Origin of the sequence: Mycolicibacterium sediminis, from assembly GCF_010731735.1 — a bacterium.
GTDB classification, from domain to species: Bacteria; Actinomycetota; Actinomycetes; order Mycobacteriales; family Mycobacteriaceae; genus Mycobacterium; species Mycobacterium sediminis.
This window is the reverse complement of the sequence record NZ_AP022588.1, coordinates 5,134,372-5,192,042: the sequence shown is the minus strand read 5'-3', so window position 1 is coordinate 5,192,042 and position 57,671 is coordinate 5,134,372. Positions and strand designations below refer to the sequence as shown.

47 protein-coding genes, 3 tRNA genes and 1 pseudogene (2 of these 51 only partly in view) are annotated in these 57,671 nt (G+C 68.5%); 32 read left to right on the top strand and 19 right to left on the bottom strand.

Annotated features, from left to right (window positions below; genetic code table 11):
* Positions 1–1,110: the 3' portion of an MFS transporter gene (locus G6N64_RS24695; RefSeq protein WP_163800452.1), read on the top strand. It extends 228 nt beyond the left edge of the window; the window shows 1,110 of its 1,338 coding nt (coding positions 229–1,338); the start codon falls outside the window, past its left edge; the stop codon is at positions 1,108–1,110.
* On the opposite strand, the gene G6N64_RS24690 is transcribed toward G6N64_RS24695, so the two are convergent.
* Positions 1,075–1,833 carry an MmpS family transport accessory protein gene (locus tag G6N64_RS24690; protein WP_163800451.1) on the bottom strand — a complete coding sequence of 253 codons (759 nt, stop codon included), beginning with the start codon at positions 1,831–1,833 and terminating at the stop codon, positions 1,075–1,077. The two genes, G6N64_RS24695 and G6N64_RS24690, sit on opposite strands and share 36 nt — an antisense overlap.
* Before the next feature lie 149 nt (positions 1,834–1,982).
* Between G6N64_RS24690 and G6N64_RS24685 the strand changes: the two genes are divergently transcribed.
* Entirely contained in the window at positions 1,983–2,192 is a 210-nt protein-coding gene (locus G6N64_RS24685) for a hypothetical protein (RefSeq protein ID WP_163802096.1), read from the top strand.
* Between the two features lie 47 nt (positions 2,193–2,239).
* Complete coding sequence (locus tag G6N64_RS29980; RefSeq protein WP_174266879.1) at positions 2,240–2,395, top strand: DUF6131 family protein; 156 nt, start codon at positions 2,240–2,242, stop codon at positions 2,393–2,395.
* On the opposite strand, the gene G6N64_RS24680 is transcribed toward G6N64_RS29980, so the two are convergent.
* Entirely contained in the window at positions 2,392–3,009 is a 618-nt protein-coding gene (locus G6N64_RS24680) for an SACE_7040 family transcriptional regulator (protein ID WP_163800450.1), read from the bottom strand. The genes G6N64_RS29980 and G6N64_RS24680 overlap by 4 nt on opposite strands.
* 94 nt (positions 3,010–3,103) lie before the next feature.
* On the opposite strand from G6N64_RS24680, the gene G6N64_RS24675 reads away from it, so the two are divergent.
* The 5 genes from G6N64_RS24675 to G6N64_RS24655 are packed head-to-tail and all read left to right on the top strand — an operon-like array spanning position 3,104 to position 9,128.
* Positions 3,104–4,684, top strand: coding sequence for a carboxyl transferase domain-containing protein (locus tag G6N64_RS24675; protein WP_163800449.1), 1,581 nt, complete (start codon positions 3,104–3,106; stop codon positions 4,682–4,684).
* 16 nt (positions 4,685–4,700) lie between these two features.
* On the top strand, positions 4,701–6,680 hold the full coding sequence (locus tag G6N64_RS24670; protein ID WP_163802095.1) for an acetyl/propionyl/methylcrotonyl-CoA carboxylase subunit alpha: 1,980 nt from the start codon (positions 4,701–4,703) through the stop codon (positions 6,678–6,680).
* Complete coding sequence (locus G6N64_RS24665; RefSeq protein WP_163800448.1) at positions 6,677–7,837, top strand: acyl-CoA dehydrogenase family protein; 1,161 nt, start codon at positions 6,677–6,679, stop codon at positions 7,835–7,837. Before G6N64_RS24670 ends, G6N64_RS24665 begins: the two co-directional genes overlap by 4 nt.
* Positions 7,834–8,322, top strand: a complete 489-nt coding sequence (locus G6N64_RS24660; RefSeq protein WP_163800447.1) for a MaoC family dehydratase — start codon at positions 7,834–7,836, stop codon at positions 8,320–8,322. Before G6N64_RS24665 ends, G6N64_RS24660 begins: the two co-directional genes overlap by 4 nt.
* The gene (locus G6N64_RS24655) at positions 8,322–9,128 is read left to right on the top strand and encodes an HpcH/HpaI aldolase/citrate lyase family protein (protein WP_163800446.1); all 807 of its coding nucleotides are present in this window, start codon (positions 8,322–8,324) and stop codon (positions 9,126–9,128) included. Before G6N64_RS24660 ends, G6N64_RS24655 begins: the two co-directional genes overlap by 1 nt.
* Before the next feature lie 3 nt (positions 9,129–9,131).
* Here the strand turns inward: G6N64_RS24655 and G6N64_RS24650 are convergent, their stop codons facing one another.
* Positions 9,132–9,884, bottom strand: coding sequence for an enoyl-CoA hydratase (locus tag G6N64_RS24650; RefSeq protein ID WP_163800445.1), 753 nt, complete (start codon positions 9,882–9,884; stop codon positions 9,132–9,134).
* A gap of 53 nt (positions 9,885–9,937) precedes the next feature.
* Here G6N64_RS24650 and G6N64_RS24645 point away from each other — a divergent pair, with 53 nt between their 5' ends.
* Positions 9,938–10,639: an SDR family oxidoreductase gene (locus G6N64_RS24645; protein ID WP_163800444.1), complete on the top strand. Its 702-nt coding sequence runs from the start codon at positions 9,938–9,940 to the stop codon at positions 10,637–10,639.
* Between the two features lie 9 nt (positions 10,640–10,648).
* On the opposite strand, the gene G6N64_RS24640 is transcribed toward G6N64_RS24645, so the two are convergent.
* A complete protein-coding gene (locus tag G6N64_RS24640) occupies positions 10,649–11,401 on the bottom strand; it encodes an acyl-[acyl-carrier-protein] thioesterase (RefSeq protein ID WP_163800443.1) in 753 nt (250 codons plus the stop codon).
* Between the two features lie 135 nt (positions 11,402–11,536).
* Between G6N64_RS24640 and G6N64_RS24635 the strand changes: the two genes are divergently transcribed.
* Entirely contained in the window at positions 11,537–12,511 is a 975-nt protein-coding gene (locus G6N64_RS24635) for an isopenicillin N synthase family dioxygenase (protein WP_163800442.1), read from the top strand.
* A 123-nt stretch (positions 12,512–12,634) separates the two neighbouring features.
* On the top strand, positions 12,635–13,270 hold the full coding sequence (locus G6N64_RS24630) for a GPR1/FUN34/YaaH family transporter (protein ID WP_246230788.1): 636 nt from the start codon (positions 12,635–12,637) through the stop codon (positions 13,268–13,270).
* Positions 13,271–13,338: 68 nt separating this feature from the next.
* Here G6N64_RS24630 and G6N64_RS24625 read toward each other — a convergent pair.
* Positions 13,339–13,414, bottom strand: a tRNA-Arg gene (locus G6N64_RS24625).
* Between the two features lie 130 nt (positions 13,415–13,544).
* Between G6N64_RS24625 and G6N64_RS24620 the strand changes: the two genes are divergently transcribed.
* The 9 genes from G6N64_RS24620 to G6N64_RS24580 all read left to right on the top strand — a co-directional run bounded on the left by G6N64_RS24620 (position 13,545) and on the right by G6N64_RS24580 (position 29,699).
* Positions 13,545–15,029, top strand: a complete 1,485-nt coding sequence (locus G6N64_RS24620) for a wax ester/triacylglycerol synthase family O-acyltransferase (RefSeq protein ID WP_163800441.1) — start codon at positions 13,545–13,547, stop codon at positions 15,027–15,029.
* The gene (locus G6N64_RS24615) at positions 15,026–16,756 is read left to right on the top strand and encodes an HAD-IB family hydrolase (RefSeq protein ID WP_163800440.1); all 1,731 of its coding nucleotides are present in this window, start codon (positions 15,026–15,028) and stop codon (positions 16,754–16,756) included. Before G6N64_RS24620 ends, G6N64_RS24615 begins: the two co-directional genes overlap by 4 nt.
* Complete coding sequence (locus G6N64_RS24610) at positions 16,753–19,128, top strand: glycerol-3-phosphate 1-O-acyltransferase (protein WP_163800439.1); 2,376 nt, start codon at positions 16,753–16,755, stop codon at positions 19,126–19,128. The genes G6N64_RS24615 and G6N64_RS24610 overlap by 4 nt, the downstream gene beginning before the upstream one ends.
* A complete protein-coding gene (locus tag G6N64_RS24605; RefSeq protein ID WP_163800438.1) occupies positions 19,125–21,131 on the top strand; it encodes a bifunctional copper resistance protein CopD/cytochrome c oxidase assembly protein in 2,007 nt (668 codons plus the stop codon). Before G6N64_RS24610 ends, G6N64_RS24605 begins: the two co-directional genes overlap by 4 nt.
* A gap of 166 nt (positions 21,132–21,297) precedes the next feature.
* On the top strand, positions 21,298–21,741 hold the full coding sequence (gene ssb, locus G6N64_RS24600) for a single-stranded DNA-binding protein (RefSeq protein WP_163800437.1): 444 nt from the start codon (positions 21,298–21,300) through the stop codon (positions 21,739–21,741).
* A gap of 68 nt (positions 21,742–21,809) precedes the next feature.
* Entirely contained in the window at positions 21,810–23,483 is a 1,674-nt protein-coding gene (gene ettA / locus G6N64_RS24595; protein WP_163800436.1) for an energy-dependent translational throttle protein EttA, read from the top strand.
* Positions 23,484–23,673: 190 nt separating this feature from the next.
* Complete coding sequence (locus tag G6N64_RS24590; protein WP_163800435.1) at positions 23,674–28,533, top strand: NAD-glutamate dehydrogenase; 4,860 nt, start codon at positions 23,674–23,676, stop codon at positions 28,531–28,533.
* Positions 28,530–28,946 carry an acyl-CoA thioesterase gene (locus G6N64_RS24585; RefSeq protein WP_264002383.1) on the top strand — a complete coding sequence of 139 codons (417 nt, stop codon included), beginning with the start codon at positions 28,530–28,532 and terminating at the stop codon, positions 28,944–28,946. The genes G6N64_RS24590 and G6N64_RS24585 overlap by 4 nt, the downstream gene beginning before the upstream one ends.
* 60 nt (positions 28,947–29,006) lie before the next feature.
* Positions 29,007–29,699: a DUF8185 domain-containing protein gene (locus G6N64_RS24580; RefSeq protein WP_163800434.1), complete on the top strand. Its 693-nt coding sequence runs from the start codon at positions 29,007–29,009 to the stop codon at positions 29,697–29,699.
* Between the two features lie 42 nt (positions 29,700–29,741).
* On the opposite strand, the gene G6N64_RS24575 is transcribed toward G6N64_RS24580, so the two are convergent.
* Together G6N64_RS24575 and G6N64_RS24570 are read right to left on the bottom strand one after the other, a co-directional pair.
* Positions 29,742–31,310 (bottom strand): glycoside hydrolase family 13 protein, encoded by a 1,569-nt coding sequence (locus G6N64_RS24575; protein ID WP_163800433.1) that lies wholly within the window; start codon positions 31,308–31,310, stop codon positions 29,742–29,744.
* 21 nt (positions 31,311–31,331) lie between these two features.
* Positions 31,332–31,736, bottom strand: coding sequence for a globin (locus G6N64_RS24570; RefSeq protein WP_174266878.1), 405 nt, complete (start codon positions 31,734–31,736; stop codon positions 31,332–31,334).
* A gap of 132 nt (positions 31,737–31,868) precedes the next feature.
* Between G6N64_RS24570 and G6N64_RS24565 the strand changes: the two genes are divergently transcribed.
* The 3 genes from G6N64_RS24565 to G6N64_RS24555 all read left to right on the top strand — a co-directional run bounded on the left by G6N64_RS24565 (position 31,869) and on the right by G6N64_RS24555 (position 33,268).
* A complete protein-coding gene (locus G6N64_RS24565; RefSeq protein ID WP_163800431.1) occupies positions 31,869–32,525 on the top strand; it encodes an HNH endonuclease in 657 nt (218 codons plus the stop codon).
* A gap of 82 nt (positions 32,526–32,607) precedes the next feature.
* On the top strand, positions 32,608–32,811 hold the full coding sequence (ctaJ, locus tag G6N64_RS24560; protein WP_163802092.1) for an aa3-type cytochrome oxidase subunit CtaJ: 204 nt from the start codon (positions 32,608–32,610) through the stop codon (positions 32,809–32,811).
* Positions 32,798–33,268 (top strand): DUF5130 domain-containing protein, encoded by a 471-nt coding sequence (locus G6N64_RS24555; protein ID WP_174266877.1) that lies wholly within the window; start codon positions 32,798–32,800, stop codon positions 33,266–33,268. The genes ctaJ and G6N64_RS24555 overlap by 14 nt, the downstream gene beginning before the upstream one ends.
* 173 nt (positions 33,269–33,441) lie before the next feature.
* Here G6N64_RS24555 and G6N64_RS29975 read toward each other — a convergent pair whose 3' ends face one another.
* The 4 genes and pseudogenes from G6N64_RS29975 to G6N64_RS24540 all read right to left on the bottom strand — a co-directional run bounded on the left by G6N64_RS29975 (position 33,442) and on the right by G6N64_RS24540 (position 37,338).
* A complete protein-coding gene (locus G6N64_RS29975) occupies positions 33,442–33,582 on the bottom strand; it encodes a hypothetical protein (protein ID WP_174266876.1) in 141 nt (46 codons plus the stop codon).
* A gap of 224 nt (positions 33,583–33,806) precedes the next feature.
* Positions 33,807–34,181 (bottom strand): HNH endonuclease, encoded by a 375-nt coding sequence (locus G6N64_RS24550; protein ID WP_163800429.1) that lies wholly within the window; start codon positions 34,179–34,181, stop codon positions 33,807–33,809.
* A 122-nt stretch (positions 34,182–34,303) separates the two neighbouring features.
* A pseudogene (pepN, locus tag G6N64_RS24545) lies at positions 34,304–36,873 on the bottom strand (aminopeptidase N).
* Positions 36,874–36,897: 24 nt separating this feature from the next.
* The gene (locus tag G6N64_RS24540; protein WP_409370815.1) at positions 36,898–37,338 is read right to left on the bottom strand and encodes a DUF732 domain-containing protein; all 441 of its coding nucleotides are present in this window, start codon (positions 37,336–37,338) and stop codon (positions 36,898–36,900) included.
* A 195-nt stretch (positions 37,339–37,533) separates the two neighbouring features.
* Here G6N64_RS24540 and G6N64_RS24535 point away from each other — a divergent pair, with 195 nt between their 5' ends.
* The gene (locus G6N64_RS24535; protein ID WP_163800428.1) at positions 37,534–38,145 is read left to right on the top strand and encodes a mycothiol-dependent nitroreductase Rv2466c family protein; all 612 of its coding nucleotides are present in this window, start codon (positions 37,534–37,536) and stop codon (positions 38,143–38,145) included.
* A 7-nt stretch (positions 38,146–38,152) separates the two neighbouring features.
* Here the strand turns inward: G6N64_RS24535 and G6N64_RS24530 are convergent, their stop codons facing one another.
* On the bottom strand, positions 38,153–39,721 hold the full coding sequence (locus tag G6N64_RS24530; protein ID WP_163800427.1) for a molybdopterin-dependent oxidoreductase: 1,569 nt from the start codon (positions 39,719–39,721) through the stop codon (positions 38,153–38,155).
* A 141-nt stretch (positions 39,722–39,862) separates the two neighbouring features.
* On the opposite strand from G6N64_RS24530, the gene G6N64_RS24525 reads away from it, so the two are divergent.
* From G6N64_RS24525 to G6N64_RS24515, 3 genes are all read left to right on the top strand, one after another.
* On the top strand, positions 39,863–41,551 hold the full coding sequence (locus G6N64_RS24525; RefSeq protein ID WP_163800426.1) for a protein kinase domain-containing protein: 1,689 nt from the start codon (positions 39,863–39,865) through the stop codon (positions 41,549–41,551).
* Positions 41,552–41,621: 70 nt separating this feature from the next.
* A complete protein-coding gene (locus tag G6N64_RS24520; RefSeq protein ID WP_163800425.1) occupies positions 41,622–42,101 on the top strand; it encodes a ribose-5-phosphate isomerase in 480 nt (159 codons plus the stop codon).
* A 3-nt stretch (positions 42,102–42,104) separates the two neighbouring features.
* Positions 42,105–42,899, top strand: a complete 795-nt coding sequence (locus tag G6N64_RS24515; protein ID WP_163800424.1) for an Fpg/Nei family DNA glycosylase — start codon at positions 42,105–42,107, stop codon at positions 42,897–42,899.
* A gap of 17 nt (positions 42,900–42,916) precedes the next feature.
* Here the strand turns inward: G6N64_RS24515 and G6N64_RS24510 are convergent, their stop codons facing one another.
* Complete coding sequence (locus G6N64_RS24510; RefSeq protein WP_264002385.1) at positions 42,917–44,656, bottom strand: ATP-dependent nuclease; 1,740 nt, start codon at positions 44,654–44,656, stop codon at positions 42,917–42,919.
* Between the two features lie 215 nt (positions 44,657–44,871).
* On the opposite strand from G6N64_RS24510, the gene G6N64_RS24505 reads away from it, so the two are divergent.
* On the top strand, positions 44,872–46,563 hold the full coding sequence (locus tag G6N64_RS24505; RefSeq protein WP_163800422.1) for a cation:proton antiporter: 1,692 nt from the start codon (positions 44,872–44,874) through the stop codon (positions 46,561–46,563).
* 10 nt (positions 46,564–46,573) lie between these two features.
* Here the strand turns inward: G6N64_RS24505 and G6N64_RS24500 are convergent, their stop codons facing one another.
* From G6N64_RS24500 to G6N64_RS24480, 5 genes are all read right to left on the bottom strand, one after another.
* Complete coding sequence (locus tag G6N64_RS24500; RefSeq protein WP_163800421.1) at positions 46,574–47,407, bottom strand: DUF1542 domain-containing protein; 834 nt, start codon at positions 47,405–47,407, stop codon at positions 46,574–46,576.
* 86 nt (positions 47,408–47,493) lie between these two features.
* Complete coding sequence (locus G6N64_RS24495; RefSeq protein ID WP_163802090.1) at positions 47,494–48,126, bottom strand: cutinase family protein; 633 nt, start codon at positions 48,124–48,126, stop codon at positions 47,494–47,496.
* Positions 48,127–48,346: 220 nt separating this feature from the next.
* On the bottom strand, positions 48,347–49,888 hold the full coding sequence (locus G6N64_RS24490) for a hypothetical protein (protein ID WP_220100557.1): 1,542 nt from the start codon (positions 49,886–49,888) through the stop codon (positions 48,347–48,349).
* Positions 49,889–50,809: 921 nt separating this feature from the next.
* The gene (locus G6N64_RS24485; RefSeq protein WP_163800420.1) at positions 50,810–52,189 is read right to left on the bottom strand and encodes an MFS transporter; all 1,380 of its coding nucleotides are present in this window, start codon (positions 52,187–52,189) and stop codon (positions 50,810–50,812) included.
* A gap of 40 nt (positions 52,190–52,229) precedes the next feature.
* Positions 52,230–53,720: an aldehyde dehydrogenase family protein gene (locus G6N64_RS24480; RefSeq protein ID WP_163800419.1), complete on the bottom strand. Its 1,491-nt coding sequence runs from the start codon at positions 53,718–53,720 to the stop codon at positions 52,230–52,232.
* 269 nt (positions 53,721–53,989) lie between these two features.
* Here G6N64_RS24480 and G6N64_RS24475 point away from each other — a divergent pair, with 269 nt between their 5' ends.
* Complete coding sequence (locus G6N64_RS24475) at positions 53,990–55,312, top strand: hypothetical protein (RefSeq protein WP_163800418.1); 1,323 nt, start codon at positions 53,990–53,992, stop codon at positions 55,310–55,312.
* 61 nt (positions 55,313–55,373) lie between these two features.
* Here G6N64_RS24475 and G6N64_RS24470 read toward each other — a convergent pair.
* Positions 55,374–55,447 (bottom strand) — tRNA-Gly (locus G6N64_RS24470).
* 96 nt (positions 55,448–55,543) lie between these two features.
* Here G6N64_RS24470 and G6N64_RS24465 point away from each other — a divergent pair.
* The 3 genes from G6N64_RS24465 to G6N64_RS24455 form a co-directional block, all read left to right on the top strand.
* Positions 55,544–55,617: transfer RNA gene (locus tag G6N64_RS24465), tRNA-Pro, on the top strand.
* A gap of 40 nt (positions 55,618–55,657) precedes the next feature.
* Positions 55,658–57,088, top strand: a complete 1,431-nt coding sequence (gene tig, locus G6N64_RS24460) for a trigger factor (protein WP_163800417.1) — start codon at positions 55,658–55,660, stop codon at positions 57,086–57,088.
* A 138-nt stretch (positions 57,089–57,226) separates the two neighbouring features.
* Positions 57,227–57,671: the 5' portion of an ATP-dependent Clp protease proteolytic subunit gene (locus G6N64_RS24455; protein WP_174266997.1), read on the top strand. It continues 140 nt past the right edge of the window; the window shows 445 of its 585 coding nt (coding positions 1–445); the start codon lies at positions 57,227–57,229; its stop codon lies off the right edge, out of view.

Sequence of the window (57,671 nt, the reverse complement as noted above, 5' to 3'; positions counted from 1 at the left end):
GCCACCGGCGTCTGGGTGGACGCGGCGCATCGCAGACGACTGGTCCTCGCCGCGCTGACCGGTGCCGCCGTCCTGCTGACCGCATCGATGAGCCTCATCCGCGACGATCCCGCCTATCTGTGGCCGGGATTGGCGCTGCTGTCGTTCACCGCCGCGTGCAGCGATCTCGCCACGGTGCCCTACAACGCGATGCTGCGTGAACTCTCCACTCCGAGCACGTCGGGGCGCATCTCCGGGTTCGGGGCGGCAGCAGGCTATTTCGGCAGCGTCGCCCTCCTGCTGATGGTCTACCTGGGGCTCATCTCGGGGGAGGGGGACACCCGCGGTCTGCTCGGCATCACCGCCGCGGACGGGTGGCCGGTGCGCGCCACGATGCTCCTGGCGGCCGCGTGGTTCATCCTGTTCGCCATTCCGCTGCTGCTCGCCCGCCGCACCGAGACGCCGGTCGACACGGGTCCACGGGTCGGAGTCGGCGGCGCATACCGTCGGCTGTGGTCCGAGCTGGTCGAGCAGTGGCGCCTCGATCACAACATCGTGTACTACCTGGTGGCGAGCGCCATCTTCCGCGACGGCCTGACGGGTGTGTTCACCTTCGGTGCGGTGCTCGGCGTGACCGTGTACGGCCTGTCACAGGCCGACGTCCTGCTGTTCGGCGTGTGCGCGTGCGTCGTGGCGGCCGTCGGCGCCGTCCTCGGTGGACTGCTCGACGACCGCGTCGGATCCAAGCCCGTCATCGTCGGATCACTGACCTCGATGATCATCGTCGCCTGCACGCTGATCGGTCTCGACGGCACGACGGCGTTCTGGGTGTGCGGTCTGCTGCTGTGTCTGTTCATCGGGCCGACGCAGTCCTCGGCCCGCACCCAGATGCTCCGCCTGACCGCCGAGGGCAAGGAGGGCATCGCGTTCGGGCTCTACACCACGACCGGCCGTGCGGCGGCACCGTTGGCGCCGTGGATGTTCGCCACGTTCATCGGCGTCTTCGGCACCGACCGCGCCGGCATGGGCGGGCTGGTCGCGGTGCTCGCGGCGGGTCTGCTGGCGATGCTCCTCGTGCGGATGCCCCGGTCGGCGTCAGACCGGGCTGCAGATGGTGAGGCCCGAGCCTGACCGCTGCTGAACCGGTGTGCCGTCCACCGAGATGGAGCAGCTGATCTCGCGTCCGACGTTGATGATGCTGACGCTCGCCGACTGACGCGCCGGTGCCGCGAGTCGTACTTCCTTGCTCCACGGCAGGATGACGTTGAACTCGGTCTGGAAGACCCCGCCGCTGTCGATGTAGGTGATGTTGATGGCGCGTCCCTCACCGCCCACGTCGTAGACGACGGTCTCGGTGGCGCCGGGCGTGGCGGATTCACCGGGTGCAGTGGTCGTTCCCGGCAGGGGGATCGGCAGAGGTGCCCGGGTGGTCGAGGGCGTGCGTGACGTGGTGGGCGCGGGCGTCGAGAACGTGGGCTCCGGGGGCGATCCTGGCGGAGCGACGACGGTTTGCTGCTGCGAGCTGTTCACGATGACCAGGGCGATCACCAGGCCGATCACGATCACCACCGACAGCGCGGCCAACGCCCACAGCCATAGCCCCCGTCCCGGCTCGTCCGGCTCGAGGGGCTCGGGCTCACCGGGAGGGTAGTGGGCGCCGAACTGATCGGTGGGCGGAGGCTGATACGCGTAGGGCGAGTGCGGCGGGAGTTGCTGGGTCGGCCGGGGCGGCGGTGCCTGGTAGGACGGCCCGTAGGGCGCCTGATTCGCATATGCGGGGTCGCTGTACCCGGAATGGGAATCGCGCGGCGGCTGCGTCGGTTCGGGACCGTCGCGCCGCGGGTTTTCCGTCATGCCCACCTCATGTCTCGAAGGGTACCCGCGCCGCGACGTGCCGCGCCGTGGTGCTCCTCGGAGGCGAGACCTCCTGCGTTTAGCGATATTTTCGGATGGGTAAAACAAGATCACGCGCCATGGAGGCGCCAGAAGAATGGAGGACCATCATGCGAGGTGGCGGAATTCTCGGCGTCATCGTGCTCGTCTGGTTGCTGATCGGCGTCGTCGCCGCCTACCAGCGGGACTACTTCCAGACGGCCGAAAACAGCTGCGGGACAGCGGGGACCATTGCTCTGACGGTCGTCGCGGGTCCGCTCAACTACGCGGGTGTGAACCCGAAGGTCACCGACTGCAAGCTGCCGGAACCGAGCCAGTAGCGGTCGGCTCCGACACGGTCGGTCCATTCATCGAAGGGAAACCACACATGATTGCCATCGGAGTGATCCTGCTCGTCCTGGGCCTGATCTTCTCAGTGCCGATGCTCACCTACATCGGCGTCGTCGCCCTCGTGATCGGCGCCGTGTTCTGGTTGCTCGGCGCGGCCGGCCACGCGGTGGGCGGCCGGAAGGTCTGGTACTAACCGCTCGTCTGCGACGTCAACGCCGCCACGGTCATCGCGCGCAACACCGCGCGCGAGGATCGTGGCGGCGTTCTCGTTCCCACGCTGTACGGGGTGGAGTTCAGCAGGCCGAAACACGCGTGCGCCATGAGCCTCGCCTCGTTCTCGTCGAGTCGCTCGTCGAGTCGGCGCAGGACGTCGACCCAGATCTCCACGTACTGGCGCTGCGCCCTACGGACCTGACGCGCGGCCTGCGCCGGCAGGTGGCCGAGGTCGCGATCCTGGATCCGAATCAGGTCGGACTCGCCGAGCGCGAAGTCGAGATGGAAGTCGATGAGTCCGTCGAGCGCCTCGCCGGGTTCGGACGCGACCGTCACGACGTCGGTGGCTCCCTCGAGGAGGCGGGTGCTGATGCCGACCAGGATCTCGACGAGCAGCGCCTCCTTGTTGGGGAAGTGCCTGTAGATGGCCGGGCCGCTCACGCCGACGGCGGCGCCGATGTCCTCGAGACGCACGGCGAGGAATCCGCGCTCGGCCACCAGTCGTTCTGCGGCGGCAATCAATTGCGAGCGACGGTCGGACTTCGCCCTGCTGCGACGGGTCTCGGTGGACGCGGACGTGGCGGTGTCGGCCATCGGCGTGCCTCCTAGGCCATGGACAGTTCGGTTAATCGTGACTAACATACCACCAGTTAGTCATCATTAACTCAACTGAAGCGGGTGCAGTCAGATGCCAACGAAGGTGTCGCATCGCGAGCAGCATCTGGTGCTCGTCGACGAACTACGCGCCAAGCTGACCACGGCCGCTTTGGGCGGCCCGGAACGTGCCCGTGAGCGCCACGTCGGTCGCGGAAAGCTGCTGCCGCGTGACCGGGTGGACGGGCTGCTCGACCCCGGTTCGCCGTTCCTCGAACTGGCGCCGCTGGCCGCCGACGGCATGTACGACGACGAGTGCCCGGGCGCCGGGATGATCGCGGGCATCGGCCGCGTCTCCGGTCGGGAGTGCATGATCGTCGCGAACGACGCGACCGTCAAAGGCGGTACCTACTACCCGATCACGGTCAAGAAGCACCTGCGCGCACAGGAGGTGGCCGGCCAGAACCGACTGCCGTGCATCTACCTCGTCGACTCCGGCGGTGCCTTCCTGCCCCGTCAGGACGAGGTGTTCCCCGACCGCGAGCACTTCGGCCGGATCTTCTTCAACCAGGCCAATCTCAGCGCCCAGGGCATCCCGCAGATCGCCGCGGTGCTGGGATCGTGCACCGCGGGCGGCGCCTACGTCCCCGCGATGAGCGACGAGGCCGTGATCGTCCGCAACCAGGGCACCATCTTCCTGGGCGGGCCGCCGCTGGTGAAGGCCGCCACCGGCGAGGTCGTCACGGCGGAGGACCTCGGCGGCGGGGATCTGCACTCGAAGGTCTCCGGCGTCACCGACCACCTCGCGCAGGACGATCGCGATGCCCTGCGGATCGTGCGCCGCATCGTGGCGACGCTGGGTCCGAAGACCCCGACGCCGTGGGAGGTGGTCCCGACCGTCGACGCGACAGCCGACCAGGCCGAGCTGTACGACGTGGTGCCCACCGACTCGCGGGTGCCCTACGACGTCCACGAGGTGATCACCCGCATCGTCGACGGGTCTTCCCCCGGCGCTTCGCGTGCCCAAGGTGGCGAGTTCACCGAGTTCAAGGCCGAGTACGGCACGACATTGGTCACGGGGTTCGCCCGCATTCACGGCCATCCCGTCGGCATCGTCGCCAACAACGGCGTGCTGTTCGGCGAATCTGCGGTCAAGGGCGCGCACTTCATCGAACTGTGCGACAAGCGCTCCACGCCGCTGCTGTTCCTGCAGAACATCGCAGGGTTCATGGTGGGCCGCGACTACGAGGCGGGCGGCATCGCCAAGCACGGCGCCAAGATGGTGACGGCGGTCGCGTGTGCGCGGGTGCCCAAGCTGACGATCGTCATCGGTGGCTCGTACGGCGCGGGCAATTACTCGATGTGCGGGCGCGCGTATTCGCCGCGCTTCCTGTGGATGTGGCCCAACGCGCGCATCTCGGTGATGGGCGGTGAACAGGCCGCCTCGGTGCTCGCGACCGTGCGCGGCGACATGAGCGCTGAAGAGGAAGAGGCCTTCAAGGCTCCGATCCGCGAGCAGTACGAACACCAGGGCAACCCCTACTATTCGACCGCGCGATTGTGGGACGACGGCGTGATCGATCCGGCCGACACCAGAACCGTGGTGGGACTGGCGCTCTCGGTGGTCGCGCAGGCGCCGCTGGAACCGGTCTCCTACGGCGTCTTCAGGATGTGACGCGATGACCTCCGAGATGTTCGGCACCATTCTGGTCGCCAACCGCGGCGAGATCGCCGTCCGCGTCCTCCGCACACTGCGCGAGATGGGCATCCGTTCGGTCGCCGTCTACAGCGACGCTGACGTAAACGCCCGCCACGTGGCCGAGGCCGATGTCGCGGTCCGGCTGGGTCCGGCGCCTGCCCGGCAGAGCTACCTCGACATCGACGCGGTGGTGCGGGCCGCCCAGCGCGCCGGCGCCCAGGCCGTCCACCCCGGCTACGGATTCCTCTCCGAGAACTCCGAATTCGCGGCCGCGCTCGGTGAGGCGGGCATCGCATTCATCGGTCCGCCGGTCGGCGCGATCAGGACCATGGGCGACAAGATTGCGGCCAAGGCAGCGGTGTCGGAGTTCGGCGTGCCGGTGGTACCCGGCATCTCGCGGCCCGGTCTCACCGACGACGACCTGATCGGCGGGGCCGCCGACGTCGGATTCCCCGTGCTGGTCAAGCCGTCCGCGGGCGGCGGCGGAAAGGGCATGCGCGTGGTGCACGACGCCGCCGACCTGCCCGCCGCGCTGGCGTCCGCCCGCCGCGAGGCGGCATCGGCCTTCGGCGACGACACGCTGTTCCTGGAGCGGTTCGTGCTGAACCCCAGGCACATCGAGGTGCAGGTGGTCGCCGACGGGCACGGCAACGTCATCCACTTCGGGGAGCGGGAGTGCAGCCTGCAGCGGCGCCACCAGAAGGTGATCGAGGAGGCGCCGTCGCCGTTGCTCGACGCGGCGACCCGCGCCCGCATCGGTGCGGCCGCATGCGACACCGCGCGCAGCGTCGACTACACGGGGGCGGGCACCGTCGAGTTCATCGTCTCCGCCGACCGGCCCGACGAGTTCTTCTTCATGGAGATGAACACGCGGCTGCAGGTCGAGCATCCGGTCACCGAACTCGTCACGGGCGTCGACCTGGTCGAACTGCAGGTGCGCATCGCCGCCGGCGGCACGCTGCCGCTCGGCCAGGACGACGTGACGTTGACCGGACACGCCATCGAGGCCCGCGTGTACGCCGAGGATCCCGCCCGCGACTTCCTGCCGACCGGCGGGACGGTGCTCGACGTGGTCGAACCCGGTACCGCGCGAGTGGATTCGGGCATTCGGGCCGGCACTGTCGTGGGTAGCGACTACGATCCGATGCTCGCGAAGGTCATCGCCTACGCCGATGACCGTCCCGCCGCGCTCGCCGCGTTGGATAAGGCACTGGCCGACACCGCGGTGCTCGGCGTGACCACCAACGTAAACTTCCTGCGCTTCCTGCTCGCCGATCCCGACGTGGCGGCGGGCAGGCTCGACACGGGATTGCTCGACCGGCGGACGCCGGACTACGTCGGCATGGTGGCCGGCGACGACGAGATCGTCGCCGCCGCGGCCTACCACTGGCTCGCACGGTGGCCCGCGGAACCGGGCGATCTCTGGGCCGTCCCGTCGGGCTGGCGCACCGGCGCCCACGCCCCGACCACGATCCGCCTGCGGGCGGGCGAGCGCACCGAGCACGTGTTCGTCTGCGGCACCCGGAATCGTGCCACGGCCCGCATCGAGGACGGCGAGACCCGGTCGCTGTCGGCATCTCTCGACGGCCGCGTGCTCACCGTCACCCTCGACGGTCTGCGCACGGAGTACGTGGTGGCCGCCGCGGACGGCGTGGTCTGGCTGGCCGGTGGCGGACGCACCGTCGCAATCGAGGAGGTGCGCGAGGCACCGGTGCGCCCGGACGCCGCACACGCCGGCGACGCCGAACTCGTCAGTCCCATGCCCGGTTCGGTCGTCGCGGTCGGCGTGGAGGACGGCGCCCAGGTCGCCGCGGGTGACGTGGTGGTCACCGTCGAGGCCATGAAGATGGAACACGCGCTGTCGGCACCCGTCGACGGCGTCGTCGAACTACTCGTCGCCGTCGGCGACCAGGTCAAGGTGGGCCAGCCGATGGCCCGGATAGTCGCAACCATCAAGGAGACCCCATCGTGAGCGAGTTCCTCAGCACCGGAACGCTTCCGGACCATTACCAGCAGCTGGCCAAGACCGTCCGGGACTTCGCCCGCAGCGTCGTCGCGCCGGTGTCGGCGAAGCACGACCGCGAACACTCGTTCCCCTACGAGGTCGTCGCGGGCATGGCGGACATGGGACTGTTCGGGCTGCCGTTCCCCGAGGAGTACGGCGGCATGGGTGGCGACTACTTCGCGCTGTGCCTGGCGCTGGAGGAACTCGGCAAGGTCGACCAGAGCGTCGCCATCACGCTGGAAGCCGGTGTGTCGCTGGGCGCCATGCCGGTGTACCGCTTCGGCACCGACGCGCAGAAGCAGGAATGGCTGCCGCTGCTGGCGTCCGGGAAGGCGCTCGGTGCGTTCGGATTGACCGAGGCCGGTGGCGGCACCGACGCGGGCGCCACCAAGACCACCGCGAAGCGCGACGACGGCCACTGGGTGATCAACGGCACCAAGCAGTTCATCACCAATTCGGGCACCGACATCACCAAACTCGTCACGGTCACCGCCGTCACCGGCGAAGTCGACGGCCGCAAGCAGATCTCGTCGATCCTGGTGCCGGTCCCCACCGCGGGATTCACCGCCGAGCCCGCCTACGACAAGGTCGGCTGGAACGCGTCCGACACCCACCCGTTGAGCTTCGACGACGTCCGCGTCCCGGAGGAGAACATCCTCGGCGACGAGGGCCGCGGTTATGCGAACTTCCTGCGGATCCTCGATGAGGGGCGCATCGCGATCGCGGCGCTGTCGGTGGGCGTCGCGCAGGGCTGCGTCGACGAGTGCGTGAAGTACGCCAAGGAGCGCGAGGCGTTCGGCGCGGCCATCGGCACCAATCAGGCGATCGCGTTCAAGATCGCCCGGATGGAGACCCGCGCGCACGTGGCCCGTGCCACTTACTACGACGCGGCCGCACTCATGTTGTCGGGCAAGCCCTTCAAGAAGGCGGCGGCGGTGGCCAAGCTCGTCGCCAGCGAGGCGGCGATGGACAACGCGCGCGACGCCACCCAGGTGTTCGGCGGCTACGGATTCATGAACGAGTACCCGGTGGCGCGGCACTACCGCGACAGCAAGATCCTCGAGATCGGTGAGGGCACCACCGAGGTGCAGCTGATGCTGATCGCCCGCGAGGCGGGCCTGTGACGGAGAAGCGGGTAATCACTCAGCGGGGACTGTGGTTCGAGGAGTTCGAGACCGGCGTGCTGTACCAGCACCGGCCCGGGCGCACCATCACCGAGGCGGACAACGTCCTGTTCACCACGCTGACCATGAACACCCAGGCGCTGCACCTCGACGCTGCGTTCGCAGATGCGTTGCCGCCCTTCAATCAGAGGCTGGTCAACTCGATGTTCACGCTCTCCACGCTGGTCGGGCTGTCGGTCGCGCAGCTGACGCAGGGGACGATCGTCGGCAACCTCGGCTTCGGCGAGGTCGCGTTCCCCAAGCCGCTGTTTCACGGTGACACGCTGTACGCCGAGACCGAGGTACTGGACACCCGGGAGTCGAAGAGCCGGCCAGGGGAGGGCATCGTCACGTTCTCGCACGTCGGGCGCAACCAGCACGGTGACGTAGTCGCCACGGCATCGCGCAAGACGATGGTGCGCAAGCGCCCCGCAGAGGAGTCCTGATGGCACTCGGCACCAACGGGCCCGGATGGCTGTTCTGCCCCGCCGACCGCCCGGAACGCTTCGAGAAGGCCGCTGCCGCAGCCGACGTCGTGATCCTCGACCTCGAGGACGGCGTCGCCGCCAAGGACCGGGAGGCGGCGCGCCAGGCCCTGCTCGAGACGCGGCTGGACCCGGCCAGAACGGTGGTGCGGGTCAATCCGGTCACCACGCCCGACCATGCGCTCGACATGACGACCCTGGCCCACACCGACTACACGACGATCATGCTGGCCAAGACCGAGACCGCCGAGCAGGTCCGGTCGCTGGCGCCCTTCGACGTCATCGTGCTCGTCGAAACTCCGCTGGGCGCCCTCGCCGTCACCGAGACCGCGCGCGTCGACAACGCGTATGCCGTGATGTGGGGTGCCGAAGATCTGTTCGCCGCCACCGGCGGAACCGCGAACCGCCGGCCAGACGGCAGCTATCGCGACGTCGCGCAACACGTGCGGTCGCAGAGCCTGCTCGCCGCGAAGGCCTACGGACGGCTGGCGCTCGACTCGGTGTACCTCGACATCAAGGATCTCGACGGGCTGCGCGCCGAGAGCGACGACGCCGTGGCCGTCGGCTTCGACGCGAAGGTGGCGATCCATCCCACCCAGGTGGGGGTCATCCGCTCGGCGTACACGCCGACCGACGACCAGGTCGACTGGGCCCGTCGCGTGCTCGACGCGGCGGGCACCCAGCGCGGCGTCTTCCAGTTCGAGGGCCTCATGGTGGACGCTCCCGTGCTGCGCAAGGCTGAGCGCATCGTCACGCTGGCGCCCTAGCGGTCACTTGCGCTTGGCTGCGGCCAATCGCTGTGCGAACTCCGGTGATTCGATGGAGACGGCTTGCGGGCCGATCTCCACGTCGACGGCGATCCGGTGCTGGTCGAGGTCGACGGTGCCCGGGTTGGCGGTGGCACGCATCGACGCCTTGGTCGACAGCACCACCTCGCGCGGCGCGGACGCGGGACCCGATGCCAGGGCCAGCGCCGCGGCGACGGGATCGTCGGCGATCTCGAGGGCCAGACCGTGCCGGACCGCTGCCTCGGCGTCGAACCGGGCGCCGAACAGCAGCGCCGCCCGCGCCGCCTGCGGGCCGATCGCCCGCTGCAGCATCCACGTGGCTCCGCCGCCGGGGTGGATGCCGAGCTTCTGGAACCGGGGATCGAAGGACGCGTGCGGGCCGGCGATGCGCACGTCCGTCGCGAGCGCCAGGTTGAGGCCGGCACCGACGGCCGCGCCGTTGACCGCGGCGATGGTGGGCAGCGAGCACTGCGCGACGGCGAGGAAGCCGTCGTAGATCACGCGCAGCCCCTCCTCGGTCGCGGCGCCGAGAGCGGTCAGATCGGCGCCCGCGCAGAAGGCCTTGCCGGCGCCGGTCACCACGACCGCGTGCACGCCGTCGTCGGACTGGGCGGCTTCCACCGCCGCTCGCAGCGCGGCGGAACTCTCCGCCGTGATGGCGTTGCGTCGGTCGGGGTCGTTGATGGTGATGAGTGCGACGCGGTCGTCGACCTGCATCAGTACGAGATCGGACACCAGGTCAGCGTAGTGCCACGTGCGGGAGTCGCGGACGTAGCAGGATGGCCCCCATGGATCTCTCTTCGTGCACGGCGCTCGTCACCGGAGCCAACCGTGGCTTGGGCAGGCAGTTCGCGTCGCAACTCCTACAGCGTGGAGCGCGGGTGTACGCAGGGGCGCGTGACCCGGGCACCGTCGACCTCGACGGCGCGACGCCGGTGGCGATCGACCTCGCCGATCCCGACTCGATCGCCGCGGCCGCCGAGACCGCGGGCGACGTGACACTGCTGATCAACAACGCGGGCGTCTCCACCGGAGCCGGCCTCCTGACGGGCGACCTCGACGACGTCCGCCACGAGATGGACACCAACTACTTCGGGACGCTGGCCGTCACGCGCGCCTTCGTTCCGGTGATCGAGCGCAACGGCGGCGGCGGACTGCTCAACGTGCTGTCGGTGCTGTCCTGGCTAGCCATGCCCGCCGCGGGAGGGTACTGCGCCTCGAAGTCGGCGGCGTGGTCCATGACGAACGCGCTGCGCCAGGAGGTCGCAGACCGCGGGATCACCGTGACGGCATTGCACGTCGGGGCGATGGACACCGACATGATGAAGGGCGCCGACGTCCCCAAGTCGGATCCCGCGATGGTCGCCGCGCTGGCGCTCGACGGCATCGCCGACGGCGTCTCCGAGGTGCTGGCCGACGACGTCAGCCGGCACGTCCTGGCCGGGCTGTCCAAGGGCGTCCCCGGGGTGTATCCACGGTTCGAGCGCTGAGGCCGTCGCTCACAGCCTGCGCAACAGGATCGCCGCGCGGACGTCGTCGCCGACGGCGAGTGCGGCGTGTACGTCGTCCTCGCCTCGGGTGTACCGGATCGTGACGTCCTCGCCGTACTGGATCGGCCGGCGGTACTCCACCACCGCGCGGAAGGGCGCGGTGCACACGTCGGGTGCCAGTGCGATCAGCTCGTGCACCGCATGCCAGTAGGCGGTGTTGGTGACGTGTTCGAAGATGTCGATGTCCGTGCGACGCAACGCGAACGGCGTCTGGTCGGTCGTGGTCTCCGGATTCTCTAGCCACGGCCGCCACTTGAGCCGGTGCTCCTGGGTGGTGCTGGCGAAGCGCTCGATCAGGGTGTCGGTCACCCGCTGCGGCGTCAGGGTGTCCTTGTTGATCGCGATCCAGAAGCCCTCGGTCTCGATGCGGCCGCCTTCGCTGCCGACCAGGTCGACGCGCATCGTGCACCACCGGGTGGACAGCGCCGAGCACCAGCGGCTCAACGTCACCTCGGTGGGCCACTCGATCGGCTCGATGACGTCGATGACCGTGCGCTGGACGATCCAGTGCGGGTGGCTCTCGGCCTCGCCGGCGTCGATCAGGTTCTCGGCGCCCGCCTCCTGGATGTAGCGGGCGACGCCGTCGAGGCGCAGGTGCAGGGTGCCGCCGATGTCGCCGGTGGTCACGGGCCAGGAGGTGCGGTAGACGTAACCCTGCTCCGGGAGGGGGCTGAGGCGGTGGTCCACGTCGTTGCTGGGCATCGCGTCATGTGTACCGCACGGCCGATCCGGCATCGCGTGCGGTCGCCGCGTGGCCGGGTCCACGGATCGAGAACGGGTGTGCAGACTTCCTTGACGCGCCTTGGCGGTACGACGCCGGCGGCGGAGGATCGATTCATGCTGCCCGTTCTCGACCTGTCGACGTCGGACGTCGACGCCTTCCGCGCCGCCCTTCGCTCGGCCGCGCACGTCTCGGGGTTCTTCTACCTCGACGGCCACGGTGTGTCGGATGCTCAGATCGCCGAGGTGTCCGCGCTGGCCCGCGAGTTCTTCGCGCTGCCTCCCGAGGAGAAGGACGAGATCAGCCAACTCCAGAGCCCGCAGTTCCGCGGCTACTCGCGACTTGGCGGTGAGTTGACCAACGGCGAGGTCGACTGGCGAGAACAGATCGACATCGGACCCGAACGGCCGACCATTCCCGGTGCCGACGGGTACTGGCGGCTGCAGGGTCCGAACCTCTGGCCACGGCGACCGGAGGGGTTCCGCGCCGCATTCGAGAAGTGGGACGAGGCGCTGTCCGCGGTCGGACTGCGCCTGCTGCGTCACTGGGCGGTGTCCCTGGGCGCCGCCGAGAACGTGTTCGACGAGGCGTTCGCCGAGCGGCCGGCGACACTGATCAAGGTCGTGCGCTACCCCGGAAGCGTCGACAACCCGCAGGGCGTCGGCGCTCACAAGGACTCCGGCGTGCTGACGCTGCTGCTGCTCGAACCCGGGTCCACCGGTCTGCAGGTCGAGGCCTCGACGGGGGAGTGGGTGGACGTACCACCGCGGGCCGGATCGTTCATCGTCAACATCGGCGAGTTGCTCGAGGTGGCGACCGGCGGGTACCTGCGGGCCACCCGGCACCGGGTGCTCGCGCCACGCCCGGGTGCCGACCGCATCTCGATCCCGTACTTCCTCAACCCGGCGCTGGATGCCACCATCCCGATCATCACGCTCCCCGCCGACCTCGCGCGGAATTCTCGCGGTGTGGAGGCCGACCCGGACAACCCGATCTTCGACACCTACGGCGAGAACGCCTGGAAGTCCCGGACGCGAGCGCATCCCGACGTCGCCGAACGGCACCACGGCATCGTCCGGACGGCGCACTGATCATTGCGGTCCCGCTGATCGCAACCCTGTGGTGCGCGCACCGGCGACGTTACGTTTCGAGGCATGTTCGACGTCCGTTGTGCCGCAATGGATTCACGGCACCCACCACCGAAGGGCCACTTCGTGACCGCAACGCTCGACTCCCCGTCCACCCTCCTCGACCAGTCCGTCCCGGACGCGGACCCACCGCCGCGACCCGGCAACCCCGGGCTGGTCGCGCTCCCGCTGATCGTGGCCGGCGGCTTCGGCCTGGGCCTGACCAACACCGGCCTGCTGAACGTCCCCGCCGCGTCGATCCCGATCCTGCTGTCGGCGACCTCGGTGGGCCTGGTCATCGCCACCATCTGGGCGGCCGCGCTGGGGCAGAACGTCAACGCCACCGTCTACGGCACGTTCTTCGGCTTCTACGGCAGCTTCGCCGTCCTGTCGCTGGGCCTGACCCACGACTGGTTCGGCATTGCCGCCGCCGATGCGAGCGCGACCACCTCGCTGTGGCTGGGCAGCTGGCTGCTGACCATCGGACTGTTGACGGTGCTGCTGCTCCGCCTGCCGTGGACCTACCCCGTGCTGCTGCTCGTCGTCGACGTCGCCCTGGTCCTGCTGCTCGTCGGCAGCCTCACCGGAAGCGCGGGGGCCACCCATGCCGGCGGTTGGGCCGTCTTCGTGTTCGTCGCCTTCGTCGTCTACTTCTATGCCGCCTCGCTGTGGGAGGAGACGGGCGGCCGGGCGCTGCCGCTGGGACGCCCGCTCGTCGGGTAGGTCCGCGGGACCCGCGCGGCCGACGCTCGCCGACGGCGGAACTGCACCGTCCGCGCGGGTTCTGGGAGTGGCGCCCCCGGCAGGGATCGAACCTGCGACCAACCGCTTAGAAGGCGGCTGCTCTATCCGCTGAGCTACGGGGGCAGCGCCGCACGAGTGTATCTCCCAGCCGGTTGCCAGACGATGACGCTCCGACCTATTGCGCCCCACGCCGGGGGGCCGCGGACTAGCGTGGTCTCCGCACGGGAATCCCAGGGGAGGAGAGCTACACGCGATGAGCGGCGCGCCAGAGTCGGACGCGGACGGACTGCCCGAGGAGTTGGGCGCGGTCGATCAGCTGCTGCATCGCGGAGAGGCGAACCCACGCACGCGGTCCGGGATCATGGGCGTCGAACTGCTCGACGCCACCCCCGATTGGGACCGGTATCGGGCGAACTTCGAGAACGCCTCCCGGAGGGTCCTCCGCCTTCGCCAGAAGGTCGTGATGCCGACGCTGCCGACCGCAGCGCCGAGGTGGGTCGTCGATCCAGACTTCAACCTCGACTTCCACGTTCGCCGCGTCCGCGCACCAGAGCCCGGAACCCTCCGCGAGGTGCTCGACCTCGCCGAAGTCGCGCTGCAGTCCCCGATGGACATCTCCCGGCCCCTGTGGTCGGCGACGCTGGTCGAGGGTCTCGCCGACGGACGAGCCGCGCAGATCCTGCACCTCAGCCATGCCGTCACCGACGGGGTGGGCGGCGTCGAGATGTTCGCCAACGTCTACGACCTCGAGCGTGACCCACCCGCCGAGGCGCCTGCGCCACTGCCGATCCCGCAGGACCTGTCACCCAACGACCTCATGCGCGAGGGCATCAACAACCTGCCGAACTCGATCGTCGGCGGTCTTCGAGGTGCGCTCGGCGGCGCAGCGCACACCCTCGGCCGTGTCGTGCGCGACCCGCTGTCCGCCGTCGGTGGCGTGTTCGGTTACGCGAGGTCCGGGGCGCGCGTCGTCGGTCCGGTGTCCGAGCCGTCGCCGTTGCTGCGGCGTCGTAGCCTGACCTCGCGCAGCGAGGCGATCGACATCGAGTTCGGTGCTCTGCGCACGGCGACGAAGTCCGTCGGCGGGTCCATCAACGACGCCTACCTGGCCGGGCTGTGCGGGGCCCTGCGCCTCTACCACGACGCGATGGGTCTGCCCGTCGACACGCTCCCGATGGCGGTCCCCGTGAACCTGCGTTCGGAGGACGACCCGGCGGGCGGCAACCGGTTCGCGGGGGTCAATCTGGCTGCACCCGTGTCGATCGTGGATCCGGCCGAGCGAATCCTGAAGGTCCGCGAACAGATGATGCAGAAGCGTGAGGAGAGGGCCATCGACCTGGTCGGGTCGATCGCGCCGATCCTCAGCTTCCTGCCCGATCCCATCCTGGAGTCCGTCGCCGGCTCGGTCGTCGCCTCCGACGTCCAGGCGAGCAACATCCCGATCTACCCGGGTGACACGTTCATCTCGGGCGCGAAGATCCTGCGGCACTACGGGCTCGGTCCCTTGCCCGGCGTCGCCATGATGGTCGTCCTGGTGTCGCGAGCCGGGTTCTGCACCGTCAGCACCCGCTACGACCGAGCCTCCATCACCGACCCCGGACTGTGGGCACGGTGCCTCGCGGCGGGGTTCGACGAGGTGCTCGCGCTCGGCGGCGATGGGCGGGCCGTCCCGGCGTCGTTCGTGCCCGACGCACCCGGAAGCTCGTCCGCCTCAGCCAATGGGAGTGTGCCGCAATGAGTTCGCAGAACGGTCAGAGCCAGCGCAACCTGCGTCTACCGGGATCGGTGGCCGAGATTCTGGCCAGCCCGGAGGGCCCGGAGGTGGGCGCGTTCTTCGACCTCGACGGGACGCTGGTCGCCGGGTTCACTGGCGTCCTGATGACCCGGGACCGACTGCGTCGCAGGCAGATGGGTGTCGGTGAGTTCTTCGGCATGGTGCAGGCGGGGCTCAACCATCAGCTCGGTCGGTCCGAGTTCGAGGACCTGATCGGCAAGGGCGCCCGCATGCTGCACGGCAACTCGCTCGCCGATCTCGACGAGTTGGGCGAGCGTCTCTTCGTCCAGTCAGTACAGTCCCGCATCTATCCCGAGATGCGGGAGATGGTGCGGGCGCACATGACTCGCGGCCACACCGTCGTGCTCAGCTCCTCGGCGCTCACCGTCCAGGTCGAACCCGTCGCCCGCTTCCTCGGCATCACCAACGTGCTCAGCAACCAGTTCGAGACCGACGACGACGGTCTGGTCACCGGCGAGGTGCGTCGGCCCATCATCTGGGGACCCGGAAAGGCGCGGGCGGTGCAGAACTTCGCCGCCGCGAACGGCGTCGACCTCGCCAAGAGCTACTTCTACGCCGACGGCGACGAGGACGTCGCGCTGATGTACCTGGTCGGCAACCCCCGGCCCACCAACCCGGCCGGCAAGCTGCAGGCAGTCGCCATGAAGCGCGGGTGGCCGGTGCTGCGCTTCACCAGTCGCAGCGGGAGTAGCCCCGTGTCCCAGATCAGGACCGTCGCGGCCATCGCGTCGCTGGTGCCCGCCGCTGCGGGGGCCATCGGCGTCGGACTCCTCACACGCAATCGTCGCACCGGCGTCAACTTCTTCACCTCCACGTGGAGTCGTCTGCTGATGACGGTGATCGGCATCGACCTCAACGTGATCGGCGAGGAGAACCTGACGGCCGCGCGACCCGCCGTCTTCCTGTTCAACCACCGCAACCAGGCCGACCCGCTGATCGCAGGCAGGTTGATCAGCGACAACTTCACCTCCGTGGGCAAGAAGGAACTCGAGAACGACCCCCTGATGGGGACGGTCGGCAAGGTGATGGATGCCGCGTTCATCGATCGGGACGATCCGAAGGCCGCCATCGAGGGACTGCGCAAGGTGGAAGAGCTTGCGCAGAAGGGGCTCTCGGTACTCATCGCTCCGGAGGGCACGCGTCTGGACACCACGGAGGTCGGCGAGTTCAAGAAGGGGCCGTTCCGCATCGCGATGGCGGCGGGCATCCCGATCGTCCCGATCGTGATCCGCAACGCGGAGATCATCGCCGAACGCGATTCCAGCACGTTCAACGCCGGCTCCGTCGACGTCGCCGTCTTCCCGCCGATCCCCGTCGACGACTGGACCACCGACAACTTGTCGGACCGCATCGCCGAGGTGCGTCAGCTCTACCTGGATACGCTGCGCGACTGGCCCTACGACGGGCTACCGGAGATGCCGCTCTACGCCGCCAAGAGGGCTCCGGCCAAGAAGGCGGCTGCCAAGAAGGCGCCCGCGAAGAAGGCGCCCGCGAAGAAGGCGCCCGCCAAGAAGACGGCCGCCAAGAAGGCTCCGGCCAAGGCGGTCGGCGCCGATGCGTCGACGGCCGCACCCGCGAAGCCCCGCAAGGCGCCGGCGAAGAAGGCGACCCCCAACGATGCGGCGGCGCAGTCGGATTCGGCAACGCGCACCGTCAAGGGCCGGCCATGAAGGCGTCCGCCGACGAATTCGCGACGTTCCGTCCGACCGGCGACGCGCTCGTCCTGGCGTCGGTCGGCTCACCCGCCGAGCGCGAGCTGCTCGATCATTGGCTCTCGGATCAGCGCAGCAAGCACCCCGAGGCGCGCATCGAGGTCCTCGAACTCCCCGGCGACGACGAGCCGCCCGCGGCCACACTGGCCCGCCTGGTCCAGTTGCTCGACGCCGACGAGAACCGGTCGGTGGTCCCGGCGCGCGTGTTCTGGATCCCTGGCGGGCTTCCCACCCGGTCCAAGGTGGTGGCGTTCCTGTCGGGACGGGACACCTACCGTCCGCCGGTGATCCTGCAGCACCGCATCCTCAAGCGCGATCCGTCGCGTGCGCGGGTCGTCGCGGGCGAACCCGCCACCGTCGCCGAACTCCATCACCAGTGGAGCGACACCACGATCGCCGAGAACCCACGGGAGTTCGCCCACTTCGTGCTGCGCCGCGCCTCCCTCGCCGTCGAGCGGGTGGAGCTGCGCCTGCTCGGTCCCGAGTACAAGTCGCCGCGACTGGTCAAACCGGAGATGTTGGCGTCCAACCGCTTTCGCGAGGGCCTGGAGCAGATTCCGGGTGCCACCATCGAGAAGGCCGGCACGATGCTCGACGAGCTGTCCACCGGGTGGAGTCGGTTCTCCGTCGACCTGATCCCCTCGCTGGGCCGCGCCATCTTCAGTAGGGGCTTCGACCCGAACGTCGACTACGACCGCCCCCAGGTCGAGGCCATGCGCAAGGCGCTGGAGACGCACCCGGCCGTGCTGCTGTTCTCACACCGCTCCTACCTGGACGGCGTCATCGTCCCGGTGGCGATGCAGGAGAACCGGCTTCCGCCGGTGCACACGTTCGCCGGCATCAACCTGTCCTTCGGTGCGATGGGTCCGCTGATGCGGCACTCCGGCGTCATCTTCATCCGCCGCAAGCTCGACGACCCCCTGTACAAGTACGTCCTGCGTCAGTTCGTCGGCTACATCGTCGAGAAGCGCTTCAACCTCAGCTGGTCGATCGAGGGCACCCGGTCGCGCACCGGAAAGATGTTGCCGCCCAAGCTCGGTCTGCTGGCCTACGTCGCGGACGCCTACCTCGACGGTCGCAGCGACGACATCCTGCTGCAGCCGGTGTCGATCAGCTTCGACCAGTTGCACGAGACCGCCGAGTACGCGGCGTACGCCCGCGGCGGCGAGAAGACGCCCGAAGGCCTGTCCTGGATGTACAACTTCATCAAGGCCCAGGGTGACCGCAACTACGGCAAGATCTACGTCCGCTTCCCCGAGGCCGTCTCGATGCGCGAGTATCTCGGCGAACCGCACGGCGACATGACGACCGACGAGAACGCCAAACGGCTCGCGCTGCAGAAGATGGCGTTCGAGGTGGCATGGCGCATCCTGCGCGCCACGCCGATCAACGCCTCGGCGCTGGTATCGGCCCTGCTCCTGACGACCAAGGGGGTGGCGCTGACCCTCGACCAGCTGCACCACACCCTGCAGGACTCGCTCGACTACCTCGAGCGCAAACAGAACCCGATGACGAACAGCACCCTGCGCCTGCGCACGCCCGAGGGGGTACGCGCCGCGGTGGACGCACTGTCGGGCGGGCATCCCGTCACACGCGTCGACGGTGGCCGGGAACCGGTGTGGCTCATCGCCCCGCAGGACGAGCACGAGGCGGCGTTCTACCGCAACACCCTGATCGACGCCTTCCTGGAGACGTCCATCGTCGACCTCGCGCTGGCGCACGCCGCCCGCACCGACGACGACCGCCTCGCCGCCTTCTGGCGTCAGGCGATGCGATTGCGCGACCTGCTCAAGTTCGACTTCTACTTCGCCGACTCGACCGCCTTCCGGGAGCACCTCGCCGAGGAGATGTCGTGGTTCCCGGACTGGGAGCAGGACGTCACGGCCGGCGGCGACCGCATCGACGCGATCCTGCTGCGCAAGCGCCCTGTGGTGGCGGGCGCGATGCTGCGCCCCTTCTTCGAGGCCTACGAGATCGTCGCCGACGTGCTGCGCGACGATCCGCCCGACGTCAGTGAGAAGGAACTCACCCGCCGCGCGCTCGGTGTCGGTGCGCAGTACGTCGCACAGGACCGGGTGCACAGCAACGAGGCGGTGTCGGCACTGCTGTTCGCCACCGCCCGTCAGGTATGCGCTGACCAGGGGCTTCTCGAGCCCGCCGACGATCTGAGCGAGCGGCGCGCGCTCTTCTCCGAGGAATTGCGGACGGTCCTGGCGGACATGGCCAAGGTCGAACGGATGTCCCGCAAGCAGTTCGTCGCGCGCGAGAGGCGTCGTCGCGCCGATGCCGGCGGGGCAGCACGGGAAAACGGTCATACGCTGAAGGCATGACCACCGCAGTCTCGCGCCGCACCGGCCACGGGTCGGTCGTGCCACTCCTGGTGGGCGTCGCGCTGCTGGGCGGTGTCACCGCCGCGGCGATCGCCGGCCTCGCCCTGGCCGACGCGCTGACCGCCACGGGGCTGCCGAACCCCGGGCCGGTGACCAACTACGGTCTGCCCTTCGTCCGCGCCGCCGGCGAACTGTCGGCGGTCATCGCCGTCGGTTCGTTCCTCCTCGCCGCGTTCCTGGTGCCGCCGCAGGCCTCCGGAGTCCTCGACGTGGCCGGGTACCGCGCGCTGCGCACCGGCACCGCCGCATCGGGACTGTGGGCCGTCTGCGCCGCGCTCCTGGTCCCGTTGACGGCGTCGGACGTGACCGGCCAACCGCTGTCGACCCTCGGGCTGTCCGACGTCTGGTCGGTGGCCGGACTGGTCGAGACCGCCGGCGCGTGGCGGTGGACGGCGGCGTTGGCGCTGATCGTCACCATCGCGAGCATCCCGGTGCTGCGATGGTCGTGGACGCCGTTGCTGTTCGGCGGCTCGCTGCTCACCCTGCTGCCGTTGGCGCTGTCGGGGCACTCCTCGTCGGGCGGCTCGCACGACCTGGCGACCAACAGCCTGATCATCCACCTCGTCGCGGGCGCGCTGTGGGCGGGTGGCCTGCTCGCGCTGCTGGCCCACGCCGTGCGAGGGGGAGAGCACGCCGACGTGGCCGCCCGCCGCTTCTCGGCCATCGCTTTCTGGTGCTTCGTGGCGATGGCCGTCTCGGGCGTGGTCAACGCGCTGGTCCGAGTGCGCCTGCAGGACCTCGTCACCAGCAGCTACGGGTGGTTGGTGCTCTGCAAGGTCGCCGCGCTGTGCATGCTGGGTGTCATCGGTTGGCAGCACCGGCGTCGCGGCGTCGCGGCGCTCGCCAAGGATTCGAGCGACCGCGGCGGACTGATCCGTCTCGCCATCGTCGAGGCCGTGATCTTCGCGGTCACGTTCGGCATCGCCGTCGCGCTCGGCCGCACGCCGCCACCCCCGCCGCCCGTGCTCAACCCGTCGATCACCGCGGTCGAACTCGGCTACGACCTCGCCGGCCCGCCCACGGTGGCCCGCATCCTCTTCGACTGGCGCTTCGACCTCATCTTCGGGACGGCAGCCATCGTGATCGCGGCGATGTACGTCGCCGCGGTGGTCCGGCTCCGGCGCCGGGGTGACGCCTGGCCGACGGGTCGCATCGTCGCCTGGCTGTGTGGCTGCGCGGTGTTGCTGTTCACGACGTCGTCCGGCCTCGGGCGGTACATGCCCGCGATGTTCAGCGTGCACATGTCCGCGCACATGCTGCTGTCGATGCTGGTGCCCGTGCTGCTGGTGCTGGGGGCGCCGGTCACACTGGCACTGCGCGCGCTGCCCGCCGCCGGGCGCGCCGACCCTCCCGGCGCGCGGGAATGGCTGCTCGCAGCACTGCACAGCAAGGTCTCGCTGGTGCTGACGAACCCGATCGTCGCGCTGGTGCTCTTCGTGGCCGGGTTCTACGGCCTGTACTTCGGCGGTCTGTTCGACGCCGCCGCGAGCACGCACGCCGCGCACGTCGCGATGAACCTGCACTTCCTGTTGAGCGGATACCTCTTCTACTGGGTGGTCATCGGCGTCGACCCGACACCGCGGCCGATCCCGTCGCTGGCCAAGCTCGGCATCGTCTTCGCATCGCTGCCGCTGCACGCCTTCTTCGGTGTCGTCCTGATGGGCACGCGGGAGGTGCTCGCGGGCCAGTTCTACGAGTCGCTGAAGCTGCCGTGGCACACCGACCTGATCGACGATCAGAAGCTCGGTGGGGGCATCGCCTGGTCGGCGGGCGAAGTCCCACTGGTGCTGGTGCTGATCGCGCTGCTGATCCAGTGGACGCGCAGCGACCGGCGCATCGCTAAGCGATTGGATCGGGCAGCCGACCGGGACGACGACGCCGACCTGGCCGCCTACAACAGGATGCTGGCACAGATGGCCAGTAGAGAATCGGATCGGCGCTAGGCGCCACCCTCGAACGATCGCTCGCTCGACGACCATCCCCAGTCGCACGTCCATCCACAGCCCGGCACCACGAGACCGCCGCCCGGGCCCTCGTCGTCACCCCTCGCACCGTCAATGGAGTCGTCCACCGCGGACATCGCCAGAAGCGACACGAGAGGGAGCACCCATGTACGAGACACCCATCACCATCGTCGGCAACGTCGTCAACGATCCGGTCCACCGCCAGGTCGGCGAGCAGGAGGTCTTCAAGTTCCGCGTCGCCAGCAATTCCCGTCGCCGCGTCGCCGACGGCGTCTGGGAGCAGGGTGACACGCTGTTCGTTTCGGTCAACTGCTGGGGCCGGCTGGTCTCGGGCACCGCGGCGTCGCTGGTCAAGGGCGATCCCGTGATCGTCGTGGGCAACGTCTACACCAGTGAGTACACCGACCGCGACGACATCAAGCGGACGTCGATCGAGATGCGGGCGACGTCGGTGGGCCCGGATCTGGCGCGGTGCATCGCGAAGATCGACCGGAGCAGGAAGCAGACCGAGCAGTCGTCGTCCGAGCTATCGGGCGACGGGCCCGACGACGTGGAGGACGCCGCCGAGGGCCTGCCACCGGCCGCCTAGCGTCCGAGTGCCGCGCCTAGGATGGTTCCCGAGCATTACCCGGGGAGACGAAAGGCAACGGCAACGGCATGGCCGAATTCATCTACACGATGCGGAAGGTCCGCAAGGCGCACGGCGACAAGGTCATCCTCGACGACGTCACGCTGAACTTCCTTCCAGGCGCGAAGATCGGCGTGGTCGGGCCCAACGGTGCCGGCAAGTCGAGCGTCTTGCGGATCATGGCCGGCATGGACCAGGCGAACAACGGAGATGCGTACCTGCAGCCCGGCGCCACCGTCGGCATCCTCATGCAGGAGCCGGAACTCGACGAGGACAAGACCGTCCGCGAGAACGTCGAGTCCGGCGTGGCGATCAAGGGAAAGCTGAACCGGTACAACGAGGTGGCCGAGCTGATGGCCACCGACTACACCGACGAACTCATGGAGGAGATGGGCGTCCTCCAGGAGGAGTTGGACGCCGCCGACGCCTGGGACATCGACTCCCAGCTCGAACAGGCCATGGACGCACTGCGCTGCCCGCCGCCCGACGAGCCGGTCAACCACCTGTCCGGCGGCGAGCGTCGCCGCGTCGCGCTGTGCCGCCTGCTGCTGTCGAAGCCGGACCTGTTGCTGCTCGACGAGCCCACCAACCACCTCGACGCCGAGAGCGTGATGTGGCTCGAGCAGCATCTCGCCGACTACAAGGGCGCCATCCTCGCCGTCACCCACGATCGGTACTTCCTGGACAACGTCGCCGAGTGGATCCTCGAACTCGACCGTGGCCGGGCCTATCCCTACGAGGGCAACTACTCCACCTACCTGGAGAAGAAGGCCGAGCGCATCGCGGTGCAGGGCCGCAAGGATGCCAAGCTGCACAAGCGCCTCACCGAGGAACTGGCGTGGGTGCGGTCGGGGGCCAAGGCCCGCCAGGCCAAGAACAAGGCGCGTCTCGGACGGTACGACGAGATGGTCGCCGAAGCCGAGAAGACGCGGAAGCTCGACTTCGAGGAGATCCAGATCCCGACCGGCCCGCGCCTGGGCAGCGTCGTGGTCGAGGTCAGCCACCTCGACAAGGGCTTCGAGGGTCGCACGCTGATCAAGGACCTGTCGTTCACGCTGCCCCGCAACGGCATCGTCGGCGTCATCGGTCCGAACGGCGTCGGCAAGACCACGCTGTTCAAGACGATCGTCGGCCTGGAGAGCGCCGACAGCGGCGAGGTGAAGGTCGGCGAGACGGTCAAGCTGAGCTACGTCGACCAGAACCGTGGCGGCATCGACCCGAAGAAGAACGTGTGGCAGGTCGTGTCCGACGGCCTCGACTACATCGAGGTCGGACAGAACGAGATCCCGTCGCGCGCCTACGTGTCGGCGTTCGGCTTCAAGGGACCCGATCAGCAGAAGCCTGCAGGCGTGCTGTCCGGCGGTGAGCGCAACCGCCTGAACCTGGCGCTGACGCTGAAGGAGGGCGGCAACCTCATCCTCCTCGACGAGCCCACCAACGACCTCGACGTCGAGACGCTGAGCTCGCTGGAGAACGCGCTGGAGCAGTTCCCCGGCTGCGCCGTCGTCATCTCGCACGACCGGTGGTTCCTGGACCGCACCTGCACGCACATCCTGGCGTGGGAGGGCGACGACACCAACGAGGCCAAGTGGTTCTGGTTCGAGGGCAACTTCGGTGCCTACGAGGAGAACAAGGTGGAACGACTCGGTATCGATGCGGCCCGTCCGCACCGGGTGACACACCGGCGCCTGACTCGGGATTGATCCGGCGGGGCAGTCCACGCAAGCGTGGCTCCAGCGCAGCGACCCGGGGGAGGATTCATCCGGCGGGGCGGGAGCGCAGCGACCCGGGGGGCGATAGTGTCGCCTGTGCGTGTCCCGATGCCGCGGTCCGCCATGAGGGGCCGTCGGCGTCGGCCAACGACGGACGACGCGCAGGCGGGAGCGGATCGGAATGACGGACGGCGGCAGGGACTTCGACGGCTCGGGTGAGGCGACGACGGTGCTGAAGAAGGATCCGGTCACCAGCCTCGCGCGGGCATATCTGCAGACCCATCAGGGCCCGCACGGCGACGCGCCCGCTGCCGACTCCGCGGTGACCGCGCCCATCACCCTGACGGCCGGCGGGGGGCTGGTTACCCCGGCCCTGCTGGCCGCACACAGCAAGGTGGGCCGTCAGCGGGCGGCCGGTGAGACCAACGTCGCCGTCTACGCCTCGGGCGACCAGTCGGGCATCGGCCCGGCGATGCAGATCGTCACCGACCACAGCGCCATGCTGATGGACTCGGTGACGGTGCTGCTGCACCGCCTGGGCGTGGCGTACCTCGCGATCATGAACCCCGTGTTCCGGGTTCGCCGCAGCGCGAGTGGCGAAATGCTCGACATGTGGCCCGCCGCCGACCCCGACGCACCGCGCGACGGCGTCGAGGAGTCGTGGATCCACGTTCAGCTCTCACCGTCGGCCGACGCCGCCACGGTGACCGAGGCCGCCACCCTCCTGCCCAACGTGCTGGCCGACGCGCGGCAGGTCGCGATCGACTCGGGTGGTCTGAACGCCACCCTCGTCGGGCTGGCGAACGCCCTCGACTCCGACATCGCGGGCAGTTTCTCCGCCTACGACAGGCGCGACGTGGCGGCGTTGCTCCGATGGCTCGCCGCGGGGCACTTCGTGCTACTCGGCTACCAGCGCTGCGCGGTGCGCGACGGCCAGGCGTCCGTCGAGCCCGCGAGCCGGCTCGGCGTCCTACGGCTGCGCACCGACGTGCTGCCTCAACTCACCGGCGAGGACGACCTCCTGGTCCTCGCGCAGGCGACGATGCCGAGCTTCCTGCGCTACGGCGCCTACCCCTACATCGTCGTGGTGCGCGAGAACGCACCCGGCGGGCAGACGATCGAGCACCGCTTCGTCGGTCTGTTCACCGTCGCCGCGATGAACGCGAACGTGCTCGAGATCCCGCTCATCTCGCGTCGGGTCAACGAGGCGCTCGCGTTGTCGCACGGCGACCCGAGCCACCCCGGGCAGCTGATGCTCGACATCATCCAGACCGTCCCGCGCTCGGAGCTGTTCTCGCTGAGCGCACGGCAGCTCCTCGACATGGCGAAGGCGGTCGTCGATCTCGGCTCCCGGCGTCGCGCGCTGCTGTTCATGCGCGGTGACAAGCTCGCCCACTTCGTGTCGTGCCTGGTGTACCTGCCGCGCGACCGGTACACCACCGCGGTGCGCCTCGAGATGCAGGACATCCTGGTCCGCGAACTCGGCGGACTGTCGCTGGAGTACACCGCGCGCGTCAGCGAATCCCCTTGGGCTCTGGTGCACTTCACCGTCAAGCTGCCCGACGGCACCAGCCCCGAGAGCGTCGACGTCTCCCAGGAGAACCAGGACCGCATCCAGGGTCTGCTGACCGAGGCCGCCCGCACCTGGGGGGACAGGCTGATCGGTGCGGTCAAGGACGGCATCATCGATCACCGCCACGCCGCGCACTACGCCGCCGCGTTCCCCGAGGTCTACAAGCAAGCGTTCAGCCCGGTCGACGCGATCGCCGACATCGAGATCGTCGAACAGTTGCGTGACGAGTCGGTGAAGCTGGTCTTCACCGAGGGCAGCGAGGATCACGCCGCGCAGCTGACGTGGTACCTGGGCGGCAGGTCGGCGTCGTTGAGCGAGCTGCTGCCGATGCTGCAATCGATGGGCGTCGTCGTGCTCGAGGAGCGGCCGTTCACGGTCACCCGCGCCGACGGCCTGCCGGTGTGGATCTACCAGTTCAAGATCTCTGTGCACCCGTCCATTCGGGAGGAGGCCGACGCCGATGCCCGCGCGGCCACCGCGACGCGCTTCGCCGATGCGGTCACCGCGATCTGGCAGGGCAGAAGCGAGATCGACAGGTTCAACGAGCTGGTCATGCGGGCGGGCCTGACCTGGCAGCAGGTCGCGATCCTCCGGGCGTACGCGAAGTACCTGCGGCAGGCCGGTTTTCCGTACAGTCAGTCGCACATCGAGACGGTCCTCAACGGCAACGCGAAGACCTCGGCGGCGCTGGTGCGACTCTTCGAGGCCCTGTTCGATCCCACGGAGTCGGACACCCGGCCCGATGCGCAGGCCGCGGCCGCCGCCGTCGCCGCCGACATCGAGGCGCTGGTCAGCCTGGATACCGACCGGGTGTTGCGGGCGTTCGCGTCGATGATCCAGGCCACGTTGCGGACCAATTACTTCGTCACCCGCGCGGGGTCCGCCCGCGAGCAGAACGTGCTGTCGGTGAAGCTGAACCCCGGTCTGATCGACGAACTCCCGCTGCCGCGACCGAAGTACGAGATCTTCGTGTACTCGCCGCGGGTCGAGGGCGTGCACCTGCGGTTCGGCAACGTCGCGCGCGGCGGACTGCGGTGGTCGGACCGTCGCGAGGACTTCCGTACCGAGATCCTCGGTCTGGTCAAGGCGCAGGCCGTGAAGAACGCCGTCATCGTGCCCGTCGGCGCGAAGGGCGGGTTCGTCCTCAAGGATCCGCCGCTGCCGACCGGTGACGCCGGCACCGACCGCGACGCCCAACGCGCCGAGGGCGTCGCCTGCTATCGGCTGTTCATCAGCGGATTGCTCGACGTCACCGACAACGTCGACACGGCGACGGGGAACGTCGTCTCCCCAGACGGCGTGGTCCGGCGCGACGGCGACGACGCCTATCTGGTGGTCGCCGCCGACAAGGGCACCGCGACCTTCTCCGACATCGCCAACGACGTCGCCAAGTCCTACGGCTTCTGGCTCGGTGACGCGTTCGCCTCCGGCGGATCCGTGGGCTACGACCACAAGGCGATGGGCATCACCGCCAAGGGTGCCTGGGAATCGGTCAAGAGGCACTTCCGCGAGATGGGCGTCGACACGCAGACGCAGGACTTCACGGTCGTCGGCGTCGGCGACATGAGCGGCGACGTCTTCGGCAATGGCATGTTGCTGTCCAAGCACATTCGGCTCGTCGCGGCGTTCGATCACCGGCACGTGTTCCTCGATCCGAACCCGGATGCGGCGAGTTCGTGGACGGAGCGCAGCCGCATGTTCGAGCTGCCGCGGTCCAGCTGGGACGACTACGACCGCTCCCTGATCAGCGAGGGCGGCGGCATCTACAGCCGTGAACAGAAGTCCATCCCGGTCAGCCCGCAGGTGCGTACGGCGCTCGGTCTCGGCGCCGACGTCGAGGAGATGACGCCACCCGCGCTGATGAAGGCGATCCTGCAGGCGCCCGTCGACCTGTTCTGGAACGGCGGCATCGGCACCTACGTGAAGGCCGAGACGGAATCCGACGCCGACGTCGGCGACCGCGCCAACGATCCGATACGCGTCAACGGGAATCAGTTGCGCGCGCACGTGATCGGCGAGGGTGGCAACCTGGGCGTCACCCAGCGGGGTCGCATCGAGTTCGACCTCGCCGGCGGCCATGTCAACACCGACGCGATGGACAACTCCGCGGGCGTCGACTGCTCCGACCACGAGGTGAACATCAAGATCCTCGTCGACGCACTGGTGACCGCGGGCAAGGTGAGTCCCGAGGAGCGCACCGAACTGCTGATGTCGATGACCGACGAGGTCGGACATCTGGTGCTGGCGGACAACGCGTCCCAGAACGACCTGATGGGCACGAGCCGCGCGAACTCCGTCAGCCTGCTCTCGGTGCATGCGCGTCAGATCAAGGAGCTGGTCGCCACGACGGGACTGAACCGCGAGCTGGAGGCGCTGCCTGCGGAGAAGGAGATCAGGCGTCGCGCCGAACTGGGCCTCGGCCTCACCTCACCGGAGATCGCCACGCTGATGGCGCACGTGAAGTTGGCGCTCAAGGACGAGCTGCTCGCCACCGACCTGCCGGACCAGGAGGTGTTCGCGGCACGGCTGCCCGACTACTTCCCGGCGCAGCTGCGCGGCCGGTTCACTTCCGACATCAGGTCCCACCAGCTGCGTCGAGAGATCGTCACCACCATGTTGGTCAACGATCTCGTCGACACCAGTGGCGTCAGCTACGCCTACCGCATCAGCGAGGACACCGGCGTCGGACCGGTCGACGCCGTGCGCAGCTACGTGGCGACCGACGAGATCTTCCGCGTCGGTGAGGTGTGGCAGCAGATCCGGGCCGCCGGGGCGGCGGGGGTGCCCGTCGCCGTGACCGACCGCATGACGTTGGACCTGCGCAGGCTCATCGACCGGGCCGGACGCTGGCTGTTGAACTACCGGCCGCAGCCGCTCGCGGTGGGTGCCGAGGTCAACCGCTTCGCCGCGAAGGTCGCCGAACTGACGCCGCGAATGTCGGAGTGGCTGCGCGGCGACGACCGGGACATCGTCGTCACGCAGACCCGGGAGCTGACCGACAAGGGCGTGGCCGAGGATCTGGCGCGGATGGTGGCGACGGGCCTCTACCAGTACAGCCTGCTCGACGTGATCGACATCGCGGACATCAAGGACCGCGACGCCGCGGAGGTCGCCGACACCTACTTCGCGCTGATGGACCACCTCGGCACCGACGGGCTGTTGACGGCGGTCTCCGGACTCGCACGCGACGATCGCTGGCATTCGCTGGCGCGGTTGGCGATTCGTGACGACATCTACGGCTCGATCCGGGCGCTGTGCCTCGACGTGCTGGCCGTGGGCGAGCCCGACGAGACCGGTGAGCAGAAGATCGAGGAGTGGGAGCTGACCAACAGCTCGCGCGTCGCCCGTGCGCGGCGCACCCTCACCGAGATCTACGGCGACGGCGAGAAGGACCTCGCCACCCTGTCGGTGGCGGCGCGGCAGATCCGCAGCATGACGAGAACCAGTGGGACGGGCAGTCATTCGTGACCGGTGAGCGCTACGTGTCGCCGGTGCCGATCCGGTGGTCCGACATCGACATGTATCAGCACGTCAACCACGCGACGATGGTGACGATCCTCGAAGAGGCGCGGGTGCCGTTCCTGTCGACGCCGTTCGCCGACGACTTCGTCACCACCGGCCTGCTGATCGCCGACGTGCACGTCGCCTACAAGGGCCAGCTGCGTCTGGGTGATTCGCCGCTGCAGGTGACGATCTGGGTGCAGCGGCTCCGTGCGGTCGACTTCACGCTGGGCTACGAGGTGCGGTCCGTGCTCGCCGATCCCGACTCGAAGCCGGCCATCATCGCCGACACCCAGCTCGCGGCGTTCGACATCGAGGAGCAGAAGCTGGTGCGACTGGCGCCGCATCATCGGGAGTACCTCCAGCGTTTTCAGCGATGAGCGCTTGCGTGAAGAGCAGAGGGCGGCGATGAGCGCTTGCGTGAAGAGCAGAGGGTTGCGATGAGCACGCATGGCGAGCGCGGGCTGTGGCTCGCCGACCCCTCACACCGAGAGGATATGACGACCTTCGTAGACCGCGCGCTGCGGTTGGACGAGTCGGCGGTCATCCGGCTGCGTGAACGTCAGGGCGGTCAGGTCGTGGCCTGGGTGGCAACGGGTTTCGACGTGCTGGCCAGTCGCGTGGTGTCGGGTCGGGTGCGTCCTGCGGACCTGTCGGCCGGAGCGGACGCGCTGTCGGTGGCGTTGCCGCGGATGGACCTGACGGGTTTCGTCGAACCGGGCTTCGCGATGGACTCGGCGTGGCGCGGTGCGTTGCCGCCAGACGGTGGGTTCGTCCACCTCGACGACGTGCCGGCCCGCGCCGTGCTCGACCTCGCCCAGCGTGGCGTGGCTCTGTCCAAGGAGCACGGGAGTGCCCACGGTCCGCCGGCCTCGCTGCTGGATCAGGAGGTGCTCGCGGTGAGCGCCGGAGACGAGTCGGTGGGAGTGCCGATGCGATGCGTATTCGCCCTCACCGCAATGGGTTTCCTCCCGCAGACGTCCACTCGGACCGACGACTTCACGCCCGAGTCAGTGGCCGCCGACGAAGTGGTGCGGGTCCGTGCGTTACCGGCCTGGTTGCGCGTCGACGCCCGCTTCGGCAGCGTGTACCGCCGTCGCGGCTCGGCCAGTCTCGCGATCTCGGCACGCTGAGTAGCGTCGACCGCTCCTCGACGCGCCGAATTCGCGGAGGAGTCAGCGAATCCAGGCAGCGGCGTTCGGCGGGAGATCGCCGCCGACAAGTGGAGCGCTGGTGATCAGCACGTCCTCGTCCGACAGCGGGACGGGATGGTCGGTCGCGTTCAGCAGGCACGTGACCCCGTCGGTGCCCTGGAACGCGAGCACCCCCGTCGGCACCGCCAGCCACTCGACGCCGGCCCCCAGGTCGCCCCGCGAGTGCCGGATCTCGATGGCGGTGCGGAACAACTCGAGTGTCGACCCCGCCACGCCGTCCTGCGCCTCGACCGTCAACGACGACCAGTCGGGCGGCATGGGAAGCCACGTGTCGGCCGACGACGAGAACCCGTAGGGCGGTTCGTCTCCGGACCACGGCATCGGTACACGGCAGCCGTCGCGGCCGCGCTGGGTGCGGCCCGACCGTTCCCACGTCGGGTCCTGCAGCACCTCGTCGGGGAGGTCGACGTTGGGCAGCCCCAACTCCTCGCCGTTGTAGACGAACACCGCGCCCGGCAGCGCCAGCATCACCAACGCCATGGCGCGGGCACGAGCCAACCCGACCGCGCCGCCGCCGTACCGCGTGACCTCGCGTTCCACGTCGTGGTTCGACAGCGTCCACGTGGGGGGCGACCCGGCGAGATCGGCTGCGGCCAATGAGTTCTCGATGGCCTCCCGCACCTGCGCGGCGTCGAAGTCGGCGCGTACCAGGCGGAAGTTGAAGCCGAGATGCAGTTCGTCTGGCCGCAGGTACTTCGCGAAGTCCTCGTTGTCGAACACCCAGATCTCGCCGATCGTCACGGCGTCCGGGTGGTCGTTCACGACCGTCCGTATGCCGCGGTGGATGGCGTGGACGCCGTCGTTGTTGAACCGCGGATCGTCGGCGTCGTGGGTGAGCATCTCGGCGTCGGGGCGCGGCATGTCGGGCAGTCCCGGCGGCTTCGCCATTCCGTGCGCCACGTCGATGCGGAACCCGTCGATGCCGCGCTCCAGCCAGAACCTCAGCGTCTTCTCGAGGTCCTCGAACGCCTCGGGGTTGTCCCAGTTCAGGTCGGGCTGCTCGGGATCGAAGATGTGCAGGTACCACTGGCCGGGGTTGCCGTCGGGCTCGACGACCCGGGTCCACGCCGGACCGCCGAAGATCGACACCCAGTTGTTGGGCGGGTGCAGGCCGTCCGGGCCCTGGCCGTCGCGGAAGACGTAGCGCTCCCGCTGATTGCCGCCCGGTCCGGTGGCGAGCGCTGCCTGGAACCACGGGTGTGCCGAGCTGGTGTGGTTGGGCACCAGATCCATCGTCACCTTGATGTCTCGCGCGTGGGCTGCCTCGACCAGTCGGTCGAGCGCCTCGAGACCACCGAACAGTGGGTCGACGTCACGCGGATCGGCGACGTCGTAGCCGTGATCGGCCATGGGGGACACCATGACGGGGTTGAGCCACAGCGCGTCGACCCCGAGTCGGGCGAGGTAGTCGAGGCCCTCGGTCACGCCGTCGAGATCACCGACGCCGTCGCCGTCGCTGTCGCGGAACGAACGCGGGTAGGCCTGATAGAAGACGGCGCGGGACCACCACGCCTGACGGGACTCGGTCACGCCAACCCATCCTGCCGCAGATCAGAACGACGAGTTGACCATCGACTGCGCGGCCATCTCCAGATAGTCGAGCAGCGCCTGCCGGTGGGCGTCGTCGAGTGTCCTCGAATCGATCTCGGCGACGGCGGTGTGCATGCAGCGCAGCCAGGCGTCGCGCTCCAGGAAGCCGATCTGGAACGGCGCGTGACGCATGCGCAGCCGGGGATGACCGCGCTGGTCGGAGTAGGTACGCGGACCGCCCCAGTACTGCTCGAGGAACATCCGCAACCGGACCTCGGCGCCGTCGAGGTCGTCCTCGGGGTAGAGCGGGCGCAGGATCTCGTCGTCGCGCACCAGCTCGTAGAACCGCCCCACGATGGTGCGGAACGTGTCGGCCCCGCCGACCGCGTCGTAGAACGACTCAGGTTCCTCTGTCACGACGTCCATTGTCCTTGCCGGGGGACGGCGCCGTCGAATCCGTCCGCGTCACGAGCTGTTCACCGAACTGACCTGCGAACACGTCGAGAATTGTCGTGCAGTCCGCACCGATCCGTGGTGGACTGTCTCCTCGGAGGGCGTATGTCGCAGCGTGGAAGAGTTCGCGGCCACCGGCACCATGGGACCGCGGCCAGCTCGTCTGGAATGTTGCCTGCCCCCGACCAGCCTCGAACACTGCACGCGGCCGCGGAGCCTCGCGTCGTCGGCAAGGAGGCGTCCATCTGGGGACGCCGGCGGGTGCTGCTGCTCAACTCGACCTACGAACCGCTGACCGCGCTGCCGATGCGGCGCGCGGTCATCATGCTGATGTGCGGCAAGGCGGACGTCGTGCACGACGACCCGTCGGGTCCGGTCATCCACTCCGCCACCCGCACGATCACCGTGCCGTCGGTGATCCGGCTGCGCACGTTCGTCCGCGTGCCGTACCGGGCGCGGGTGCCGATGACGCGCGCCGCGCTGATGCACCGTGACCGCTTCCGCTGCGCGTACTGCGGCAACAAGGCCGACACCGTCGACCACGTCGTACCGCGGAGCAGGGGAGGAGACCACTCCTGGGAGAACTGCGTCGCAGCGTGCGCGCAGTGCAATCACCGCAAGGCCGACCATCTGCTGTCGGATCTCGGCTGGACTCTGCGATCGGCGCCGCTGCCGCCCAAGGGGCAGCACTGGCGGCTGCTGTCCACCGTCAAGGATCTGGATCCCGCGTGGATGCGCTACCTCGGCGAAGGCGCGGCGTGACGGCAAGCCGTTCGCGCACACCGCGTCGAAGGCCTGCTGATAGATTCTGCTCGTGAGCGAAGTCGCTGTGGCCCATTCCCTCATGGGCGGAATCCCGTTGCTGGTGGCATTGATCCTCGTGGCGCTCATCTATCGCCGCAAGGGGCCGCATCCCGCGACCTACGAGCTGTCCCAGGAGTGGACGCACGCCCCGATCCTCTGGGCGGCCGAAGAACCCGCGGACCACGGTCACGCCGACCATGGTTCGCACTCGATCGTGGGAGGTGGCGCAAGTGGCCGGTGGTGAGATCGTCAAGACGTCCGACAATGCGGTACTGCCCTACGGCGCCGCGCAGACGCTCAGCGGACGGATCTCCGCGGTCACCGAGCCCGGCGAGTTGTCGGTGCACTACCCGTTCCCGATCAAGGACCTGGTGACGCTCGACGACGCGCTCAAGTACGGATCACGCGCGGCCAGGGCCCGGTTCGCCGTCTACCTCGGTGACCTGGGCGCCGACTCCGCCGCCACGGCGCGCGACATCCTCTCCCGGGTGGCGACGCCGGAGAACGCGGTGCTGCTGGCCGTCTCGCCGAACGAGAAGGCCATCGAGGTCGTCTACGGCTCGGAGGTCAGGGGCCGCGGCATCGAAGAGGCGGCACCCCTCGGTGTCTCCGCCGCCGCGGCGTCGTTCAAGGAGGGCAACCTCATCGACGGCTTGATCAGCGCCGTGCGCGTGCTGTCGGCGGGCGTCTCGCCCCGCTAGATCTGCTCCCCGCGAGCGTGCTTCCCGCGAGCGGGTTGCCCCGCGAGCGTGCGTGTCTGCGGCCGACACGCCGCACCGGACCCTGATTTCGCGCACGCTCGCGAGAGCCGCACCGGCCTCGGAAACGACGAAGGCCGGTGATCCCCGTGGGATCACCGGCCTGAAAGATCTATCTACTGCTCGGCGTCGTGCCTCTGCGCGATGGCGATGAGTTCTTCGCGCACCGTCGACTGCGGCAGGGAATTGATGCGTGCGTACAGGCGGCGCCGATTCATGGCGCGCGTGAAGTCCGCGCGGTACTTCGAGATGGACATGCCTACTCCTACGTTGTGCCCCGGGTCACAGGGCTGTGGTTGCTGTGCGCCCGCCGACATGAGGATCGCCCAGTCGGCGGGCTCCTCAATGGTCCGTGTTAACGGCGTGTAAATCAACTTCTGACGTGTGAGTTCAGACTCATCGGACGGCGGTCGTCGCATCAGCGATCGGCGGTCAAGCCCAATTGGCGGCGGTGGTCAGGAGGTGGCTACGCGTTTGCTAATTATTCGCCTGACGGCTGACCGGCCGACACCTGGGCCAGTATCGCCGCGCGAATCCGGACGTAGCGTTCGAGGAAGGCGCGCTCGTCGAGGCGCTTGCGGCGCAGCCAGCCGGTCACCTCGTCGTTGCACTTGCTGGCGTTGCATGGCCCACAGGCCGGGACGACGTTGTCGACGGTGTAGCGGCCGCCGCGCGAGATCGCCATCACGCAGTCGCGCTGTAGCGGCCGCCCCGTCACCCCGCAGTAGGCGCAGCCGTCGTCCCAGGCCGTCTTGATCGTCAGCCATTCGACCGGCGTCAGGTCGTTGACGACGGCCGCGACCCGGCGCGTGCGTCTGCGCGCCGCTCGCGCCCGTCGACTGTTGGTTGCCGCCACCCGGCCATCATGGTGCGCGAGCGTGCGCGAACTCGGGTTCGGCTGCGGCGTGTCGCCTGCAGACACGCACGCTCGCCGAAAGAGCCCCACGCCGGCAGCGCGCTCGCCGAAGGACCCCAGGGCTACGCGGTGTCGAACTCCCGCGCTCGCAGCGACCGCTCGACACCGGCGCGACCCTCGAGGACCAGGCGGCGCAGCGCGGGCGGCACGTCGTCGGCGGCGAGGAACGCATCGGCGGCGTCCAGACCCGACTGGCTGATGTCCCACGATGGGTACAGCCCGATCACGACGGTCTGCGCGACCTCGCTGGAACGGCGCTGCCACACGCCACTGATCGACTCGAAGTACTTGGCCGAGAACGGCGCGAGCACCTCACCCTGTCCCGGCCGGGCGAAGCCGCCCACGATCGCGCGGGTGGTGATGTTGGCGAGGGTGTCGTCCTCGACGACCTGCTGCCACGCAGCCTCCTTGACGGCGGGCTGCGGGCCGCCGCGGCCGCGGCGGCGTTGCGCCTACCCGCCGCGGTCGGATCCTGCTCGGCCTCCGCGTCGAGGAACGGCGTGTCCGTGCCGTCGGCGTCGACGTCACCGCTCGCAGCCAACGCGGTCACGATCCGCCAGCGCAGGTCGGTGTCGATCACCAGGCCGGTCAGGTTGACCGCCGCGGGCTCGTTGTCGAGCAGCGTCGACAGCACGGCGACGTGGTTGCGCGAGAGCGCCGAGGTGCACAGCGCGTTGACGAACGCCAGCTGGTGGTCCGATCCCGGCGCCGACTCGCGGGCCAGGTCGAGCAGCCGGTCGCCGAATGCCGGCCAGCCGTTCTCGGCGGCCCACTCCGGGTCGGCGTAGGACCCGAGCGCAGTCTGCGCCTGCAGCAGCAGGCGTTGCGCGACACCGACTTCGGTCTCGGCGTGCACGCCGGCCATGACGAGCGTCACGAAGTCGCGGGCCTTCAGTTCGGCGTCGCGGGTCATCTCCCACGCGGCCGACCAGGCCAGCGTGCGGGGGAGCGGGTCGGCGATGTCGGCGATGCGGTTGAGCACCGTGCTCAGTGATTCCGGATCGAGCCGCAGCGAGCAGTACGTCAGGTCCTCGTCGTTGACCAGGATGAACCTTCCGCGGGAAACTCCCTGCAGCGCAGGCACGTCGGTGCTCTCGCCCTCGACGTCGAGTTCCTCGCGGTGCACCCGGACGAGCTTGCCGTTGCCGTCGTCGTCGTAGATGCCCACCGCGAGCCGGTGCACGCGGGTCTCGCCCGCACCCGGTGCGGCACCGCTCTGAGCGACGGCGAATCGGGTGAACGACCCGTCGTCGGCCACGTCGAAGTCGGCGCGCAGTGTATTCAGGCCCGTGGTCTTCAGCCACTGCCGACCCCAGTGCGACAGGTCGCGGCCGGACGACTTCTCCAGCGCGCCGAGCAGATCGCTGAACGTGGCGTTGGCGAAGGCGTGGTCGCGGAAGTAGTCGCGCAGGCCCGCGAGAAACGCCTCGAGCCCCACATATGCCACCAACTGCTTGAGGACGCTGGCGCCCTTGGCGTAGGTGATGCCGTCGAAGTTGACCTCGACGGCGTGCAGGTCGGGGATGTCGGCGGCCACGGGGTGGGTCGAGGGCAACTGATCCTGCCGGTAGGCCCAGGACTTCTCGACGTTCGCGAACGTCGTCCACGCCTGGTCGTACTCGGTTGCCTCGGCCTGGCACAGCACCGACGCGAACGTCGCGAACGACTCGTTGAGCCACAGGTCGTCCCACCAGGTCATGGTGACCAGGTCGCCGAACCACATGTGAGCCATCTCGTGCAGCACCGTCTCGGCGCGCCGCTCGTAGCTGTAGCGCGTCACCTTGGACCGGAAGACATAGTCCTCGAGGAAGGTGACGGCGCCGGCGTTCTCCATGGCGCCGGCGTTGAACTCGGGCACGAAGAGCTGGTCGTACTTGCCGAAGGCGTAGGGAACGCCGAAGTTCCGGTGGTAGAAGCCGAAGCCCTGCTTCGTCTCGGTGAACAGCCGCTCGGCGTCCATGAACTGGCCCAGCGACGCACGGCAGAAGATGCCGAGTGGAATCTCGCCGTGCTCGTCGGCGTAGACGTCGTCCCATCGTGCGTACGGCCCGGCGATCAGGGCGACCAGGTAGGTGCTCATCCGCGGAGTGGTGACGAACTCGTGCACGCCGCCCTCGGCGCTCGCGGTGGCGCCGTTTGAGATGACCTGCCAGTGCGCCGGCGCGGTCACGCTCACGTCGAAGGTCGCCTTGAGGTCGGGCTGGTCGAAGCACGCGAACATCCGCTTGGCGTCGGCGGTCTCGAACTGCGAGTACAGGTACACCTCGTCGTCGACGGGGTCGACGAAGCGGTGCAGTCCCTCACCGGTGTTGGAGTAGAGGCAGTCCGCGTCGACGACGACGACGTTGCGCTCGGCGAGGCCCACGAGGGGGATTCCGGTCGACTCGTCGTAGCCCGACACGTCGACGTCGACGCCGTTGAGCGTCGCGCCGCGGATGGCGTCGGCGGCGATGTCGATGACGGTGTCCGAGCCGGCGAGGGCGCCGAACTCGACGGTGGTGGTGGACCGGAAGGTGCGGTCGCTCGGGGCGCCCGAGCCGTTGGTCAGGTCCAGGACGATGCGGTAGTTATCGACGGTGACGAGGGCGGCGCGCTCGGCGGCCTGGTCACGGGTCAGGTTGGGGAGTGCCACGCGTCCAACCTAGTGGTCGACGTGTCAGCGCGCTCCCGACATCAGGCCGGTCAAACCGCCCAGTCCGGTCAAACCGTTGAGTCCGGCCAACGCACCGATCCCCTGCAGCCCGCTCACCTGGTTCAGTACGGACCCGTCGCTGATCGAGGAGATCATCTGCGGGCAGTACATCGAGATGGCGATGCCGGTGAAGAAGGACGCCATCGCCGGCGAGATGCCGCCGTCGTTGCCGCCGCGGATGGTCTGGGCGACGCTCGCGAAGTTCTTGCCCGGCTCGACGAGCATCGGGCAGACCGACTTCCCGAGTTCGGTGGTCAGCGCGGGGTCGCCGAACCCGACGCCGGAACTGGTCAGTGCGGTCAGGAACGACGGGTCGATCGGGTCGGCGTGGGCGGGCGCAGCGAGGACCGGCGCGGCTGCCAGGGCGGCGACGGCGGCAGCCGTGCGGAGGGAGATCGTATTCACGTGCGTAACACTGGTTGCCTCCCGTCACGGAAGCGACACGTTCCGGTACCGGTTCGCCACCCATGTCCGAGCCCGGTTCGCCGATCGGCCGACGTGTTGTAGGTCGGGCCGCTGGGAACACACCAGCCGTTCGGGCAGTTGTGCCCGGGAGGCCCGCCGGTGGCGGGCGCACGTCGTCGAGAGGATCTGGTCCACATGGCCGAGAAGAAGGACGTCGCAGGCTTCTGGTTCGACCCGCTGTGCCCGTGGTGCTGGATCACGTCGCGGTGGATCCTCGAGGTGGAGAAGGTGCGCGACATCGAGGTCCAGTGGCACGTCATGAGCCTCGCGGTGCTCAACGAGGGCAGGGACCTGCCCGAGGAGTACCAGGAGATGATGAAGAAGGCGTGGGGCCCGGTCCGCGTGGCGATCGCCGCCGAGCATGCCCACGGCAAGGAGGTCCTCGCGCCGCTCTACACCGCCATGGGCACGTTGATCCACGACGAGGGCAACAAGGACTTCGACGACGTCATCGTGAAGGCGCTCGATCGAGCCGGCCTACCGGCCGATCTGGCCGAGGCCGCGACGTCGGACGCCTACGACGAGGCGCTCCGCACGAGCCACCACGCGGGCATGGACGCGGTCGGCGACGACGTCGGCACCCCGACGATCCACGTGAACGGCGTCGCGTTCTTCGGTCCGGTGCTCTCCCGGATCCCGCGCGGTGAAGAGGCGGGGAAGCTGTGGGACGCGTCGGTCATCTTCGCGGCCTATCCGCACTTCTGGGAACTGAAGCGCTCCCGCACCGAATCGCCCGAATTCGACTGAGCCGACCTCACTCGACCGTGAACACGATCGAGTGCCAGCCGGTCGACCCGTCCGGCACCGGACCCGGGTTGATCAGCCGGAGACGTTCCTCGACCTGCATGACCCCGCTGCCGTCGACGGCGCGGCACGCCACGGTGTGCTGCCCCGACGGCAGCGAGGTGGTGAGCCGGAACATCCGCCACGTGAACGGATTGACCTCGGTGGCGAGTTCGGCGGGCTGCCAGTCGCCCTTGTCGATCCGGACCTCCACCCGGCTGATCCCGCGGCCCTGTGCCCAGGCGGTGCCGGCGATCGTGACGTCGCCGCCGGGCACCTGCTGGAACGACTTCGGAGCGTCGATGCGCGACGAGATCTTGATGGGCACCACTCCGGGCGGCTGACCGTCCCAGCCGCGTTCCACCCAGTAGGGAATGACGTCGTAGGTCGCCAGTTCGAGTTCGGTCAGCCACTTGGTCGCCGACACGTAGCCGTACAGGCCGGGCACCACGGTGCGCATCGGGAACCCGTGCTCGGGTGGCAGCGCCCGACGGTCCATGCCGATCGCGAGCATCGCCTCGTCGCCCGCCGCCCGCAGCATGTCCAGGGGAGTGCCGATGGTGAAGCCGTCGACGGAGTGCCCGACGAGCTGCTGTGCGCCATCGGCGATCCCCGCCCGCTCGAGGAGCGCCAGCAGGGGGACGCCGATGAAGTTCGTGGTCGAGACGTAGGGGCCGCCGACCTCGTTCGACACGCACGTCATCGTGATGGTCTTCTCGACCAGAGGCATGGACCGGATGTCGTCGAAGGTCAGCTCGAGGGGTTCGTTCACCAGTCCGGTGATCCGCAGGGTGGCGTCCTCGGCACGCAGCTGCGGCACCGCGAGGTTGACGTCGATCCGGTAGAAGTCGGCGATCGGCGTCAAGAACGGCGGTGTGCCGGACTCGGGGAAGGCGGCGCCCGCGGGGATGGGTGGCGCGGGAGTCTCCGGCACCAGTTCGCCGACGGCGCGACGAGAGGCCGTGACGTCGATGCGTCGCGTCAGCACGAGACCGCCCGCTCCCGCGGCGGCCGCCCCCACCGAGGCCGCGAGCGCGCCCACCACGAAGCCGCGCCGGCCGACACCACCGCCGTCGACGTCGTCGCCAGCGTCGGAGCGGGGGCGTGCCAGCCGGTGCAGCACCCAGAAGACCCCGACGCCGGCGACCAGCGCCGCGACCGGTGACAGCAGTCCCAGTGCGCCGCTCGACTGCTCCCGGACGGCGAGGATCCCGACGATGCCGAGTGCTGCCACCGCGATCAGCCCGGGGATCACGCTGCGCCGTGCGAGCAGCCCGATGACGACCCCGATCAGGATCAGCGCCACGGTCATCCCGACGAGCAGCGCCAGCTTGTCGTTGGTGCCGAAGGTGCGGATCGCGAAGTCCTTGACCGGCGCGGGCGTCCGATCGATGAAGGCGTTGCCGACGGCGAGGAACGGGCTCGACGAGGGCAGCAGCAGCAGACCCGACACCAGGTGGCCGACGCCGAGGGCCACCACCACCGCGATCAGTCCGGTGAGGGCGGCACGGGTGAACGTCGGGCGCGCGGTCGTGGGCATGCGTGTCATTCGTCACCGCGCTCGCCCCGGATGCCGCGAGGACGTGACGAAACGCTGACGCGGCCGATCCGGCCGGTCACCCACCCGCCTTGAATCGACATCGACGGGAGCGGCGCGCCGCCCCGTCGGTAGGATGCGCGCATGCCGCTGGAGAACGGCGCACCGTTCGCCGGGTACACCGTGCGGCGCCTCTTGGGCCGCGGCGGGATGGGTGACGTCTACCTCGTCGAACATCCGCGCCTCCCTCGTCTGGACGCACTCAAGGTGCTGCGCGAGAACCCCGAGGTCAACGACGAGTACCGGGAACGCTTCAACCGCGAGGCGGAACTGGCGGCGACGCTCTGGCACCCGCACATCGTCGGCCTGCACGACCGCGGCGAGTTCCAGAGCCGACTGTGGATCTCGATGGACTACGTCGACGGAACCGATGCGGCCCGGCTGCAGCGTGACCGGTTTCCGCGCGGGGTGCCACTCGAATTCGTCACCTCCATCGTGGAGTCCGTCGCGTCCGCACTGGACTACGCCCATGGCCGCGGGCTGCTGCACCGAGACGTCAAGCCCGCGAACATCCTCATCGGCGAGGGCGGCGGAATCCGCCGAATCCTGTTGAGCGACTTCGGTATCGCTCGCATGATCGGTCACGTCAGCGGACTGACCGCAGCCAATACGACCGTGGGCACGGTGGCGTTCTCGGCGCCCGAGCAACTGATGAACGGGTTCATCGACGGTCGCGCCGACCAGTACTCCCTCGCCGCCACCGCGTTCCGGTTGTTGACGGGCACGTCGCCGTTCCGGGAGTCGAATCCGGTGGCCGTCATCAGCGCCCACCTGCAGGCGCCGCCGCCGCGGGTGGGGATGGTGCGGCCGGACCTCGCCCCGCTCGACGACGTGCTGATGAAGGCGATGGCCAAGAACCCCGACGACAGGTTCGCGACCAGCGGGCAGTTCGCGCAGGCCTTCGCCGAGCGCGCCGCCGCGATCCTCGGCATGGGGTCGGGTCGTCCTCCGGGCGCGCCTCCGCCGGTACAGGCGGTCCCACCCGTGGGATCGGTGAGCGGCCAGCTGGTATTCGCTCCCGCGCCGCGCCGGACCAGGAAGTGGCCGGCGATCGCCGCGGGCGTCGTGGTGGTGGCGCTGGTGGCCGCCGGCAGCGTCGTCGCACTGAACTCCGGTGAGGATGCGTCGACCGCCGCGTCGACCACGGCCCGGTCGTCGACCTCGCGCACCACGTCGAGCACCGCCGATGCGCCGCCCACGCTGTCCCCGCCCATCCTGGTGGGCACTCCGGGCAAGTACCAGACCATCGCCAACTATCTCGACTCGCGGAAGATCACGACGGAGTTCCAGCACCGCGGCGACGGCAACGCCCCGACGGTGACACTGCCGATACCGGAAGACAAGAGGTGGCACGACGGCGGCCTCGACACTCCGAACTTCGCCTACGAGATGCTGGTGTACAACCTCGACGCGCCCTTCGCCGGGCCGTACCCGCCGTTCGTCGTGTCGACCGTCCTGAAGTTGATCGGCAACGTGGACCCGCAGAGTCTGTTCCTGCGTGCCTCGGGCGACCTCAACAACCGGCCGGGTTTCGTGCCCGACAACCCCGGCCGCACGGGATACCTGTCCGGCCATCCCGAGTTCTCGCTCTCCGGCACGTGGGACCGGGACCCCGGAGTGCGCCAGATCCTGGGCCAGAAGATCGTGCTGTGCAAGTGGCGGCAGGGCTACTACCTCATCCAGATCGACTTCATCGCAGCGCCCGAGGACCGGGCCATCTTCGAGAGCGCAATGGCGGCGGTCGACGACCGGATCGTCATCATCGGACCGTGATGGCGGCAGGCGTGCGGTACGCGCCCGCCGTGCCGCAGGCACCGGTCAGCGGCCAAGTATCGTGACGGCCATGCGCGTCTACCTCGGTGCCGACCACGCCGGATTCGAACTCAAGCAGGCAATCGTCGAGCACCTCAGGGCCGGCGGCCACGACCCCGTCGACTGCGGCGCCTTCGCCTACGACGCCCAGGACGACTACCCGGCGTTCTGCATCGCCGCCGCCACGAGGACGGTCGCGGACCCCGGCAGCCTCGGCATCGTCGTCGGCGGCTCTGGCAACGGTGAGCAGATCGCGGCCAACAAGGTGCCCGGTGTCCGCTGCGCGCTCGGGTGGAGTGTCGAGACGGCACAACTCGCGCGCCAGCACAACAACGCCCAGGTGATCGGCATCGGCGGTCGCATGCACTCCACGGCGGACGCACTCGCGATCGTCGACGCGTTCCTGTCGGCCTCGTGGTCGGAGGAGCCCCGCCACCAGCGGCGCATCGACATCCTGGCCGACTACGAGAAGACGCACGTCGCGCCGCCGGTTCCCGGCACCCCGGCCTGACCCGTGCCCGAGGGCCATACGCTGCACCGCCTCGCGCGGCTGCACCAGAAGAGGTATGCGGGTGCACCGGTCGAGGTGACCAGTCCGCAGGGCAGGTTCGTCGAGGGGGCCGCATCGGTCAGCGGACGCGTCATGCGCCGCGCGAGTGCGTGGGGCAAGCACCTGTTCCACGACTACGAGGGCGGCCTCATCGTCCACGTCCACCTCGGGCTCTACGGGAAGTTCACCGAACGCCGCATCCCCATGCCCGCGCCGGTCGGACAGGTCCGGATGCGGATGGAGGGCGCCGAGTACGGCACCGACCTGCGCGGCCCGACGGCGTGCGAGGTACTGCACCGCGCCGAGGTCGACGAGATCATCGCGCGCCTCGGTCCCGATCCGCTGCGCCGCAGTCCCGACGTCGGCAAGGCGTGGTCACGGATCACGAAGTCCCGCAGGCCGATCGGCTCGTTGCTGATGGACCAGTCGGTGATCGCCGGGATCGGAAACGTCTACCGCAACGAGCTGCTGTACCGCCACCTCATCGATCCCCATCGCCCAGGCACGCACGTCGACGAAGCCGAGTTCTCCGAGGCGTGGACCGATCTGGTCGCACTGATGAAGGTGGGCGTGAGCCGCGGCAAGATCATCACCATCCGGAAGGCCGACGACAAGGGCCCCGCACCCAGCAGGGCCGGGCGTCAGCGGTCCTACGTCTACCGCCGGGCCGGCGATGCGTGCCGGATTTGCGGCGACACCATCCGCACCGAGGTCATGGAGGGCCGCAACCTCTTCTGGTGCCCCACCTGCCAGACCTGACCTCTTCTAGTATCATGCTATTCGCTCAACATGGACTCGACTCGTATGATTGTCTCTCTCATTTCAGCGGGAATTTCATGCACCCTTAGCAGCGAAGACAATTTGCGAGCGCTAACGGATTTTCCGCCGCTGTCCTGCAGGAGCTTATTCAAGGTGGACAACACGTCTTTACCGGGGGCGACTCGGAGTTTGTACTCAATATCTCCGCTCCAGTCAGATTCGAATTGCCTCCGGGTTCGGGTTGCGGTGCTTGAAGCATGTTCGCCGGTCGAACGAGATGCTTGAAGCTGTTTTGCCAGCAGCTGGCCATAAATCTCCTCTTTGAGCAGTTCGAGCGCCTGATCGAGGAGTCGATGGACAACGGAGTCCTCCAACGAGGTGGCGCGCGCGAGCGCGCTAGAGGATAGGAGGTAGTTTTCGATCTCGCTAGCGGACCAAATATGCGCGTAGACGTCGTTAGTTTTGAAATCAGCAACAATCTCAGCAACTTCTTCGTCACTCATGAAGTCTCGATCTAGAAGGACTGCCACGCGCACCGATGAATCGAGCAGAGTGGAGTTCAGAAATCCGAATGATTCTGCGAGTTTTCGCTTAGACGATCCCCCCATAGGCACTACGGTCAATCCGTCTTCGCGATAGAATCTATCCGCGCCCACCGTTTTAGCTATGTTGGATAGCAATTTCATGTCTTGCCCTTCGACGAAAAGAGCGGCTCTTGAGCGGAGGGCCTTTGCCAGTCTCAGATTGAAACCTGAACCGAGCGCATTATTCAGAGTTGAAAGTTCTGCGTCGTTAGTGATCCGCTTGGACGAACGCCGCGCTCGATCTAGAACAATCACTGATTCGCGGTTTGATTCTGCTAAGACCTCGGGTCCGTGAGTAGCAAGAATCACTTGTAACTGAGACTCATCCAAAATTTGCACCAGCCGGCGTTGGAGATCGGGGTGCAAGTAGACATCGGGTTCATCGATGATTATGGAGGACACGTCTTGATGTCTCCAGATGTGGTAGAGCAACTGCAACCATATTTGAAGTCCGTCACCGGCCCAGAATAATTCTTTCTCAACGCGGGACTTGGGTTCCGTATAAAAAAGATCTAGTTCTGGTGCGAGCGTGGATCGAAATAAATCCAGCGTGGCTATCTCTGGTGTGTGAGTAAGCGCAAATCTCTGAAATTCCATATACGCCGTGGGGTCATTTTCCTGAACGGCATAAAGTTGGTTCCGGAAATGACGACTGGCAAGTCTTGATCCTTGCCGCTTCCGCACGTACTCCGTGGACAGGATCTGCTCTCGGTGCTCCACGGGAGTAAGCGTCTGAATCACGCCAACGGACGGATAGTCCCTGCGGACGACTTTGATGTTAGGAGGCTGGGCGCCTGGAATGTGCTCGAGGTAGAAATACGCACCGTCTTCCAGTGGCCAGGAGACATATATAGCGGATTTGTTCTTGAAATGTATCTCTATTCGCGCCTCGACGTCGCGAAACTCGTAGGCAACGTTTTCATCGATAAATCCGGGGGCTGCCGAAGAAAGCCTGTAAGCGTGAATACTGCGGCGGCGAATTTTATCTTCAGCTACAAACTCTGTTTTCCGGAGTTTCGCATAGTTGATTAGTTGAGCGGCTAGCCGTAGCGCACCGATGGCAGTGCTCTTGCCGGCATTGTTGGGACCTACCAGAATTGACGTCTTCGACGCAAGTTTCAGGGAAAACTGTTCAAATCCCTTATAATTACGCATCTCAACACGTGAAATCAACTACAGCTTCCATTCTTAGAGTCTCGCGCACCTTGCCGTGCTTTGACTCAGGTTATTCGCCCGGTCGGACCCAGTCCCGGACCGCTCGGGCGTGTCGTGGTGCGAGTCCTTGTGGTCCCTTCACCGTCCAGCTTGTTGTCGAGAGGTACGGACATCAAAAACTAATTCTCCGCCCGACACGAGCGGTGCGGCCGGATTGACGAGAGAATCGGTCCGTGGAACTCATCCTGGTCGTCGTCGGCGCCATAGCGGTCACTGCCATCGCCCACCGGCGCGGGCTGGAACCCGCACTGATCATCGTGGTGATCGGCATCGCGGTGTCGTTCCTGCCGGGCTTCGAAGCACCCGAACTCGACTCGCACATCCTGCTGACGGTCGTGCTCCCGCCGCTGCTGTACTCGGCGGCGCTGAACTTCTCGTTCCCGACGTTCCTGCGCAACATCCGGCCGATCCTCGGGCTCGGCGTCGGTCTCGTCGTCATCAGCGCCTTCGTGGTGGCAGCCGTGTCGTCGTGGTTGGTGGTCGTGCCGCTGTCCTTCGCGACCGCCCTGGTGCTCGGCGCGATCGTGGCCCCGCCGGACGCCGTGACGGCCGTGGCGGTGGGCCGCAAGCTCGGGCTGCCCAAGCGGGTCATGGCGATCCTCACCGGTGAGAGTCTGATCAACGACGCGGCCGCGCTCACCTTGTTCTCGATCGCGGTGGCACAGGTGGCCGGCGGCCACACGTTCATCGAGAACCCGTTCCTGCTGTTCGGGTACAGCGCCGTCGTCGGCCCCATCGTCGGTGCGGTGCTCGGGTACGTCACGCTGTGGATCAGACGGCGCCTCGCGAACCCGGGCCTCGAGACGGTGCAGGGGCTGGTGGTGCCCTTCGGGGCGTTCATCGCCGCGGAGGAACTCCACGCCTCCGGCGTGCTGGCCGTCGTGGTCGCCGGCTTCGTCGTCGGCAACGGCACCCTGGGCGCGGGCTATCAGACCCGGTTGCAGGAACGCTACGTCTGGAACTCGGTCGACGTCCTGCTCGAGGCATTCGTGTTCGCCTACATCGGTCTGCACCTGCGGTTCGTCCTCGAGGACCTGCGAGAGGCCAACGACTCACTCGGCGAGGTGGCCGTCGCGTCGGCGATCGTGCTGCTGATCGTGCTGGTCATTCGCCCACTGTCGGTGTTCGCCATCTTCGGCCGCAACAAGCTGTTCCGGCACGTCGAGCAGCGGCTGAGCGTGCCGGTGCCCGACGGCGACGGCCGCAGATCGGCGGCCACCCGTCGCCGCGAACGCGTCCCCGGCAGATGGCGCGCGCGGGTCGACCGGCGGTCGCTGTCCTGGCAGGAGAACGTGGTGGTGTCGTGGACCGGCATGCGCGGGGTCGTGACGCTCGCCGCGGCCGCCGCGATCCCCGCGACCACCGTGACCGGTGAGCCGTTCCCCGAGCGGGCCACCATCCAAGCGATGGCCTTCGTCGTCAGCGTCGGCACCCTGCTGATCCAGGGCTGGACGCTCCCGCTGCTCATCCGCAAGCTCCGCCTGTCGCGGTTCTCCGACGACCACGCCGCCGACCGGGAGGAGGAACTCAAGGCCGAACGCGTGGTGCACGACGCGGCCGACGAGGTGCTCACCGAGTTCGGCGCCAACCCTCCGAGGGGCATGGACCCGGGGGTGCTCGCCGACATCCGCGCCGCGATCGCCCGGCAATCCCAGGACGCCGACGAGATGCCCGATCCCGAGGCGCCCACCAAGCGGGCGGAGGTGTTCTCCCGGCTCTACCGCGACGTCCTGCGCGCACAACGCGAGGCGCTGATCGTCGAGCGCGACGAAGGCCGCATCGAGGACGAGGCCGCACGCGCCATGCTCGAGCGATTGGACCTGCAGGAGGCAGGCGTGTCAGCGAGGCTGGAGAGCCGGTTCTGAGCGCACGGCCTCAGAAGCCGAAGTCGCCGCCACCGAAGTCGCCGCCACCCCAGCCGCCGCCGTCGCCGCCGCCGAGGTCGCCTCCGCCCCAACCGCCGCCGTCGCCGCCGGCGTCACCGCCGCCATCCCAACCGCCGCCGTCGGCGCCCGCGCCGTCGAGCTGACCCTGGTCCATGCCGTCCTGGAATCCCTCGCCGTAGCCGCCCTCGAAGGCCTGGGCGTCGTAGCTCACGCCGCCCATGCCCGAGAACAGCGTGCTGAACAGCAGAACCGAGCCGACGCCCCAGGCGCCCGCGACCAGGGCCGGCTTCCACCACGGCTCGGAGTACCAACCGGCGGGGACGGGCCGGCCCGCGACACGACCGCCCGGGTAGTAATTCGGTGTGCGCTCCGACGGTCCGGGGGACGCCTCGATCTGTCGGCCCTCGAACTCCACGCGGCGATCCTCGGTGACGACGCCCGCGGACTTCTGGCCGGACAGCGTCTCGAGTTCCGGACCGGGATCCATGTTCATCGCGACCCGGGCGGCACGCACGTAGTACAGCCCCTCCATGGCGCTCTCCTTGGCGAGTAGCGCCTGCTTGGCGGTCGTCGCCTGATCGATCTGGGAGCCCGCCGCGGTGAAGCGCTCCGACGCGTCCGCCAGCGCCTGCTTGGAGGCGTCGTCGGTACCCGACAGGTTCAGCACCTGGCCGCCGAGCCGGTCGATCAGCCGACGTGCGTCGGCCTTCGCGTCCGCCAGCGACGTGGCCTCGCGCGCACCCGTCGCCTTCTTCGAGCCGATGACGGCCACGGCGATCCCGACGACGACCACGACGATGAGGAGCAGCAGGAATACGTCCATGCGACCACCCTACCGACGCAAAAGGCCAGGAACAGGGCAGACGACGCCTCCGCTGAGTCCGCTCTCAGGTGAGCCCGACGCGGCGCCTACGACCGTGCCGGCTCGGCCTTGAGGTGCTTGGCGACCCACTGTGCGGCGACCTTCACCAGACCCGATTCCTCGTATCTGGTGTGCGACGAGAAGTCCCGGCCCAGCGAACAGATGGGGTCGGCCTTGTTGCACATGTCGGCGGTCTTGGCGCCGTACAGCGGGCTGAGCGTGGTGAGCGGTTGCCCGATGCGCGCCGACGGGTTGCCGAACACCGCCACGGCGCTCACCCTGTCGGCCATGGCGGCCGGCAGGGGATTGCGGAAGCCGAGTCCGGCGATGGGCGAGGTGGTGACCACGTCCATCACCGCTGCGCCCTGGGAGTAACCGCCAAGCACCATCTTGGTCTTCGGGCAGTCCTTGGCGACCTTCTGCACGCGGACGCTGGCGTCGGTCGCACCGGTGGCGACGCCGAGGAAGTCGTAGGACGCGGGGTACTTCACGCCGTAGGCACGGATCTCCATGCCCTTGACCATCGGCCGCAGCGCGTCGACCAGGGCCTGCCCGACGACGCCGATGCCGGGCGGTTCGTCGGTTCCACGGGCGAACACCACTTCGACGTCGGGGCACTCGGAGGCGGCGACGGCGACCGGGGCGGGGGTGAGGAGGCCGGCGGTCGAGACGCCGAGCATCGCCGCAACCAGCGCGAGACTGCGCCTGACCGTCACGACCGCTCCTTCACCGGGTAGGGAATCATGATCACCCAGGTGGTACCCAGCGGTCACATCCGCCACTCGAGCAACACTCGAGCGTGTCCAATCCGTGACGTGACGCGAACGGCCTCGGCCCGGACGTGACGTCCCAGGGCCGAGGCCGATCGTTCAGTTGGTGCTTACGTGGTGCTCAAGGGGTTCAGCCCGCCGCACTGCCCGTGGAGCTTCCGCCACCGGACGGGCCGCTGCCGCCGTTCGCGCCGCTGGTGCCGGAAGTGCCGTTGGCGCTGGTGCCCGGCTTGCCGCCGCTGCCGCCGGTGCCACCCACTCCGGCAGTGCCGTTGTTCCCGGCTGTGCCATTGGTCGCGGGATTCGACGTGTTGAGGCCCGCGCTGCCGCCCTTGCCGGCTGCACCTCCGGAGCCCCCGGCTCCACCTACGCCGCCGTTGCCGGCCGCGCCACCGGTCCCTGCGCTGGTCAGACCCGGAATGAAGCCGCCGGAACCTGCCGCCCCGCCGTTACCGCCGCTTGCGCCCCTTCCGCCGGCGCCACCGACCGCTCCGTTGCCGCCGTTGCCACCGTTGCCGGCGCTGACGAGGACGGGAGTGGCAGTGTCGCCGCCAGAGCCGCCGGCGCCGCCTGCACCGCCGGTCGCGCCTGCGCCGCCGCCGCCGCCCAGTCCGCCGGCGCCACCGGAACCGCCGGTCCCGAAGACGAGGCCACCGGCTCCGCCCGCACCGCCGTTGCCGCCCGGGGTGCCATCACGACCGTCGACGCCCGCCGCGCCGTTGCCGCCCTTGCCGCCGAAGCCGCCGGATCCCGTCGGATCGTCACCGCCGGACCCACCGGCACCGCCCGCGCCTCCGCCGAACAGCGCGTTCCCGCCGTTGCCGCCGCTGCTGGCGAATCGGTTGTCTGAACCGGGTGCGCCATCGCCGCCCGCGCCGCCATTGCCGCCGAGCATGCCGCCGCTCCCACCGTTGCCGCCGAACAAGCCGTTCCCCGGCGGGTTGGAGAGGCCGACGCCGCCGGCTCCACCCACCCCGCCGTTCTGCAGGCCGACGCCGTCCACACCGTTGCCCGCGGCGCCGAGTGTCGTGCCGAGAGCGCCAGTCGCAGCTGTGGTGGTCGTCGTGGGATTCACGCCGTTCGCGCCGACACCACCCGCACCGCCGGCGCCACCCGCCCCGCCGTTGCCGATGAAGGTCGCAGCGGCCCCGCCGCTCCCGCCGTTGCCGCCCGCCAGCCCGAGGGCTGCGTTCCCGGGTGCGCCGGCGCCGCCGTTGCCTCCGTTGCCGAAGAAGAACCCCGCACTGCCGCCGCGACCGCCGTTGTTCAGGCCTGCCGCGGCGTCCGCGGCGGATGGGGTGTAGCCCCTCCCGCCGCTGCCGGCGAAGATTCCGCCGTTGCCGCCGTTGGGGTTCGAGGCCGTGCCGTCGACACCGTTGCCGACGAAGATGTTCAGGATCGGAATCGACCCGGCGATGTCGAAGAAGGGATTCGACAGTGCGACGGGGTCGAAGGCCGTGAACGCTCCGGACCCGATGAAGGGGATTCCCGACGCGGCGCCCGTGGGCTGCGCCTGTGCCTCAGCGGGATTGGCGAGCAACGCCACGCCGGGCGCGGCAAGGACGATGCCGGCTCCGCCGATGGCCGCGGCTACCCCAACGAGTCGTTTCGGTCCCCGCCCCCGGCGGGCGTTCCGGGTAGCCGAGCCGAGCGAACGATTCTGTCTGGCCATGCCAACTCCTTTGCTGGATTCCCCGGCTCACGGCAAGCTAACACGGCCAACTGTCAAGGTCGTGGCATCAAAGACGTTTCAAGATCGCATCTTGCGGATCCGGCACGGTCGTCGAAAACGCTATGTCTCTCGCGCACGTCCTTTGCTGAAGAGGCGGAGTGTGGCGCGCCGTGCGAGCGCAGAATCGTCGCCCGGTTGTCCCGCGCCTGGTCCCGCGGGGGCGATCCCACTGCCGTGTGCAGGCGGGACCACCGCCGGTTCGATCTCCTAGGGCAGGTGCCGATGGCACCCGTGCCGCCGTGCCCCGTGGCAGGGGATGGCCCAGGGCGAGGGTGGCTGATTCGTACCGCGCGACGTGACGGGGCGGGTGTCCGTCGACCGACGGACCCTCGGCCTCTTGAATCAATCAATCAGTTGGAGAAAGTCTTCCGCGTCGCGGGTGCTGGTGTGACCGATGAACTGACACCGATGTCGCGTACCGGGCGGCCGAGGGGGAGTGGGTGTCCCGATCGGGATCGGCGTGGGTGGTCGACCGCGCGTGAACGATCAGGCGTCGGAGCGGGCAGGCGACGCCGGGCGGCGCAGCCGTGCCTCGATCAGAGCACGCCGCCGTCGCGAGGACGAGTCGCCGAAGTTGCCGGTGCCAGCACTCGTTAACTGCTGCCTGGGGCGGCGAGCGACGATGGGCAGTGGCGGCGTCAACGCCGGAGCGACGGTCGGGTCGAGAGTGCACGTCAGGGACGCGACCACGTCATTGATTGGTCACGTGTGCGATCACGTGCACGCCGGTTACGGCGGCTTGGCCACCGTTTTGGCCGCCTCCGGTCACCGTCCAACGCCGAACGTGCGGTGGTGGCGACGAAAGCGCGGTTTCGTCGCCACCACCGCACGTTCGCGGCCCTCCCTCGGTCGGCCGGCGGGCTACCGCGGCTCCTCGGCGGGCGCGACGGCTCCGACGGCCTCGGGGTCGGTGGGCATGGACTCGCCGCGGGTCTCCCTCGCGAAGGCCAGGCCGACGACCGCGATCAGACCGAACGCCGCGACCGACGCCGTCGCCAGGCCGAGGTTGCCGCCGAACCACGAGGTCGCGATGACGCCCGCGGTCAGGGGACCGAGCGCGGTGACGTAGCGACCCACGCTGTTGCAGACGGCGAGCGCGGTGGCGCGGACACTCGGCGGGAACAGTTCGGGCGCGTAGATGAAGGTGCCCGACAGTGCGCCGAACAGTCCGAATCCCAGGAACGGCATGGCCGCGAGGAACTCGCCGTAGTCGCGATCGAAGGGGAATGCCCACACGATGGCCACGGCCGAGACCGCGAAGCTCATGGCGAATGCCTTGCGGCGTCCGACGGCGTCCGCCAGAAAGCCCCACGAGGCGTAGCCGATGATGCCGCCGGCGTTGAAGACCATCGCCGCCGTCGCCACCCGATGGTCCGCCAGGGCCGTCGGAAGGTCCGCGGCGGCCGTCATCTGCCGGATGATCTGCGGGTACCAGGTCGACACGCTCCAGAAGGAGATCAGCGCGCCGGTAGCCAGTGCGGTGCACACCACCATCGGGCGCAACAGCGGCGGCGAGAGCAGCCGGCGTAGGACGAACCGGTCGTGAGACGTGTTCGTTCCCTTCGCCTTTTGATCCTTCCGAGCCTGGAGGTGGGCGTTGATCTCGGGCGGTTCGGGCACGTAGCGCCGGATGAACCAGACCAGCAGCGCGGGTACGCCTGCGAGGAGCAGCATGGGTCGCCACCCGTGGTCACCCAGGAGGGCGTAGGCCGCTGCGGCAGCGAAGAAGCCTGCTGCATACCCGGCCATCATCACCCCGCCGGCGCGAGCGCGGAAGCGGTTGCGCCACGTCTCGGCGATCAGGGCGGCGCCGACCGGCGCCTCCACTCCGGAGCCCATGCCCGCGATGAACCGCAGGATGCCGAGCTGCCACCAGGTGTCGGCGAACGCCGCGAGTGCGCTGAAGACCGCGTAGGTCAGGATCCCTATCGACAGCACCTTCGTCCGGCCGAAGTAGTCCGCCAGGATGCCGAACAGGATGCCGCCGGTCGCCCATCCGATGAGGAAGAGCGCCACCGTCAGCCCGCCGTAGAAGCCGATCGACGTGGACGTCGGCGTCACCCCGCTGTGGGGGAGCAGCTCGGTCATCGTGGGCCCGAGGACCAGCACGTAGAGGCTGCCCGCGAAGCCATCCAGGCCCCAGCCCAGCGTGGTGCCCGCCAGCACCAGCCACTGGGTGCGGGTGATCTCGTGGTGCCAGCGGGTGCGGACCCCGGGCCTCGGCTTGCCGTGCGTCACCATGTGAAAGTCCCTTCAGGGGAGGCTGATTGGGGGGAGTGGATCAGTTGAGTCGACGTTGGTCGGCGTCGCCGTACCAGTCGACGTGGTCTGCGGCGGTCCGGACGACGATGGACTTGATCCAGGAGAAGTCGTCGAACGACTCGGTTCCCGCGTCCTTGCCGGTGCCCGACTTCTTGACCCCACCCCACGGCAGCGACGGCTCGAGTCGGTGGTGGTCATTGATCCAGACCATGCCGGCCACGATGTTCGCCGCGACCCGGTGCGCGCGGGCGACGTCGGTGGTCCACACGCCGGCGCCGAGGCCGTACCGGTTCTCGTTGGCCATCGCGACGGCGTCGGCCTCGGTGTCGAAGGGGATGACGACGGCGACGGGGCCGAATATCTCCTCCTGCGCGACGGTCATCTCCATCGTCGCGTCCGCGATGACGGTGGGCTCCAGGAAGTATCCGCCCCGAAGTCGTTCGGACAGTTCGGGAACGCCGCCACCCGCGGCGATCCGGGCGCCTTCGGCGGGGCCGGTCTCGATGAGACCGAGCACCTTGTCCCGTTGCCGTGCACTGATCAACGGGCCCATCTGGGTCTCGGGCAGGCTGGGATCGCCGACCCGGATCGCACGGGCCCGCGCCGCCAGGGCGTCGACGAAGGGTTCGTAGATGCCGCGCTGTACGAGGAAGCGCGATCCCGCGACGCAGGACTGGCCCGCCGCGACGAACGCCGCGAAGGCGGCACCCTCGGCGGCGATGCCAGGATCCACGTCGTCGAACATGACGACCGGGGTTTTGCCGCCGAGTTCTGCTGTGACGCGGGCGAATCGGGCCGCGGTGGCCAATGCGGCGGCGCGGCCCGCCTCGGTTCCGCCCGTGAGGGTGATCTTGGCGACGTCGGGATGGCGCGTCAGGCGCTCGCCGGCGGGGCGGCCTCCGGTGACGACGTTGAGGACGCCGTCCGGCAGTCCGGCGTCGGCCAGGATCTCGGCGAGGGCCAGTGTGGTCAGGGGCGTCATCTCGGACGGCTTGACCACGACGGTGTTCCCGTTGGCCAGTGCTGCCGACAGGCTGCGCGCGAGGATGAGGAGCGGGTGATTGAAGGGCGTGATGATGCCGCACACCCCGAGCGGAAGCCGCTGCTGGTAGGTCAGATAGGGGCCGTCGCCCGGCAGTACCGCGAGGCGCTGCGCGGCGAGCAGACCCGCGTTGTAGCGGAACCACTCGGGAACGCGGGACAGTTGCGCCCGGGTCTCGGTGATCGGGCGCCCGTTGTTGTGGGCCTCGAGCGTGTACAGCCGCTCGGAGTCGTTCTCGATGGCATCGGCGATGCGCAGCAGGAGGCGGGCCCGAGCACTCCTGGGGAGGGCGGGCCAGGGTCCGCCCTCGAAGGCCGCGCGAGCCTTGGCCACGGCGGCATCGACGCCGTCCGCACCCTCCTCGGGCACGGTGGCGATGACCGCGCCCGTGGCGGGGTCGATGATCTCGCGGGTGGTCGCGTCCGGGGTGGACGACGCGTCGGCGGACGCAGCGATGGTATCGGTCATGCAGTCGAGTGTCGCGCCCGAGTGTGACCTGGGCAATGTCTATAGACACACACCTATCGAGACTCCGATGTTGGTGGCGACACAACCCCGGCAGAACGGCGCGCGCTCGTCGAGGTAGCTAGCGGGGATCGACGCGATCGCAGCAGCAAATAACTGATCATGCATATGCCGGAACTTTTGCCTGGCGGGCAGTAGTGGACGGGTCCATGCACTGTTAGCCTCATCGTGACCGTGGACACACACGTGGACCCGGGAGCTGAGGGGAATTCATGGGCAAACATTCACAACCGAGTCGGCGGCGGCCCGCGGTGCTGGGCGCGGTTGCAGTCGGTGCCGCGGTCGCGTTCGGTGCGTTCGCACCTGCGGCGGTCGCCTCCGCGGACACCGCGCACGATGGCGACGGAGCATCGTCCACCCCTCGGAGTACCGCAGGTGCATCGCCCGCCGCGTCGGCCAAGACTCCTGACAAGCCGACGGGTGCGCCATCGGCGGCGGACACCATCAAGAAGTTCGTCGCCGCGTTCAGCCCGCAGCCCGGGGCCGGGACGACCGGAGGCAACCGCACGACGGGAGCGACCGGCACGAAGACGGGCAGGCCGTCGACCAAGGTCTCCGGAAGCCCGACCGTGACCGGTAGCTCACGGGCCGCGGTCGCCCCGGCGGCCACCATCCCCAACTCGCCCACCAGCACACAGGGCACCGGCAACGTCGATAGCGGCCAGAACCCGGGTGGTGGCACGAACAGCTTCAACATCGGCAACGACAACAGCGGCGTCGGCAACAACAACGGCGTGGGCGTCAACTCCGTCACGTTCGGCAACGGCAACACCGTCGGTGGCACCAACGGCCTCCAAGGGCTGATCAACTTCGTCAGCGCGGGCAGCGGCAACGCGAACTCCGGCAACAACCTCGGCTCCGGGTTCAACATCGTCACCCTCGGCAACGGCAACGGCAGCGCCCAGGGCGGCCTTGCCACCGGCTCCGGTAACAACTTCGGCACCGGCCTCAACCTGGCGTTCCTGGGCGACAACACCATCAATTCGGGCAACAACAGCGTCTTCGGCACGCCGCCCTCGCTGTGGGCGAGCAACCACGCCGTCGTCGCAAGCGGCAACAAGAATTCGGGGAACAACATCCTCGGCGGGGTCAACTACGCGTCGGTTGCCGGCTCCGGGAACGATCGCGCCGGCGTCAACGAAGGCAACGGTCACAACTTCGTGGGCATCAACGGCAATGGCAACACCGAGGTCGGCAACCAGTGGGGCGACGGCAACACCTTCGGCGACCCGGGCAACACCAACCTCGCCGCCAACATCTCGACCCTGACGGGGTCCAACAACACCAACGTGGTGAACAACTATGGGAATGGCCTGACCCTGGCCACCCTCGCTGGGTCCAACAACACCAACGTGGGCAACAACAAGGGCAACGGCTTCAACAACGTCTGGGCGATCGGGAACGGCATCGAGAACTCGGCCAACAACCTGGGTAACGGCGTCAACTTCGCGATCCTGTTCGGTGGCGAAAAGAACGTCGGCAACTGCTCCTCCACCGCGTGCTTCACGGTGGGAACCTTCTCCTGGTTCATCTGACCGGATGAACCAAAACGGAGTCCGCCGAACCGGTGTTCGGCGGACTCCGTTCTGGTCGCGATGGAGCGGGCGACGGGAATCGAACCCGCGTAGCTAGTTTGGAAGACTAGGGCTCTACCATTGAGCTACGCCCGCATGCGCTGCCTCGCAGACTGTACCGGCGACCACCTAGGCAAATCCAATTGAAGGTGTCGTACGTCCAGGCCGTAGTATTCCGTCCGCACAGTGAGACGGGGTGTAGCGCAGCTTGGTAGCGCATCCGCTTTGGGAGCGGAAGGCCGCAGGTTCAAATCCTGTCACCCCGACAGAACACCGTCATCGGACCGACATGCAAGGAGTACCGCAGTGAAGAGCACCGTCGAGAAGTTGAGCCCGACCAGGGTTCGCATCAACGTGGAGGTGCCCTTCACTGAACTCGCGCCCGACTTCGATCGTGCGTTCAAGGAGATGGCCAAGCAGATCCGCCTCCCCGGCTTCCGTCCGGGCAAGGTGCCGGTGCGGCTCCTCGAGCAGCGCATCGACAAGCAGGCGATGCTCGACCAGGTGGTCGGCGAGGCCGTCCCCGGTCGCTACAGCGAGGCCGTCGCCTCGGCCGAGGTGCAGCCGCTCGGCCAGCCGGAGATCGACATCACCAGCAAGGAGTACGGCGAGGACCTCGTGTTCACCGCCGAGGTCGACGTCCGCCCGGAGATCGAACTGCCCGATCTGTCCGCGCTGAAGTTCGAGGTCGACGCCATCTCCGTCGATGACGACGAGGTCGACACCGAACTGCAGAACCTGCGTGCCCGCTTCGGCACCCTCACCGGCGTCGACCGCGCGGCCCAGGACGGCGACTTCGTGTCGATCGACCTGTCGGCCACCGTCGACGGCAAGGACGTCGAGGAGGCCAAGACCGAGGGCCTGTCCCACGAGATCGGCTCCGGCAACCTCATCGAGGGCCTGGACGACGCGATCACGGGCCTCAAGGCCGACGAGTCCAAGGTCTTCACCACCACGCTCGTCGCAGGCGAGCATGCCGGCGAAGAGGCCGAGGTGACCGTCAAGGTGAACTCCGTCAAGGAGCGCGAACTCCCGGAGCCGGACGACGAGTTCGCCCAGCTGGCAAGTGAATTCGACACGATCGACGAGCTGAAGGCCAGCCTCGTCGAGCAGGTCGAGCGGGTCAAGCGCATCCAGCAGGCCGAGCAGATCCGCGACAAGGCGCTCGAGACGCTGCTCGAGCAGGTCGAGGTACCGCTGCCCGAGGCCATCGTCCAGGCGCAGGTCGACGACACGCTGCACAACGCGGTCCACGGGCTCGATCACGACGAGGCCGCGTTCGCCGAGGCGCTGGAGAAGGAAGGCACCACCCGCGACGAGTTCGACGCCGACAACCGCAGCAATGCCGAGAAGGCCGTCAAGACCCAGCTGCTGATGGACGCCGTCGCCGACTCCCTGGGCATCCAGGTCGGTCAGGGCGACCTGACCGAGCGTCTCGTGCTGATGTCCCGGCAGTACGGCATCGAGCCGCAGCAGCTGCTGCAGGTGCTGCAACAGAACAACCAGCTGCCCGCGATGTTCGCCGACGTCCGACGCGGCCTGACGATCGCCGCCGTCGTGCACGGCGCGACGGTCACCGACAGCGAGGGCAACGAGGTCGACACGACCGAGTACTTCGGACCGAAGCCCGACCAGCTCGCCGGGCTGGTCGACGCCGCGGCGGACGACTCGGCCGACGACGACGACGACTCCGACGACGACGTCACCGAGGACGCCGGCGAGGACGAGGCGAAGTAACACCGCAGCCGGGCGAATGCAGCCCTGAGCGAAAGCGCCCGCTCCGGGGACTCCCGGGCGGCGCGCATTCGTTAGTGTCGGTGAAGATGAATGCCGAGTACGAATACTCGAGAAAGCAGGTAACCAGTCGTGACTGACATGCGTTCGAGCACGTCGGGACTCAACCTCGTCGACTCCGTCTACGAGCGTTTGCTCTCCGAACGAATCATCTTCCTGGGGTCGCAGGTCGACGACGACATCGCCAACCGGCTGTGCGCGCAGATCCTGCTGCTCTCGGCGGAGGATCCGACCAAGGACATCAACCTCTACATCAACTCGCCCGGCGGGTCGATCAGCGCCGGCATGGCGATCTACGACACCATGGTGCTCGCGCCGTGCGACGTGGCGACCTACGCGATGGGCATGGCGGCGTCGATGGGCGAGTTCCTGCTCGCCGCCGGCACCAAGGGCAAGCGCTACGCCCTGCCGCACGCGCGCATCCTCATGCACCAGCCGCTCGGTGGCGTCACCGGCAGCGCGGCGGACATCGCCATTCAGGCCGAGCAGTTCGCGGTCATCAAGAAGGAGATGTTCCGGCTCAACG

Coding starts and splice junctions, on each gene's coding strand:
- G6N64_RS24690 (WP_163800451.1), bottom strand. CDS start 1,833: ATGACGGAAAACCCGCGGCGCGACGGTCCCGAACCGACGCAGCCGCCG.
- G6N64_RS24685 (WP_163802096.1), top strand. CDS start 1,983: ATGCGAGGTGGCGGAATTCTCGGCGTCATCGTGCTCGTCTGGTTGCTG.
- G6N64_RS29980 (WP_174266879.1), top strand. CDS start 2,240: ATGATTGCCATCGGAGTGATCCTGCTCGTCCTGGGCCTGATCTTCTCA.
- G6N64_RS24680 (WP_163800450.1), bottom strand. CDS start 3,009: ATGGCCGACACCGCCACGTCCGCGTCCACCGAGACCCGTCGCAGCAGG.
- G6N64_RS24675 (WP_163800449.1), top strand. CDS start 3,104: ATGCCAACGAAGGTGTCGCATCGCGAGCAGCATCTGGTGCTCGTCGAC.
- G6N64_RS24670 (WP_163802095.1), top strand. CDS start 4,701: ATGTTCGGCACCATTCTGGTCGCCAACCGCGGCGAGATCGCCGTCCGC.
- G6N64_RS24655 (WP_163800446.1), top strand. CDS start 8,322: ATGGCACTCGGCACCAACGGGCCCGGATGGCTGTTCTGCCCCGCCGAC.
- G6N64_RS24645 (WP_163800444.1), top strand. CDS start 9,938: ATGGATCTCTCTTCGTGCACGGCGCTCGTCACCGGAGCCAACCGTGGC.
- G6N64_RS24640 (WP_163800443.1), bottom strand. CDS start 11,401: ATGCCCAGCAACGACGTGGACCACCGCCTCAGCCCCCTCCCGGAGCAG.
- G6N64_RS24635 (WP_163800442.1), top strand. CDS start 11,537: ATGCTGCCCGTTCTCGACCTGTCGACGTCGGACGTCGACGCCTTCCGC.
- G6N64_RS24620 (WP_163800441.1), top strand. CDS start 13,545: ATGAGCGGCGCGCCAGAGTCGGACGCGGACGGACTGCCCGAGGAGTTG.
- G6N64_RS24615 (WP_163800440.1), top strand. CDS start 15,026: ATGAGTTCGCAGAACGGTCAGAGCCAGCGCAACCTGCGTCTACCGGGA.
- G6N64_RS24610 (WP_163800439.1), top strand. CDS start 16,753: ATGAAGGCGTCCGCCGACGAATTCGCGACGTTCCGTCCGACCGGCGAC.
- G6N64_RS24605 (WP_163800438.1), top strand. CDS start 19,125: ATGACCACCGCAGTCTCGCGCCGCACCGGCCACGGGTCGGTCGTGCCA.
- ssb (WP_163800437.1), top strand. CDS start 21,298: ATGTACGAGACACCCATCACCATCGTCGGCAACGTCGTCAACGATCCG.
- ettA (WP_163800436.1), top strand. CDS start 21,810: ATGGCCGAATTCATCTACACGATGCGGAAGGTCCGCAAGGCGCACGGC.
- G6N64_RS24590 (WP_163800435.1), top strand. CDS start 23,674: ATGACGGACGGCGGCAGGGACTTCGACGGCTCGGGTGAGGCGACGACG.
- G6N64_RS24580 (WP_163800434.1), top strand. CDS start 29,007: ATGAGCACGCATGGCGAGCGCGGGCTGTGGCTCGCCGACCCCTCACAC.
- G6N64_RS24570 (WP_174266878.1), bottom strand. CDS start 31,736: ATGGACGTCGTGACAGAGGAACCTGAGTCGTTCTACGACGCGGTCGGC.
- G6N64_RS24565 (WP_163800431.1), top strand. CDS start 31,869: ATGTCGCAGCGTGGAAGAGTTCGCGGCCACCGGCACCATGGGACCGCG.
- ctaJ (WP_163802092.1), top strand. CDS start 32,608: ATGGGCGGAATCCCGTTGCTGGTGGCATTGATCCTCGTGGCGCTCATC.
- G6N64_RS29975 (WP_174266876.1), bottom strand. CDS start 33,582: ATGTCCATCTCGAAGTACCGCGCGGACTTCACGCGCGCCATGAATCGG.
- G6N64_RS24535 (WP_163800428.1), top strand. CDS start 37,534: ATGGCCGAGAAGAAGGACGTCGCAGGCTTCTGGTTCGACCCGCTGTGC.
- G6N64_RS24530 (WP_163800427.1), bottom strand. CDS start 39,721: ATGCCCACGACCGCGCGCCCGACGTTCACCCGTGCCGCCCTCACCGGA.
- G6N64_RS24525 (WP_163800426.1), top strand. CDS start 39,863: ATGCCGCTGGAGAACGGCGCACCGTTCGCCGGGTACACCGTGCGGCGC.
- G6N64_RS24520 (WP_163800425.1), top strand. CDS start 41,622: ATGCGCGTCTACCTCGGTGCCGACCACGCCGGATTCGAACTCAAGCAG.
- G6N64_RS24500 (WP_163800421.1), bottom strand. CDS start 47,407: ATGGACGTATTCCTGCTGCTCCTCATCGTCGTGGTCGTCGTCGGGATC.
- G6N64_RS24495 (WP_163802090.1), bottom strand. CDS start 48,126: ATGCTCGGCGTCTCGACCGCCGGCCTCCTCACCCCCGCCCCGGTCGCC.
- G6N64_RS24490 (WP_220100557.1), bottom strand. CDS start 49,888: ATGGCCAGACAGAATCGTTCGCTCGGCTCGGCTACCCGGAACGCCCGC.
- G6N64_RS24485 (WP_163800420.1), bottom strand. CDS start 52,189: ATGGTGACGCACGGCAAGCCGAGGCCCGGGGTCCGCACCCGCTGGCAC.
- G6N64_RS24480 (WP_163800419.1), bottom strand. CDS start 53,720: ATGACCGATACCATCGCTGCGTCCGCCGACGCGTCGTCCACCCCGGAC.
- G6N64_RS24475 (WP_163800418.1), top strand. CDS start 53,990: ATGGGCAAACATTCACAACCGAGTCGGCGGCGGCCCGCGGTGCTGGGC.